Origin of the sequence: Methanosarcina sp. UBA411, assembly GCF_002495725.1 — an archaeon.
Lineage (GTDB): Archaea > Halobacteriota > Methanosarcinia > Methanosarcinales > Methanosarcinaceae > Methanosarcina.
Genome location: NZ_DAGK01000001.1, coordinates 21,031 through 76,056 on the forward strand (window position 1 = coordinate 21,031; position 55,026 = coordinate 76,056).

Genomic DNA, 55,026 nt, shown 5'->3' on the forward strand with positions numbered 1-55,026 from the left:
GCAGGAGTCCAGACTGATTTTTACGCTCTTATAAATCATCTTACGAAGGGAGAGGCTCAAACTAAACTTTTATAAGAGGATGTTGGATGGATAAAAAAATAGTGATCCCTGGTGACCTGCTATCCGAGAATTCGAAAAAAGCCGGATACGGGACTTATGTCAAGAACGACAAGATCTATTCTTTATTTTGTGGTATTGAAAATCTCAAAGAAGACAAAGTTGGAGTGATCCCTCTTGCGGGAGCTTATATCCCTTCCGCAAATGATGTGGTGATCGGGATCGTTATTGTGGTTACGCCATCCAACTGGATAATGGATATTGCTTCTCCTTATGAAGGCCTTTTCCATGTATCCGAGTATCCTAAAAGAATAGAGTCCCGGGAGATGCGTGAAGCTCTGGATGTAGGCGACTCTATAATCCTTAGAGTAAAAGATGTAGATAATTCCATGAAAGTCGAGCTTGCCCTCAGAGATTCGAGCTTCCACAAGCTGAAAACAGGCCAGATTGTCGAAGTTGAGCCTGTGAAAGTCCCACGTGTGATAGGACACGGCGGTTCCATGATCTCAATGCTAAAGAAAGAAACAAACTGCAGCATTTTCGTTGGTCAGAACGGCAGAATATGGATCGATGGAAAAGACGACGATGTGGAGCTTTTAAGTAAGGCTCTCCGGAAGATTGAAGCCGAAGCCCAGCGTTCCGGATTGACAGATAGGATCTATAACTTTTTGAAAAGTGAGCGGAGCAAGCAGAAAGAGCCAAAGCCCGCCAAGTTTTTTAAAAGCGGTAAGAAAGAGATAAAGTTACCAAAAGAAGATCATTCTGAAGAAATTTACAGGAAGATCGATGTGTTGCTGGACCCGGATAACTAAATTCCGGATAGTTCTAAGGGACTTTAGGGAAGCTCTGTAAAGTAGTTGTTAGGAGTTTTTTGGAGATTAAAGTATGAGTGATAAACCTGATAAATTAATCGCTGACGATGGGCTGCGCCTTGACGGGAGGCATGCGGATGAAATCAGGCCCATGAAAATTGAGATCGGCGTACTTTCGCGAGCCGACGGTTCATGTTATCTTGAATGGGGACGGAACAAAATCCTCGTAGGCGTATTTGGCCCGAGAGAAGCTCATCCCCGCCGTTCACAGCGTGCAGATACTGCAGTTATTCGTTACAGATATAATATGGCTTCTTTTTCAGTGGAAGACCGTGCCAGGCCCGGACCCAGCAGGCGGAGTATTGAAATTTCAAAAGTTTCCAGGGAAGCTTTTGAGCCGGTGATTATGGCAGAGCTCTACCCGAAAACTGCAATTGACATTTTTGTGGAAGTTCTTCAGGCCGATGCAGGAACAAGGACAGCAGCAATTAATGCCTCAAGTATAGCGCTTGCCGATGCAGGTATTCCTATGAAAGGCCTTGTTACTGCATGTGCTTTTGGAAAAGTCGATGGCCAGATAGTGCTTGACCTCAATAAAGAAGAGGATAATTATGGTGAGGCTGATTTTCCAGTTGCAATGACCCAGGACGGAGAAATTACCCTGCTCCAGATGGACGGAAATCTTACTCCGGAAGAAATACGAAAAGGCTTCGAGCTTATAAAGAAAGGCTGCAAAGAGATCCTTGAAATTCAGCAGGAAGTCCTGAGAAAGAAGTTTGAAACGCCTGTTGAAGAACCTGAAACCGAGACTGCAGAAGAGACTGTAGAGAGTGAGCTTGAAGTTGTAGAAACTGAACCTTCTCTTGAATATGCTCCCGAAGCAGCGGGTGTAGAAGAGATTATTGAGGAAGCTGAAGAGCTTGAGGAAGAAGGGATCTCCGAAGAAACCGCTGAGGTCTGTGCTGTTAATGAAGAGGCTCCTGAGTGCGAGGAGCTTGAAGAGATCATTAGAGATGCTAAGGCTGAAGTAGTAGAAGGAGAAGCTATAGACGAAGTAATTGAAGCCGAAATCGAAGAAGAGGCTGAAGAAGAAGCATTTGAAGACGAAGCTGATTTTGAATCTGCTTTCGAGGCTTCTTTTGGGGAAGTTTCCGAATCTGAGGAGATTGAAGAATCTGAACTTGAAGAAACGGTCTCCGAAGAAGAAGCAGAACTCGAGCCTGAAACCGAGAAATGTGCGGAAGAAGTCCAGCCTGAAGCAGAAACTCAGCTTGAAGAAGAGGCAGGTGTTGAAGAAGAGCCTCAGCTTGAACAGGAAGAGGCCCAGCTTGAAGAAGAACCTAAACTTGAAGAGGAAGTGCAGCCTGAAGAAGAAGCCGGGATTGAAGAAACTGCCTCAGAAGAAACTTTTGAATCCGAGGTAGAGATTGAGTCTGAAGCTGAGTCCAGGAAAGAGACTCCTGCTGAACAAACAGTAGAAGTTGAAGAAGAGCCTGAAGAAGAGCCTGAAGAAGAGCTTGAAGAAGAAGCATCCAAAGGGCCCTGGAAGGTAGTAAAAGACCCCTCTGAATCCGGAAACAGAGGTGAAAACAATGAGTGAAGTTATTGCAACGCTTAAGAAGGATTATATTTACAACCTTATGATTAAGGGAAAGCGCCAGGATGGCCGCGGCTTTAAAGATTTCAGGGATATAAAGCTCGAAACAAATGTTATCTCGAAAGCCGAAGGTTCGGCAAAGGTAACTCTGGGAGATACCCAGGTTCTTGTAGGAGTCAAGCTTCAGACAGGAACTCCTTTTCCGGATTCTCAGGACGAAGGCGTAATTATTACCAACCTGGAACTCAATCCTATTGCTTCCCCGGAGTTTGAGCCAGGTCCACCCAGAGAAGAAGCAATCGAAATGGCAAGAGTTGTGGACAGGGGAATCCGGGAATCGGGCGCAATTGATATAAAGAAGCTCTGCATAACCGTTGGAGAATCTGTCTGGATCGTCTTCATAGATGTCCATGTCCTCAATGATGATGGAAATGTCATTGATGCATCCTGTCTCGCTGCTATTGCGGCCCTTATGACTACAACTGTTCCGAACGAGCAGCAGGGAATCGGTGCGAATGTACCCCTTGCGATGAAAGAAATACCTGTTGGCGTGACTCTTGCCAAGATCGGATCAAAGCTTATGGTGGATCCTTCACTGGATGAGGAAGCCGTTTGTGAGACAAAATTAACTGTGGTCTCAAGTTCGGACGGATCTATTGCTGGCATGCAGAAAATGGGCTCTGCTCCTTTCACCGAGGCCGAGGTGTTGGAAGCAATAGATATGGCACGTGAAAAGGCAGCTGAACTCAGGGAACTTTACCTGGAAGAACTGGTAAAGCAGGAATGAACCAGGCAGGACTAATTAAATATAAATATTAAATGCCAGTATTTACGGTCTAGTATACGTGCAATTGGTGATTATAGAACCTGAAAATCTGGGTCTCAGGGACCTGACTCGTGAGCCAGCAGGTTTTGAGTTCAATCACTTAGATTAGCATTTACATTTTAAGGAGTTTTAACGATGGCAAAAAAGTTCACTAAGAAAGGAAGGATTTCCAGATCAGCAGGCAGATTTGGTCCCAGATATGGAAGAAAGGACAGAAAGCTTGTTGCAGACCTGGAAGAACGCATGCGAGCTCCACACGTATGTACAAAATGTGCCAGGCCTACCGTGAAAAGAATTGGAACTGGTATCTGGAAATGCAGCAAATGTGGACATACCTTCGCTGGCGGAACTTATATTCCCTTTACCAGTGTTGGGCAGACTCTGTTGCGTACGATAAAGAATGCTACTGAGGCAAAGTAAAATCTTTAGGTTGTGGTTGTATGGGTTATAAGTGCACTCGATGTAAACAGAAAGTGGAAATCGATTACGAGTACACAGGTATAAGGTGTCCGTACTGCGGACACAGAATCCTGGTAAAAGAGCGTCCTACAACCATTAAACGCATTAAGGCCGAGTAAGGAGTATGCTGGTTACTTCTTCTCGTAAACCTTCTGCAAGGACTAGGGCACTTTGCAAGTTGCTTTCGCGGTTTATAGCCAGCAAGTGCATAACACGCGGAAAAATGGGCATGCAGGAACTCCTTGAGTTTGCAGAGGGTGGGCCTCTTATAGTCGTAGGAGAGTACCACGGAAATCCCGGGGAACTCAGCTTTTATGATGAAGTTGGAAAGCTCCTTTTCTCGCTAAGGTTTACGGACTGGTATTCTAAGGAACTTGATTCCTACTGGTTTTCCGACATAGAGCCAGTGCTCGCAGGCCAGGGAGAGATTGCGAGCGCCTTTGAGGCTTTCTTCCATTTTCAAAGGGTTGAAAGTGATAACATTGATCAACTTCCTCCCAGCTCCACCTTAATAGCGATTGAGGAAAAGGATATTGATTTTATGGGTGGTGGAAAGTCCCTTTTTAAACTTAATATCCGAGGTTTTAAAAAATACTGACCTCCAAAACCCTTATATTTAAAGTCGAATTTTATAAATCGATTTCATAGATTAGCAGCTTAATAATGGTTTCCAATAAATGGGAAATCAATTTTTTCTTATCCGCTTCAAAAACAGGTTTTTTTCAGGAGGAATTCCTTGAAACTTTTCGCAGAGTTCATTTTTGAAACCGAAACTGCAGAAACGACATACAGGGCTCTCCTGCCCGAACTCGATGATAGCTTCTCACAAAGATCTGCAATAGACCTGTCCCTTGAGAATGCAAACAAGCTGGTACTGGGTGTAAAAGCTGAAGATGCGGTTTCCCTGCGTTCAGCCTTAAATACCTGGTTCAGACTTATCCAGATTGCCCAGGAAGTTCTTGAGGTTACAACGGAAGCTCGTTGTTAATCGCCCGACTTTTGCTTCAGGAGTACATGGTTCTTATAGCTACTCAGGTTCTTTTTTCTGCGCTCAAGAGGACTAATTTAGGGACAAGAAAGTCTACTTTCTCAACTTGCTCAGGAGGGCTAATTTAAAAATCGGGGGACAGATATTGGGACAGATATTTTCGTGTTTTCTGTGGGGTTATAATACCTAGTCATATTTTCTTCGCTTCATTAATCATATAAATGCAAAACTTTTTAGTTTCTAATGCCAATCCAAGGCTAAAGACTTCTGGGTTCAATATCAAATCATTTTTAACGTTAATTATTTTATTAAAAACCGATAGCCAAGGAACATCATCTCTAATTGTTGGAGCTTTCGTGTGTAAATTATGGATATGGCATCCTTTTATAGATTCGTCAGGTATCATTTCAATGTTATTGATAAAATGACTATTTATATTATTAGAATAACCTTTGGATACTTGTGTGTACATAGTCCTAAAGTCTATAACAAAGCCAATATACTTCTGATATAAAGGATAATTCTGAATTAAAAACTCCCAGAATTCTTTCATCTGTGTACCGTTTGATATTACATGTCCGGTTCTATTTTCAATAAGAATTGTTGGCTTTACTTTAAATTCGTCTTTAAAGTTATTAAATAATTTAATAGCAGATTCAGCAATGAATTGGTTTGTATTAGGCTTTTTTCCGGGATGGATTTCTATCACGGAAGGAGGTAATCCCATATGTCTAGCAATATCGATGTTCATCTCTATAAACCGATTTACCCATGGTTCACTATACCATTTTAAATAGCATTTAGGGGCTAAAGCAGGTTCTGTGTGAAAGATGTATCTAATGTCTCTTGGAAGTTTATCATCTTTCAAATACAATTTATTTATAGCTTCTTTAGTTAAAAATTCACCCACACTTAATCCTAAAAATTCAGTTTCGGTTTTTCTGACAAAATTAGCAGGGAACTCTACAAAATTAAAGCTATATTGCTTTGCTTTTTCCCATCGATTAAGTAATCCCCCTCTACAATTTTTAGAATTAACTCCACCCACATTAGGAAATACAAACCATGTTTCACCCATACACATCAAGGTAATTTATACTGTTTAAAGGCTTTTAAATTTTTGCTGCCTTTAGGGTTCATCGTGATTATTAAAATAATTACAAAAGTATACCTATTTTTCATAGGTGGTGAGATGGAAAATGAGAGTAAAACCAGATCTAAAATAAAAAATTAATTAGATTTCTTTTAAGCTCGTTTGATTCCGGCAAGCAAAAAGAAAAGTTATTCAAGCATTGCGGAATTTTTGTCAGGGCTGGAGGTTTGCTTCAATTCATTTTAACACTTTAAACCTCTTTTTTGAGCTCTTTCATCATTCTGAGCTTTTTTTGCCTTTTGTTTTTCACATTTTTAATAACTATGCGCTCCGGATTTTTTGGATTTGGAACCTTTGTTTGGCCTGAAAGCCCGTTCCGGGCACTTCTTGGAATCGGTTTTCCCGCGCACTTCAAAACCCAGGCTGAAACATTCGCCTTTTAGCTCATCAATAGCCGTATAAAATCTACAATCTTGGCATGTAGGCATTCGAATTACTACCTCCATATATGAAGGCCATCTGGTCTTAGTCCCAGAATGTTTGCCCGGATACAATCTCTGAAGCAAAAGATTGTTTTCTTCAGACATCTTAAGTACAGGAATGTATCCTCTAAATAATATGTATCTGTAAATAAAACATTTTTGGTATACTACCAGAATGAAGGTAGGGATTTTGTATCTGGTCAACAGCTGAAAAATTACAATAACTACTTAAAGTTATTTATACAAATGTCCAGAAAGCTTTTGCCGGTCATTTGTTGTTTGCTTGCTGACTATGAGGTTATTTAATGGTTACGCCGATTATTTCAGTGGAATACCCATAGCTTGCTGTGGGATGCGCCAGCGCAACTTTGATAGCATTTTATTGGTTATTTGATGACTATCTATTAATATTTGCCAGCTATTTGTCGATTACTTTATGCTGCTTCTCGGATCTTCGATACTGCGGTTTTTGCTAACTGCATGATTATTTTTTGTTAATAGGATTTGCAGAAAACTGTTCTGGATGGATTAACTTTTTCCGGCAGCGATGAACTCTTTCTGGGCAAATGAATTTTTCAGAGCTGTTTCTTAAGTCATATTTCTTCATAGTCCTCAAATTCAACATCAAGCACGGAGAGTTCGATTATTTTTCCTTCCCTATTATAGCATGTCCAGCTTTGACTATCATAGGGGCGGCCAACTATGATATGGTAGTTTCCTGTTTTTGAAAAGAGGCGCAGGTCAGCCTTTGAAGGACTGCGATTTGGGCCCGGATGGCTGTGGACTGAGCCTGCGGCTTTAATGTTCGGCATCATAGAAAGTCTGAGAACCGCATTTGAATCACTGGATTCTGTTCCAGGCAATATGAGAACTTCAGTGATGATACCATCTTTTTCCTGCAAAAGTCCGGCAAATTCCTGAGGAGCCATGGATTTGCTCGCCTCCAGGATGAAATTAAGGGTATCACGGGCTATTCCTTTAACTTGCATAGAAGATTATTCTCCTGATAAGGTATATCTTTTCTGGGTAATGGATGAGAATGGATTGATTCGCACAGTGGGGTTTTCTGCAGTTATAACACTAATCGGGTTCTAGGGACTGTAAATTTTATTATTAATCATAGAATCAAGGTAGTTAGTTCAGATCAGTTGGTTTAGGTCGTTAATAGTTTGGGTTGACCAGTTTCAGAATTATAGCCAGTGAGTTTATCTACGGTTTGAACAGACTATTACACAGGAAATTTTATTTCTTTGAAATTAATCGGTTTAAGGTTTTATTCTCAAACTAAGTATTGTAAGGGGGTATTGGGATCAAAAATAAGCACTCAGTTTCAGGGTTGGCTACGAATTTGAAAACGGATTCAGGAAAAAACTTGAAAAAAGATTCTGTAGAGGATCTGAAAAAATACCAGGAAAAAAACAGTGATCCACACACATCCTTATATCAGGAATCACTTGCCGTGCACAGAAGACTTGGAGGCGTACTCGAGGTTGCGAGTAAAGTCCGCCTTCAAACGATACATGACCTCAGCATTGCCTATACGCCAGGAGTGGCCGAGCCGTGCAGGAAAATAATCGAGGATCCAGAGCTTGTCTATCTCTATACCTTGAAGAGAAATACTATTGCTGTTGTCACTGACGGGTCGGCAGTGCTGGGGCTGGGAAATATAGGACCTTATGCCGCACTGCCTGTGATGGAGGGAAAAGCAATAATTTTCAAAGAATTTGCAGGCATTGACGCCTTTCCGGTCTGCCTGGACACGCAGGAAACCGAAGAAGTAATTAAAACGGTAAAGCATCTGGCTCCTGCTTTTGGGGGCATTAATCTTGAAGACATCAGTGCACCGCGTTGCTTTGAAATCGAAGACAGATTACGTGAAGAACTCGATCTGCCAGTTATGCATGACGACCAGCACGGGACAGCCATCGTAGTTTTTGCCGGGCTTCTCAATGCCCTTAAAATTGTGAATAAAAAGTTAAATGAGCTCCAGATAGTGATTTCAGGCCTTGGAGCTGCAGGAGTTGCAATTTTTCGGTTTTTGATTCGGGCAGGGGCAGATCCAGCAAGAATTCTTGCCTGTGACAGTAAAGGGCTTTTGTATGAAGGCCGGGAAAGTGACATGAACCCTGTAAAAGAGGAAATTGCCAGGCTCACAAACCCTGGAAAATTGAAAGGAGGACTTGAAAATGCCTTCCTTAATGCTGACGTTTTTATAGGGGTCTCTGTGGGAGACATAGTCAGTGAGGAAATGATTAGATCCATGGCAAAAGATGCAATAGTAATGGCCATGGCAAACCCTGTGCCTGAGATAATGCCTGATGCTGCAAAACGAGCAGGTGCGAGAATTGTTGCTACGGGAAGGTCGGACTTTCCAAACCAGCTTAATAACTGCCTGAGCTTCCCGGGAGTTTTCAAAGGAGCTTTAAACACCTGTGCAAGGAAAATAACGCCTGAAATGGAAATGGCCGCAGCCTATGCCCTTGCGGAGGTTGTAACGATCAGTGAACTTTCTGAAGATAACATAATTCCTGACCCTCTTGACAGGCGTGTCGTGCCTGCGGTTGCGAAAGCCGTTGCAAGTGCATCACTTGAAAGCTGTGTTGCAAGGAAGAGCCACGAAGACAATGCCTGAGAGGTCCGAACTTCGGTTAATGGTTCATTTACGGACAAGGTTTTCATCTATTTTGTCCATCACGATCAGTACGATTAATCTTCAAGACCAATCTTCAGAACTATTGTTTCACAAAGAACTTGAACCTAAATTACATACTTTTTCTGTTAAGTATTGTGGGTGATATGGAATGAACTGCAATGAACTGAGAGATGGTCAAACTCTTGTTTGTGAGAAATGCGGGCTTGAGCTTAAAGTGATAAATGAGTGCACAGATGATAGCTGCGCCACAGGCTGTGTCGGCGATATAGATTGCTGCGGAGAGCCAATGAAACTGAAGGAGTAAGCAGAAGAGTAATATGAGAAAGTAAAAAAGCAAACAAATGAACTGCCAGAATATGTAAAAGGTAATATTATCTAGGTAATATTATCTAAAAAATCGTGTGTATCCTTAATTTTTATGGTTTTTTCTTAATAATCTTTCATCTGATAATTCTTTCTTTTAACCTAATTATTACTCTTTTCTTTTCTGTATATTCTTCTTTCTGCCTTCCTTAATAATCTTTCATCTGATAATTCTTTCTTTTAACCTAATTATTACTCTTTTCTTTTCTGTATATTCTTCTTTCTGCCGTAAATAAAAAAGTTTTAATGTTTCTGGCAAGATGATGTTATCTAAAGTTAAATGAGGACGCAGAATCTTGGAGAGAAAGATGAGCGAAATTCAAAAAAAATTCGATGATATTTCTAAAAAGTATGATGAGCAGAGAAGGAAGTTCATACCTTGTTTCGACGATTTCTATGGAATGTTAGTCTCCGTAGCGTCCATAAATACGGAAAATCCAAAAATACTGGATATAGGGGCTGGAACAGGACTTCTGTCTGCGTTTCTAATGAAAAGGTATCCTAATGCTTCATTCACTCTTATTGATATTTCGGAAAAGATGTTGGATATAGCAAAAGATCGGTTTCGAGGTAATTCAAATGTAGAATTTATTGTAGCCGATTATTCGAAATGTTCTTTCATTAAAAAGTATGATATGGTAGTATCGGCTTTATCTATCCATCATCTGGAAAACAAAGAGAAAAAGGAGATTTACAAAAAAAGTTACTCTCTACTCAGACAAAATGGGATTATCATTAATGCTGATCAGGTATATGGAGAAACTCCTTTCATAGAAAACCTGAATAAAAGAGTCTGGAGACATTATATCGAGAACAGTGGCTTGTCCAAAGAAGAAATCCTCGCTGGCTATGAAAGAATTAAGCTTGATAAGGAATCAACATTAGATCAACAAATCAACTGGCTTAAAGAAGTAGGTTTTTGTGATGTTAGTTGTATATACAAGTACTATCATTTTGCAGTGATGTTTGGGAGAAAAGTTGTATAAATAAGTGCCTAGTAAACTTTTAATTAAACATGTCTTTTCTTTTCTGTTTGCAAAGGTTATAGTCTCGGGTTTATCTCGATTGTGACTCCTATTCTACTCCTCACTTACGGGCGGCTTTGTAAGGAAGTATAAAAACTGATCCCTAAGAGTAAGATTTGAAATAGGTGTGAATATCTGGAATTTTCGGCTTTTCTTTTTAAGGGATAAGTGATAATATTAATGCAAAGGGGATAGAATATGCCATCAAACTTAATTGATTATTTCAACAAATCGCCCAGGCTTGGCGTTCTCAGCACATCCAGCACCGACGGACGGGTCAATACGGCTGTCTTTGGCTCGCCTCAAATGACCGATGAAAAGACTGTAATAGCAGCAACGGCCGATAACCGAACCTTCGCAAATCTTCGGGAAAATCCATATGCTATGTATACGATCATGGAGACCGGAGAGTCAATCACAGAGTGGAAGGGCATCAGGGTTTATATGAAGCTTAAAGAATATGCAACATCCGGGGAACTGCTCGACATGATCCGAAATGAGGCTGCTAAATTCGTAGGTGAGGAAGGCGCGAAGATGATATATGCTTGCCTTACTTTCGAAATCTATGAAGTCAGACCCCTGGTAGATCTCGGGCAGGGTTGGGAGAAATCTATCTGAATTTTCATAATTTGCAAAATTGAATAGTGGAAGGATCGCAGATTAGAAGTTTACATACTTCATTGTGTTGTATAGTTAATTAACTCAATCTATATCGCTGTCCGATATCTCTATTGATCTAGGGAAGACTGGAAGTCCACATATGAGATATCTACCTGTCTTATTGGGTTGAGTTAATTTTTCTCTATCCAGTCTATTATTTTTTATCTTTTTGAACTTATTTTATCCAAATTGAATAAACAATTAGATACATTTATTTTGATAAGCAGGACAAAATAATCTTTGAGAGCAGGAAAAAGCTGTAGCTTACATTAAACTCCCAGATACTCTGGTAAGTTAAAAATAAAATATAGGATTGCTAGTAAATACTTTGACATCCTTTCCTTTTCAAACTCTATTTTTAATTTTTATTGGTTTCTAAATTATATTTCCTCAGTTATTATATGTCAGTAATAATAATCTCTTTGTGATACTCAGTTGTGATACTCAGATACTTTTTCCTGGTTTCTGGGTTTTTGCTTGGTAATAGCAACTGTCAGTGTGATCAGTGTTAGAGAAATGGGGGTAATTAAGCATGCATGAAGGAATGATGGAAAAAGCTCAAATGCATCATGGCTCGATGCCTGAAATTTGGGAAATGCTGACTGACGAACAGAAAAAAGAAGTTGCCTTAATGAAGATGGATATGAAAATTCAATGGATGGAAATGAAAATAAGCGAAATGGAAAAGATGATTGAGTTAAAGAAAAAAGCCATAGAAAATATTAAAAAATTCAGGGAAACCTTAAGTAAATAATTTATGGGAAATCGAGAGCCTCAAGCAGCGCAACGTATGATAATGCCATTGCTAACGTTTTCGATCAAACCTTTTTCGAAATGATTTGTGATCAAACCCTTTCTCAAAAGGCTTGTGTTTTAGTTATTTATTCTTTTTAATCTCTTCCAGTATGCGCTTCTGAGTCTCTGCGATCTCTTTTAATGTCGCATTTATTTCTTCCATTAGTTCTGTTATGTTTTTTGCGGTCTTGCCTTCCTGAATTTCTGCGGGGGAGCTTTCGTTTTGCTCAAGCTCTTCCCTCTGGAGCTCCCGTAAGAGTTCTCCCATTGCCCCAAACTCACGGCTCTGGTCCGCTATGGCTATTCGTTTATCACCTTGATTCATGAAGTTAACAATGATGCAAAACGTAGAAATATTTTCCGGTAAGCGGCGATATTTGTTTTTCGAATTAAACCATAATAAATTTCCCGTATGTGCCTTGAAACCGGGAGCAGATTTCAGAATTTTTAATAGAAATAATTAAGTTAAATTACTCGCAATTGTCTAAAAAAAGTCCTTTTTTATTTTTCATATGTCAGGTATAAATAGAACTGTAACATCATATTGTATGGGTAGTGGGGGAAATATCGTATGTAACGGGATCTCTCTAAGTTGAATAAAACCTCTTTCATGATCCCCACTTCCTACAAGCTATAAAAAAGATACTTTCTGGAATCTTTCTATTCTTGTTCTAATTTTCGATATTTTTCTACGGCAGCTTACGCTTCAAAGGGAGGCAATTGGTCAGGAGGCAAGGCCGCTGAGAACAATAAGAACCACAAAGACCATTGTAAGCAAGACGAGCAGAAATATCGCCAACTACTACCTTGATTCCAAAACTAATTCCTTATTATAAAGGGAGTGCAGAGGGTCACGAATACCCTGCCCTTCAGGTAGGGATGAAGTGAACCCTCGCCTCTTTTTGAATTCTTTTAAACCTTTGTGCCATTGCTTCTTTATAATATAAGGTTTCTTGGTGTCTTGGTTACAGAAGTTGGCAATTCAACTCTGCATTAAGAGAGTCTTGTAAATGTATACTCAACTATTCCTAGAAACCGGCCGAGCGGCCTGAAGCATACCCCCATCCTTTAGGTGGGGTGACCGCCCGCAATTTGTTTTGTGCTTTGTATTGACTTATGATACTTCTGGCAAGCTCACACATCTGTTATATAGCGAATAAATACAAAGAAGAATTGAGACCAGCATAATAAGCCAATTTTTAGGTATCGGAAAGTACAATTTAATCGACCATCTATTTTTCGGTTCTATAGAAAACCTCTTGCACGAAGTTTATCAAAAACTTACAATTGGGTCTTATCAAATCAAATATCAGTATTCAAATTTAGCTTGATGGTGTCAGTTAAGATAGGATTAAATACAGAGCCTATTTTTCTCAGTTAACCGGGCGCACTTTCAAAGGGTTGAAACTTCTATAATAAACGTAGGCTTATTCTTGGGTTCACTTTTCTATAGGTTTCTCAAAGAAACTAAGTTTTTGTACAACCAAATGAAAGTTTACTGCCCTGATTTTAACTTTTGCAGGCATGACAGAGGATTAAAGAAACGGAAATATAGATTCAAGAAAAAGACACCTTCACAAGAATCTTGAATTGCGAAAAATAAATGGACATTAAATGAATTACTAAATTATAGGAATAAATGTCAACTAATTAATTGGGATGTATCGAAAAATAGTATTCGGGAGAAAATAGAACCTGGATTCTTCACTTAAAGTTGCATTGAATAAGCCAGCAGTCATCCAGAACCTTCAACAGTCCTGGATTATATATAATTTTTGAAAAAATGGAGGTCAACTATACTTTTCAACTAGCGTTAATTTTTATATACGTATCTATTATAGAAGGCTGTGTTAATCTAGTCTGTTTAACAGATTAAGAGCTTCAAAGTTAAAAGAGTAATCACATTTCGGATGATCAGATGGAAACAATTAGTTTTATTACTGCTTTAAAATACCCATTCAACAAGCCTAAAAGGCTTCTATACGCTCTATTACTGCTTGTCCCTGTAATTGGGTGGCTTGCACTTTTTGGTTATGTTATAAGAATTGTCAATGAGTTTATCGAAGGTAAATATGAGGAACTTCCCAAGCTTCACTTCACAGATGATTTGATACTCGGGTTTTCAATGTTCCTGAAATCACTGCCTTTCTATATTGTATATATCGCTCTGCTGGCTGGTATAATGATGATTGATGAAGATATAGCCAATATCCTGAGCATTCTTCTCGGGTTCTTTGTGCTTCCGATCCTCAATGTAAACTTCTACAGAAAACAAACTGTAGGGTCATACTTTGATTTCGGAAAACTCGGTTATGTCATGGATAACATCGGCGACTATATTGTTACGATGCTAAAACAGTATGCAACTTACATTATATTCTTAGTACTTTCAATTGTTCTTGTAGGCATACCTGCCCTGTATTTCACAAGCCTAATATTTGCTGCAAACTTTTATGGCCGGTTTGTTAAGGAACAGGCAGAGCAGGTTCTGTGAAGATTTCCAGTTTTGTGCCAGAATTTAGGCTAAGGGATGATTCAAATATAATATCATTTGAAACTGTATGATAAACGATAATTGAAATCGTTGTAAGGTAAGTGATTGTATGTCTAAGTCTACAGATAATATATTAGGGTTTATGCTTAATGGTTTTGATGTTATACCTAATGTTGCAAAATTCATTATTTTTGCGATTATACTAGCAGCAGGATATATTTATTTCATGTAATTATAATAAACCTGCCTTTGGCAGGTAACTTATATTTTTCAAAATTTTTTACTGATGGCGTTTTGTTTTGGCTATTTACATGAAATCGATAACCTGTTCTAACCTATATCAAAATAAAAATATTTTATAACCGTACTAAATATACTTTCAATGGAGGCTCTGCCACAAAACCTTTATTTCTTGATTATATTACCAGTGCTGTGCTCCTGTTATGCAATAATTACTTTTGAGTTACATATCCACGTCAGGAAAAATTCTGACCTTCTGCATGTGAGAAGAAAAATAGAGGTAAAATACATTTTTCAACTGCTGCATGTTTTTATATAAGTGATACTTAAGGTGAACATATGGATAAAACGCTGATTGCCTTCAGGAATGTCTGGAAAACTTACCAGATGGGAGAAGTCCAGGTCAATGCCCTGAAAGACGTGAACGCAGAGTTTGAGAAAGGCGAGTTTACCGCAATCATTGGCCCATCAGGCAGTGGAAAGTCCACTATGATGAACCTTGTGGGCTGCCTTGACGTCCCTTCAAAGGGAGAAATCTTTCTGAAATCTGAAAACATTGCCAGATTAGAAGAATCAGATCTTGCCGCATTGAGAGGAAAAACTATCGGATTTATCTTTCAGCAATATAACCTGATTCCGGGAATGACAGCCCTTGAAAATGTGCTTTTGCCCCTGGAGATCCAGGAAATTGATGACAATATCGCAGAAAAAAGGGCAAAGGAGCTGCTGACTCTTGTTGGGCTTTCTGATAAAATGCAGAACAAACCCACCCAGCTCTCGGGAGGGCAGCAACAAAGAGTCTCGATTGCAAGGGCTCTTGCTAGCAATCCTGAAATTATTCTTGCCGACGAACCAACCGGTGCCCTGGACAGTGTTACCGGAAAAGAAGTAATGACTATGCTTTACAGGTTCTGGAAAGAAAATGGCAAAACCGTAATCATGGTTACCCATGATATGCACTTGGCAAAGTATGCTCAAAGGCATATCGAACTAAAAGACGGAAAAATTGTTCGAGACGAAACTAACCAGGACCAGCTCTGCCCTGAGTACTGAAGGGCATTACAGAGGAAAAACAATGTTTCTTGAAAAAATAAAACTTGGATCAATCAACAGTAAAAAAATAATAGGGAAAAACCTAACTCATAGAGGACTTATTAATAAAAAAAGTGTTCGCAGACAGTTTTTTGGGTTACTACTAGTGTTTCTGATAATTACAGCTGTGTTTAGCTCTCCTTCCCTTGCTCTAAGCACTGATGAGGAAGATTCATCATCGAGTACTTCTGAGGATAAAGATTCTCATGCCTCTTCTCTGAGTGCTCAGCAAGAAGGGATGACTGTTGACCTACTTAACCAAGATCCGGATCCCGTAAAACCTGGAGATATTCTGGAAGTCCGGATTTCGGTCCAGAATACGGGAAATAAAGCAAAAGACAACTGTGTTGTTGAAATCGAACCCAAATATCCCTTCAAACCCCTACCTGGAGAGGAACTATCAAAGAATATTGGTACTCTTGGAAAAAGATATGCAAGTGACCGTGAGAAGGTAGTGAAGTTTAAGGTGGGAGTAGAAGATGATGTCAATAAAGGGAAATATCCCTTGACTGCGCACCTGTATTCAAAAGAAGGAGATAACAACATCTCCATTACTAGCGATCTCATGATTGAGACTGAAAGCGAGTCAAATGCCGAGATTGAGTCAATCAGCCTGGAGAAACTGGTTCCAGGAGAAAAGACAAAAATTACTTTCGGGATCAAAAATGCAGGCAATTCTCCCCTAAAAAATGCGATTTTTTCCTGGGACTGTGCAAACGATGTTATCCTTCCTGTGGGTTCGAGCAATGTAAAGCATATTAACCTTATCGATGTGGGAAAAACTGCAAACGTCACCTTTGATGTTCTTACTAACGTTAACACGGTTCCAGGTCTCTACAAGCTGGATATGACTCTTATCTATGATGATGTTGAAGAACTTAAGACAATCACAGAGGCCGGTACACTTGAAAATGAGAAAAAGAAACAGATAAATAGCAAGGCCGGAATCTACATCGGAGGCACCACTGATTTTGATATTGCTTACACTGAAAGAAGTCCTACAGGCTCTTACACCTTTTCGGTCTCGAACATAGGAAACAATGCTGCAAATTCCGTAAAAGTCTCCATCCCCCAGCAGACAAACTGGACTGTCACGGACGGCAGCAATTCGGTAATTCTCGGCAACTTGAAAAAAGGTGACTATACGGTTGCAGACTTTAACCTCGAGCCAAAATTATACGGAGAAGAGCTGCCCCTCAAATTTGAAATCAGTTACACCTCAAGTGACGGTCAGAGACAGACCGAAAAACAGGAGCTTACACTTTACACAACTGAATCCTCTCCAAATAAAAATTCAGATTCTGAAGAAAGCTCAACTGCTTCATTCTCATATAAATTGGTGCTCCTGGTTGTTTTGGGAATTGCAGGGGTCGCAGTGTACAGGAAAGTTTCAAAAAAGAGAAAATGAATGAGTGAATCCGCAAAGTGTGAACACACAAATATAATGAGTAATTTAGTGATTAGATTCGTGAAGAGAAGACCTTAAGCTTAATATCCGAAGGCTGTAGTGCAATGAAACCTGTAAAGATACTTAGAATCGCTTTTAACATGGTCAAAGCCAACAAATTGCGGAGCTGGCTAACCATTATAGGGGTGATCATAGGCATTGCCTCGGTAATGACCATTGTCACAACCGGGGAATTTTTCCAGGATCAGGTAACCAAAACCCTGGAAGAGCTGGGAGGAGATACGATCACCATCGTTGCCTCGGTCCCATTTAATTTTATAGAGGAAAACGCCTCCCAGGTAATCGTGGAAAGTGAAAACGGAAGTGAAAATGGAAACATAAGCGGGGGTGGAGATGATTTAAGTAACTCCATGGATTTTGGAGAAGTGGAAACCCCGAAACTTACAAAAATGGATGTGTTCACACTCCGCCGTGTTCATGGTATCCAGTATATCAACGTTAACATTGAAACAAGCGCCGAACTGGAATTCGGAGGAAAGAAGACCTCAGTCTATGTCGAGGGTGTGGACCCGCGTGCCTGGCCTAACATCACTAAGAAAAAAGTTGGAGAAGGCAGGATGTTGCAGCCCGGAGACCGTACCTCGGTGGTCATATCCAATGAACTGGCTAACGATGAAGCCCTGGGAAGGCAAATCCGGGTTAATCAGATGATCCTTCTCAACGGTAAGTCCTACAGGGTAATTGGTATTCTGGCAAAGGACGGAGGGTTATTGGGAGGCCTTGGAGGTCTTTTTGGAAGTAGCGTCTACATGCCTTATGAAGAAGTCAATTCTCTTTCAACCACTGAAGAAGGTGTTGATGAAAAAGAGACAGATGTTTATGACTCCATTGAGGTAAAACTCTACAAAAATGTAGACTACGAAGCCACAATAAAAGAAATAGAGAACATGCTGAGACTTTCACACAGGGTTGATGAAAAAAACCAGGACTTCTATGTGAGCTCCGGGAAAGAGGAAATGGAAAACACCAAAAAGCTGATTAACGGCCTTACAGCTTTCCTCGCGTTTATTGCAGGTATTTCTCTGCTTGTAGGTTCTACAGGGATTGCAAATACAATGTTTACATCTGTCCTTGAAAAAACTAAAGAAATTGGAATTATGAAAGCTATCGGAGCAAAGAACAGAGACATCATGCTTATCTTCCTCTGCAATTCTGCAATGATCAGTCTTGTTGGAGGAATAATAGGAATTCTCCTCGGCACAGCTGCTGTCCAAGTGATCCTTTTCCTGATTTCAATTTCAATGAAGGTCCCCTTTGAATTTGCTCTCAGCCTTAAAGGAACCATTATTGCAACTCTGGTCTCTATAATTGTGGGACTGATCGCGGGAATAGTACCTGCGAAGAGTGCTGCTGAATTGAAGCCTGTAGATGCATTGAGATATGAGTAAGCAAGTTTAGAGGGTAGGAGATATTTTTCAGATCCCTTTTGATGAAAGAGTCTCTCAAGGAGTTATAAAGTGACAGATAATAGAGGAAAGTACCAATCAAGAAATATACAGAGAGCAATTCATTCGTCATAAGTGAAGGATTCATTTCTTTCTTCTCTTCCTCTTTTTTTTGAATATAATTCATTTCTTAATCAAACAATTCCTCTCTAAATTTTTCTCTGTTTACATGCGGATCCAATGCTTGACTTTCATATACTCTCATTATAATTTCAAAAGTTCTTTGAATTCTCCTTCTATGCAGAATTACTGTCAACAAATCTGACGCATTCTCTGCAAATATTATACTCCAAAGCAACTATATCTAGCCATTTTTCTCAGAATGAGCTGTTGAGTTTCTTACAAGAGAATAAATCCTTCTGTTAATGATTAATATCAACATTGTGATCTGGATTAGAATTTCAATCACCTGCACATTCGAGCAAAAAAGTATATTGAAGACCTTAAATCTACTTAATAAAATTTTTGCATATTTTTTCCTTTTTTGAATGTGTAAACTAGATTTTGTATTCCTAACCGTTGTCAAAATAGATTATTTGTGTCTAACCCAATAACCACACAGACTCATAAAACAAAAACTTTATATGCAAACTTTACGTACTTCTTCCAGACAGCATTGTACATAGATGGTCATCGAATTTCCCGTAGCGTAAAACATCGGCGAAATACTTTAAAATGGATTTTCAAGTTCCCAAAACAATTTTGATAACTTGTTTGAGAATCCAATTCTTTTCAACTTCTCTTTATTCCTTCGAAATTTATCAAAGTTTGTTAAATTATCAAATTTGTTAAATATTACCCTAAATTCGAGATTGTTAAAGTTTTACCCTAAATTCGAGATGAGTTTATTGACTGATAAAAAGTTGTTAATGGGTAATGAAGCCATTGCACTTGGAGCGATAGAAGCCGGCGTCCAGGTAGTTACAGGGTATCCCGGAACTCCCTCAACCGAGGCTCTGGAAACGATTGCCCGGTATGCAAACAGGTGCGGTATCTATACCGAGTGGTCCAGCAACGAGAAGGTTGCACTTGAAACGGCGGCCGGGGCAGCTTATTCCGGAGGAAAGGCGCTTGTGACCATGAAGCAGGTAGGGTTGAATGTTGCATCTGATCCTCTTATGAGCCTGAGCTACATCGGGGTAAAAGGAGCCCTTGTCCTGCTCATTGCCGACGACCCTGGGCCTCATTCTTCCCAGACTGAACAGGATACAAGAGCTTTCGGGCACTTTGCAAACATTCCTGTCCTTGATCCTGCAACCCCTCAGGAAGCCTACGAACTGACAAAGCTGGCTTTTGAGCTTTCACATGAGTTCGAAATTCCTGTCATCCTTAGAACCACCACGCGAGTTTCCCACAGCTGTGGGGATGTAGAGGTCGCGGTTGCAGAGCCTGCGCCGGTTGAAGCCGTTAGCGAGGGTTTTGTAAAGGATAAACGCTGGACAATCTTCCCGAAACTGACGGCCGAGAGGCACCCCTGGCTTGAAAATACACAGGTACGGCTTTCCGAGCGTTTTTCCGAGCTTTCCTTTAATTCGGTTTCTGGATCGGGAAAAATCGGGATTATTGCTTCAGGAGTTTCAGCCCTTTATGTAAAAGAGGCTGTGAAAACTGTCAGTAATTTTGACGATTTGTTTACACTCTTCAGGATAGGGACAGTGTATCCATTTCCTGAAAAGGCAGCTCTTTCTTTCCTGAAAGGAATTAACCGGCTGATCGTAGTTGAAGAACTTGATCCTTACCTTGAAGAACAGATACTCCAGCTTATAGGTAAAGCCCATCTACCTGTTGATGTTTATGGAAAGAAGAACGGCTTTTTCCCTGTAAGCGGGGAGTATAATGTGGATATTGTCATTGACAGTATCAACCGCGCACTTGCAGCGTGTGGGGAGAATTTACGCCTTTCCCATGCTTCTCCTGCCGTCTCAAGAGATAAACTTCCTCCCCTTCCGGTTCGGGCTCCTACCCTCTGTGCCGGTTGCATGCACAGGATCGTTTTTTACGCTTTCAAGCAGGCTGCAAAACAGCTTAAAAAAGAGTCCCACACTGATACGATTTTCTCAGGAGATATTGGCTGCTATACTCTCGGAAATGCCTACCCACTTAACATGGTCGATACTTGCCTCTGCATGGGAGCTGGGATAAGCATTGCAGGAGGGCTCTCGCGTACGAATCCCAAAGCAAAACAGGTAGCGTTTATCGGGGATTCGACCTTTTTCCATTCAGGCATTCCTGCAGTGATAAATGCTGTCTATAACGGAGCTGACATCACCCTCGCAGTCCTTGATAATCGCACAACTGCAATGACAGGGCATCAGCCTCATCCTGGTATAGGCTTAACCGTCCTTGGAAATACCTCGAAAGCCATTGAAATTGCAGACGTGGTTCGGAGCTGTGGGGTTGAATTTGTAAGAACAGTAAATACTGTAGAGCCGGACTGCCTGGAGAGTTGTGTAAAAGCCGCAAAGGAAGCCATGAATTTTAATTGGCCGTCGGTTCTGGTCTTCAAAGGCAAGTGTGCAGGGATAACAAAACCCGACAAATATTATGAAATAAAACCCGAAGCCTGCACAGGCTGTGGCTTCTGTATAAAAGAACTAGGCTGCCCTGCGCTTAACCTTGCTGGAGATAAGCCTGTTATACAGGATAGCTGCAGCGGCTGTGGGCTCTGTGCGCAAATATGCCCCTCGGAAGCCATCTTCATAGGAGGCGAAAAGCTGTGAAATATGATATTCTGATTGCAGGCGTTGGTGGGCAGGGAGTTGTGCTTGCTTCCCGCATTCTTGCCCTTGCAGCAATGAAAGCCGGATTTCACGTAAGCACTGCCGAAACCATAGGCATGTCTCAGAGAGAAGGTTCGGTCAGCAGTCATATAAGGATAGGAGACGAAGTTTCAGGATCACTTATTCCCATCGGGCAGGCAGACCTGCTTTTAGGCCTTGAACCCGCAGAAACCGTGCGAAACCTGCCTTTTCTTAAGGAAGGCGGAAAGGTACTGGTAAATACCCATGCTATCCCTCCGGCGTCGAGGCCGCCTGGGAGTCCTGAATATAACCCTGCAGCTTTACTTTCGTTTTTATGTTCATATTACCCTGACATTCTCTGCTCTGATTTCACGGAGCTTGCAGGCGATGTAGGGACATACAAGGCTGCAAACGTTGCAATGCTTGGAGCGGCTGCAGGTGCACGAGTATTACCTTTTCATGAAGATATTCTGAAGGCAGTACTGGATGCCGAAATCCCTGAAAAATACAGGGCTGTAAACGCTGCCGCATTCGAACGCGCAAGAAAATGTATTAGATTTATCTCCGGCATCTGAACTGGGGAGCAGAAGGTGAAATCATATGTATGAAGTATCCACTAAGGCTGAACTTGATCCCAATGCACAGCTTTACCATCCCAATATCTCGGAAGAAGATACCTTTGCAAAACTGAAGGCATTGCTGAAGCGCGTAGCTGAAAACAGTCCTTTTTACCAGAAAAAGTTCAAGGAAGCAAATATCGATATCGAAGATATAAGGTCGCTTGAAGACCTGAAGCTTCTTCCCTTTACACATAAAGAAGAACTCAGGGATGCCTACCCTCTTGGGTTGCAGTCAGTACCTGATTCAGAAGTCGTAAGGATCCATTCCTCGTCTGGAACCACCGGAAAACCCGTAATTATTCCTTACACCCGAAAGGATGTAGATGTCTGGGCCGAGATGGTGATGCGCTGTTACATGCTGGCAGGCCTTAACAACCAGGACAGAATTCAGATTACTCCAGGGTACGGGCTCTGGACTGCAGGGATAGGATTCCAGCTTGGAGCTGAACGCCTGGGCGCAATGGCTATACCTACAGGCCCGGGAAATACCGAAAAACAGCTTGAAATGCTTGTTGACCTGAAGTCCACAACTTTAGCAAGTACCTCTTCTTATGCGATTTTGCTTGCTGAAGAAATTGAAAAACGCGGGCTTAAATCCCAGATCCATCTAAGAAAAGGTATTATAGGTTCGGAACGCTGGAGTGAAAAAATGCGCAGTCGAATCGAGACCGAGCTGGGAATAGAAACTTTTGATATTTACGGGCTGACCGAAATCTACGGGCCAGGAATTGGCCTTGATTGTTCATTCCATGAAGGTATGCATTACTGGTCCGACTACCTGCTCTTTGAGATTATCGATCCTATTACGGGCGAGCAGCTTCCTGACGGCACGCTTGGAGAACTTGTAATAACAACCCTCACAAAGGAAGGAGCTCCTCTTATCCGCTACAGGACAAGAGACCTTACCCGGATCATTCCTGGCGTCTGTAAATGCGGCTGTCCTTTTCCGAGAATTGACAGGATCCTGGGACGGTCGGATGACCGTATAAAGTTCAAGGCTGTGAATATCTATCCTGGCCAGATTGAAGATATTATTCACAGGGTTCCGGGCGTAAGCAGCGAATACCAGATCCTGCTTACCCGTAAGGACGGCCGGGACAGCATGATCTTCAGAATCGAGATAGAAAATGCAGAAGACTCCAAAAGGAAAGAGAAAACTGAAAAAGCTCTCAGAAAAGCTTTTAAGGACTTTATAGGCGTAACCGTGGATGTTGTGGGCATGAAGATAGGGGAACTTCCCCGCAGCACGAAAAAAACAAAAAGAGTGATTGATGAAAGGGAGCTGTGAGATCCCCTTTTAACCTTTCATCTCCAATTTCTTCTTTTATTTAATCCATTTTTCACTTGTTTTCTTGTTTATTCTTAATCCGTCTTCCACTTACTTTCTATCAATCGATTAATTACTTAATTATCAATCTCTTTAATCGACTTTTACGGCGCACTCAATTTTATCTCCTTCTGTATTGGATAATTTTCCAGTAGCCTTCTTTTCGTTTTCAAGATCTTTTTTATATACAATAGTCCTGTAAGGGTACGGAATTTCTATGCCTTCCTTATCAAAGCGCTTTTTAATAGCTTCCCTTATTTCGCATCCTGAACTGTGCGCAATGTTTCTGTCTTTGAACCAGACGTTCATGCGGAGGTTTACGGAATACTCACCCAGTTCGACAACACTTACTTTAACTCCTCCTCTCTCTCTAAAATCCGGGTCTACGGGATGTAGCACAGGGGAGTCAAAAAGTCCTACTCCAAAGGTTTCGGACTTAAGTAAGCTGGGCTTTACAACATTATATTTAACCTCCTGCGGAGGCATGACATTGGGATGTTTTCTGGCCTCTTCGATCATGATTCTTCTTGCCTGGTCAATGTCAGCATCATAGCTTATTCCAACGTCAATTGGCCAAATTACTGCGGGGTCTTCTATAGTCCAGTTAATTATCGCTTCATTGCTGATTTTGGAATTGGGGATTATAAGACGCCTGTTATCCCAGGTTATGATAACTGTATGCCTGAGGTTGAGATCCGTAACTTTTCCATATTCGTTCATAATATTCAGTCTGTCTCCGACCCTGAAAGGTTGAAAGATGGCAAGAGAAACCCCTGCGATTATGTTGCTCAGTGTGTTCTGAGCTGCAAGACTTATAGCAATACCGGCAATTCCTGCCCCTGTAAAGAGGGCAACTGAGAGGCTCCGAAGACTAGGAATGCTGAATATAACAACAAGAATTCCCATAAAATAGATTAATGCTACCACAATATGCCTGAACATCCGGAAAGACGTTGGGTCCATATGTAGCCTGGTACTTGCACTCTTAAAATGGCGTTCCAGAAGACGGTTTACGTTCCGTGCAACAAGGACGGTGAACAAGCCAATAAAAATTATGAATAAAAATGTACCGAAGTTATCTGAAAACCATGTAAATGCCTGCTCTAGGCCTCGGTCAAAATAAGACATATTCTCTACAAAAGAAGATTGATTGTCGGGGGTTTCCATGCCCTGTTTGTTTGACAAGAAGCTTTAAATAAATATTGATTTAAAAAAATATAAACTGAAAGAAATATAAACTGTGTAGAAACTAAGTTTGGAATAAACTATCTTAGGACAATTTAATCAAGACTGATGAAGAAGCATTTAAAATAAATGAAAGGAAGATTTACTTCCTTTCCTGGCATACGTAACAAAAACTTCTTTAATCGAAGTTTAGGGATTTATGTGACTACTTACTTACCTCTTTCTCTGGCATATGCAACAAGAGCATCTTTTATCCCGTATTTGAACGCGACTACAATTGCAATTCCCCATGCCAGCGGCCCAAAGAACAGGTAAAGGATACTGGTGTTAACGAGCATCGTGTCCAGTGCCACCAGAATTACGATAAGGAATAGAAAACCTCTCAGTAGAGGAAGGATAATATCTGCCCCCTCTACATTCATACCTCTGATCGTACTTGTAAGGTAATCCATCACTATATCGATAGAAAGAATCCCTATTATCAGAATCAAAATACCTGTAAAAAGCCTGGGTAAATACTCAGTAATACTTATTAGCAACTGGGTAAGCATGGTCAACTGCAAAATATTCGATGCAGTTGTAAGAAATATCAGATACCCAAACAGTCTTACCAATCCGGAAATGATTCCTGAGGCTGTTAGTCCTCCTGATCTGACTGACGCTCCGAAAGGTGTCCTTTCAAATTTCTCGTCTACTCCAATCGAAATAAGCAGATTTTTAATCAGATCACCAATGAAGTCTACAATCAGGAAGCCTATTAAGAGTACAATGAATGCAGAGATCACAAGTGGGATGTAGTATATTACCAGGTTGATGAAATTATTCACTGCCTGGATGTTTAGAATATTAAGGATAATCAAGGCAAAGATGATATAAACGAGCCATCGGATGACTGCATCAAAAAAGCCAACCGTACTCATCTGTCCTCTTCTTATCATTCTACCTATCACGGTTCTATCAACAAGATCATCGAGTCCTATCTTATCCAGTATGCTTGCACCAACTCTTCCAAGAAATGTCCCAAGGATTTTTCCTATAATAATGAGAACAATTATTGCTACTAATGTCGGAATAAATGCTATAAACTGGTCAAGCATACTATATACGCTATTCATAATTTGGTCTTCAGCCATATTAGTCACCCCTATATCCTAGTTCTAAAACTGACGAAATTCCCAAATTCCCCGATTTTTGGAAAAAGCTAATTATATGTTTATCATATTATCCTATTAAATATATAATACATATATTTATCTGCAAGCATATAAAAAGCTTATTTTGCATTGAGAAGTAGATCGCGTTAAGAGTAAACCAAACTTACTCAGAAAATTGACAAAAATATTTGGACTAAATGTTGTACACAGGCTTAAATCAATGGAGCTTTAATTACTGAGTAGTCTATTTTTATTAGAAGGTGAGGCAGAGAAACAAGTATGGGGACTTTTGGTAGAAGAGGATCTAAATCCGGGCTTGCACCTGGAACGCTTGTCCATGTGGGGGAAAAGAAGGTCGAAAAAGTAATAATCCGAGTTCTGGCCTATAACAATGAAAAAATTATAGAAAAAGAGTTGGATTCGGTTGAAGAGTGTTTGGAGTTTAAGGGCCAGTCAGACATCAATTTCTGGATAAATGTAGATGGGCTCGATAGGGTAGACGTTATAGAAAAGCTTGGAAATTATTTCAATATCCATCCCCTTACTCTTGAAGATGTGCTCAATACAGGACAGCGGCCAAAAACTGAAGATTATGATTCATATATTTATACAGTTTTAAAAATGATTCTTCTTGATGCGGAAAAGGAAGAGATTATTATAGACCAGGTAAGCATCATCATTGGCCCGAATTATATTCTCTCTTTTCAGGAAAGGCAGGGGGACGTTTTTGATCCGGTGAGGGAAAGGTTTGAAAACCCGGCTTCTCGCCTGCGGAAAAGCGGGGTGGATTATCTTGCCTACAGTCTTATTGATGCTGTAGTCGATAATTACTTTTTAATTCTTGAGCACTTTGGGGATGAAATCGAATACCTTGAAGAAGGGCTGGTAATACAGCCAAGGCCTGAGATCCTCAAGACTATTCAAAAGTACAAACGGGATATGATTACCCTTCGTAAGTCTGTCTGGCCCCTCCGGGAGCTGATAAGTGGTTTACAGAGGGTCGAGTCCAATCTTATTAAAGAGAATACCAGGTTTTACCTGAGAGATGTTTATGACCATACCATTCAGGTAATTGATTCAGTAGAAGATTTCCGGGATATTTTGTCCTCAATGGTTGATATATATCTCTCCAGCATAAGCTACAGGATGAACGACGTTATGAAGGTTCTGACAGTCATAGCAACGATTTTCATTCCACTTACTTTCATAGCAGGCGTTTACGGAATGAATTTCGAATACATGCCTGAGCTCAAATGGCGCTGGGGCTATCCGGCAGTAATATTTGGAATGACCCTGTTAGCAGTCACTATGTTCATCTATTTTAAGAAAATGAAATGGGTTTGACTTTCTTTTAGCTGGAGACTTCTTCGCTTCTTTTTTGCTCCTCTTCAATTAGCTTTTTTGTTGCTTTTTCTATCAGCTCTGTTTTTATTAGCTTTTCCATTGGGCCTTTTTGTCTTCTGTGCTGATTTCATATCTATTTTTTCTTTAGATTATAGAAACACCTTTAAAAGAAAATAGAAACACCTCTAAAAGAAAATAGAAACACCTCTAAAAGAAAAAATTTTTATAATGTGTGATATCTATATTAAGGAATTCAGAGAATTATTTATAAAGTGTTAGTTCCCAGGATATTATGTACGGCCATTATAATCCCCCTTTTTCAGTAGAACAGGAAGGAATTGTTATTTCCGTGACAAAAATCGGAGAGCAATGGATATACAGAAGGACACTCGGAACGGATAATGTAGAGAAAATTATTCTTGGAGATGAAAAGCGCCTGATTATAAATCCAGTAGAGCCCTTAAACACTCCAAAAGAAATCACTCCCAACCTACTGATAGAGTTTGAGAAAATCCTGCTGCTTGCGGCAGGAGCTAAAAGGAAGATTTTTCTGACTTTTCCGATAGAAATAGGCGTTTTTATCGCGGATAAGGGAGACAAAAATCTCCAGCTTCTTGATGTGCTGAGCCTGGTAAGGCAGAAATTTACCCTTTATGGGGAGGTTTCAAACGGAGTCATCTGTAAGCATTGGAAAAGTCAGATATATTCAATTTCTCCTTCCCCTAACCCTCTACAGGAGGGAGTTATTGAACTGACACTTCGAAATGCTTCCTCGGATTGGGCGTCGATCTCAAAAGTAGTTTTCAGTGCATACGGTATGAAACTTTATTATGCAGGTGATGTTTTTACGCGAGCGCGTATGGATATCCTTAACAAGAACACGGCTGAAACAGGTTTTGAGTTACAGTATCTTAGCGGGGAGTTAAAAAGTAGTCCTCTGAAGGATTTTAAAACCCGGAAAGAAGCTTTCGGAGTCTATAGCCTTCAGAAGCTTGGTTTTGCACCCCTTAAATTTTACATGGGGTGGGGATTTTGATTACTAATCTTGATCTTCTTGAAATAGGCTTGCCTGCCTTAGATGGTACCGTAACTCTGGGATCTGTGTTAAAGTTTATACTAATTCTTTCTTTTTCAATCCTACTTGCCAAAATTCTCTCGCTTTACCTGCGCAGGTCTCTTAAAGACAGAGTCAGTAAAGATATGGCTGAGACTATCATCAAAGTTTTTTACTATGGCATGCTTACTATCGTATTTCTTTCTAATGTATCTCTAATAGGAATTGATCCTTCAGCGTTCCTAGTGGCAGGAGGAGTTACAGGTATTATTCTTGGTTTTGCAAGCCAGAATATTGTGGGGAATCTGGTTTCGGGCTTTTTCCTTATGGTCGAAAGGCCTATAAAAATAGGGGATCAGGTTCAAATTAACGATGTGTCTGGCTATGTCACAGATATCCGCATAATTTCTACCCATATAAGAACCTTTGAGGGACTTCTTGTTCGCATCCCAAATCAGCAGGTTTTTACAACAAATATCACGAACATTGTAGGGCATCCTGTCCGAAGGTTTGAATATACAATCAGGATCCGTTATAGTGACGATGCCAATGCCGCAATCTGGCTTATCAAGGACATTATCGACAAAGAACCCTTTGCTCTCCTTAATCCCTCCCCTTCGGTTTTCGTAAGCGATCTCGGAGAAAGTTCCGTAAATATTTCTGTCAGGATCTGGGCACCTGTGAACGAATGGTTCGGAATAAAAACCAGAATCCTGTGGAATATAAAACAGGCTTTGGAAGAGAATGGCATAGAGATTCCGTTACCACAGCGTATAATTCGCATTCAGACCGATTTTCAGAAAGTCCCTGAAGAACTGAAGCCGGTAAAAGAAATCGAAAGTATACTAAATTACGAAGAAAGAGTTTTATCCTGAGTAAACCTGTTACGCAGACAGATTTGTCTCAAATATTTTGATTTTTATTGTTTATTTACTTATTTACTTATTTACCTATTTTTACTTATTTTTACTTATTTACTTATTTACTTATTTACTTATTTACCTATTTTTACTTATTTTTACTTATTTTTACTTATTTTTACTTATTTTTACTTATTTTTACTTATTTTATTTACTCATTTTATTATGTTATTTAAGTTACTATGCAAAATCTTCTTGTTGATAGGAAACTATTATAGTAAATATTTTCCTTTCTCATTTTGAACAATATTCGTTAGTAATTTATATGAAGCAAATGACATTTTTGCATGAAGTTTATGAGATTCTGAAGTCAATGGAAGTCAATGAAATTATGAAATCATGTAATTGCAAAATATCATGAGATTATGAGATCAATGAAATAAGAACTAATTAAATGGATTTAATATAGGTATTTTGATAAATACAAGGGGAAATGGTCTATGAAATCAAAATCTGTTAAAAGATTCATAGCTTCAGGGATGTTTAAGGGATCCCTCGCGCTCGGAGCATTACTGTCTCTTGCAGTTTTTCCTGAAGGCAGGACTTCTGGAAAGCCGGATAAATCCTTTGAAAGCACAGGCAATGAATATAATTTTGAAGAGCTTAATTCCGAGAAGGTTACTACGGAGTGGAATGATTCATATCTTTTCAGCAGCAGGGAAAATGCTTCAGAAGAGCTTGAAAGATTAAAGAAGAAATCACAGGACATAAACGAAACTTTCCGCCCTAAGTTTGAAATGTTGTCAGGGACTACTTTACTTGAGTACCTTGAAGCTGAAAAGGCTTATTCAAAATCGCTTGATGTCCTGTATACTTATGCATATACTCAGCTAAGTAAAAACGTTAATGACTCGTTCCTTATCTCTCTGCTTGGAAGTGCTCAGGATTTGCTTACCGAATATAAGAAAGCCCAAGCCTTTGCAACCGTAAAGTTGACCTCACTGGGAAAGGAGGAGTGGAACAGGCTCTTTTCTGAAGAACCCAAAATTGAGGTTTACAGGGCTTATCTTGAAGCTAATTATATGAGGTTCGCAGAGCATAGGCCAGTGAATGAGTCCCAGGCTGCGTATATTGCAGAGCTCGAAAACCAGCGTATGAAACTGGAGACCGAGGCACTTTCCGAAATCACAAATAAAGTCACAAAGGCAGGAGAGATAACGCTTGAGAACGGAGAGAAATTTTCCATCAATTCCCAGTCCTACAGTACTTTACTATCAACAGACCCAAGCCGGGAAAACAGGAAAAAATGTTATGACAAGAGGTTCTACCATCTAATTGATGAATCCGATTCCATGGCATCTCTCTATTCCAGAAAAGCCCGACTTGATGACCTTGTTGCCAGAGAGTTGAACTACACGGATTTCTATGACTACAGTCTCTATAACCTCTATCTCACTCATGATCAGATTGAGAATATGAATACGGTCTTCAAGCAAAGAAAAGATATATTTGAAAACTACAACGAGTTCAGAAGGAAAAAACTCGGGCTTGACGTTCTTAAACCATATGACCTTATGCTGCAACTGACAGACCAACCTGGCAAAAAATATGCTTACATAGAGGCCTTGCGAGAAATTCTGAAATCCTATTCTAGGATGAACCCTAATTTCAAAGAAATTTTTTTAAAAATGATAACTGGCAGTTTCATAGATGTGTACCCAGATCCTGAACATGGAAAACAGCCAGGAGGATATTGTACTGATATCTGTGCTCTGAAAGAGCCGTCTCTGATCTTTATGAACTATGACGGCCTTATCAGGGATCAGAAAACTTTAACCCATGAACTGGGACACGCCATTAATTTCTACTTGATGGGTAATTCTGTGGACTATCTTTACTGCTCAGGAACAATTTATGAAATGGAAATTCCTTCAACTTTCAACGAAGAGCTTCTTGTTGATTATGTTGTCGAAAATTCTGACAGGAATACTGCGGTTGCCGTACTCTCTCAGCAGATTGACGATTACCAGAACTTTTTTACCAGGCAGCCCTTGATTACGGAATTTGAATATAAAGCTCACAGGCTCTGTGCAAAAAACGAAACTGTAAGCGGAGATGAACTTAATGCTATCTGGACAGACCTTTCTAAAGAATACAGAAGCCGCTCAGTTGAGTATTACCCTGAAGATTCCGCGGAATGGACTTACATCAATCATATCTATCTGACAAGCAACTACTACACATTCAATTACGCGGTTTCAAAGGCAATAACCCTAGCCCTCTTCAAACAGTACAGGGAAGACCTTGAAGCTTTCAACAAAAATTACGTTGCTTACCTCTCGGCAGGCTCGACAATGCCTCCTGAAGAAAAACTCAAGGAATATTTCGGGATCAAAATCGACAGACAGCTCTTTGAAGACGCGATGAATGTCGTGGAGTCAAGGATTCAGGAATTGTATAAATTGGGTATAAATTGGCAAAGGACGAATAATTCTTAAAAATATTCTGGGAGAGGGAATTCTCGAAAAAAGGATAACTTGGGGATCTATCATGCTGTTTAAGACTAAAGAGTTAGCTCATTACCTCGTAGGAAAGACCAAAATTTTAGAGTTTGTTAACTTTGGTTATGGGGTTCGGAGAATAGATTCCCAAGAAACGAACATAAAATTCTTAGAATTACAGGCACAAAAATATGAAAGTATTTTTAAGTACTTCCATGCCAAAAAAGAGGATAAAAGGCTAAAAAGTTACCTTAAAAGATTATTTTTTAGGCAATTGCCCTCAACTTTTCTAACCCTTCATCAATCTTAACCTGAGCGTCTTCAATGATCTTTATAAGCTCTGCATGCTTTGGAATTCCCTTCTCTTCAATGCCTGGGGTAACCGCTTGTATGGCGGGGCTAACTCCATATGTGCCCACCTGGAATGTTACTATATGGCCGGGTGTTGAGATGTTGGAGATGGTCAGACCGGACTCTGAGCCATCCCACAAGTTAGAGGAAGGCATGGTGGAATGGCTTATGGCCGTTGCCGCTGTCTCTTTGAATAGATCCATTTCATCTCCCATATTCCGGTTGGTTTCAAGGTCCAGATGTCCATCGGCCTGAAGCAATCCGCACTGATAATGATTGGTGGGAGTTCCTCCCTGCCACTCGTTGGACCCCAGTATATCACAATGATATATGGCCAGGCCGCTGGAAGGTATATCTTTGTCAAGGTCCAACTGAGAGCGGTTCTCAATCAAGAAGTATTCATTGGGTTTCCTGCTCTCAAAGATCAGGACTTTGTTGTATTCTCCATGCACTGCCTGGTACTCGCCGGGTTTATCCAGGCATACCACGTTGTCGCACCAGTCCACAAGATAACGCAAATAAGCACATACCGGAGATGGTGTCCTTCCTCTATCGTTATGGTTGCCCGCGCTCATGAGGCAGTAATAGCCAAGACCTGAGCTCTTTTCAAAATCGCCATCTCTGGTGCCGTAGTCATAGAGGTCTGGCCAGCGACAGAGCATATGGCCATTCTCATGGCAGAATGTGCCTATGCTCAAGTCCTCTTTGCTCCGGCCAAGGCTGGAAAGCATATAGAAATGGGTCTTCATGCTGTCGCGCCTGAGCTCCAGGAAGTAATTATGGGGCCAGAGTTCTCCTATGTACTGAGTCTGACCTGCATAGAGTATGTTGATAGCATCCACTATTCCCTCATCCTGTGAGTCGAATTTCTTGAGATCCACGCCGCTGGCTATTGCAAGGTCCAAGGCTTCCTCGACCAGGAGATGGTTCATATAGTATCGCCGATTCTTGCTCAAGGTTACCGGTCCGACCACCTCATTGGTGTAATTCAGCTTTCCTCCGGACATGAGCCGGAAGTACTCTTGGGCGGAGCAGAAATTACCGTTCTCGGTGTAATTTTCTCCGTTGAGCATATTATCCACATCTTCCCGGGTGACAGTGCTTTTCACATCTTTGAACTGGACCAGAATGGTCAATCCTTTAATGTTTCCCTCGCTTAATCTACGACCTTCAAGAAGGCCTTTATTTGGTCCATAGGTCCTGATGGTAGCAATGGGCTGGTATGGTGGGACTGGAGGATTCATCTTGGCATACCTGGTCTCGAACTTGGCATTTCTTACCTGTTCGGACTCTTTGAGATGCCGCCAAATCTTCTCGGGTGGAGCATGGCTTAAGTCTACTCCACTAGAGACGAATTCGCCTTTGAACAGATATGCGTAGCAGAACCGCCCTAAATCGACATCATAAACCACGGTATACCCGTCAAGGTTCTCGTAGCGGGAATAAAATTCATCACCAAAAACTCTAAGCTTTACATCAGGTCCCTTCTCCTGAGAGAAGGTGAGTATCTCCCCAGTTATTGCACTCATCTTCAACCATCTCCTCGAATTAGTTTTAAGGCCTTTTAATGCCTTTTGATAAAATATTCTCTAAACTGTTAAAATTTATATCACAGGAGGTAATTTGGCTCTGTAGAAATCCTCTGAAATAACGGATCTACATTAATTTGGATTGAATAACCCGACAAATTGTGTTCATTTCTTTTCGGCTTCTTTAGCTGATTTAGAGAGTTTTTCTACAGATATGTTTACTACAGGAGCCGTTTTGACGATGATTTTTTATTCCGTTGGTTGACATAAAACCAACATTAGCTCTTCGCTGTTTCTAGTGGGCAACTTCCTTCACTCCCTGAATGTTAAAGTAGCATATAGTAGCATATATAATATTAGAAACGTTTATTACTGAAAATCACACTCAAGCTTGATGTTTCTCTTTTTGGTCTGGCCACTTTCTAATAAGCAATTATTTTCAACCCACATGAAATATCGAATAACCCCATATTTTTATTAATCTACCAATATAAAATAGCCTATGAAATTACACTTAGAATTTGTTGTTTGTATCAGGAATTCCTTCTTTTATGTTTGATCTCATTTTTATGCTTGATCTCATTTTTTCAAGAAATCTAAAGCTTTTTAGTATCACGGAGAAGATAGAAGATAATACTAGAATGGAAGATTAGTCAGAAAACAAATCATAAAATCAAACATGCAAATGCTCTCATAATACAATTAAATAGAACAAGAAAATCACAATGTTATGTGTGGATAAAAGGTATAATTCCAAAAAAATTCATGCTCTAATTTAAGAAGAAATCAAAACAGACTCAATTATATGTTTAAAGTAGGAGGTCTAATGGAAATAAACGATGCTAATTGCTCTCTATAACAGCTAATATCGGGAGAATCTTTTTTCGGCCTTTTTCATGCGTACCTCATCTGATTCTTCTAGATGCTTTTCAAGTCCAAGTGGTGGATTATGGCTTAAATCAACTCCGCTGGAGACGAAACGGCCATCTTTTATCCGGGCATATGTGAATTTTCCTAAAATTTCATCGTAGATCGCGGTATATCCTTCTTCCGTTTCGTAGCGAGCATAGAACTCATCCCCAAAGACTCTCAGCTTTACCTCAGGACCGTTTTCTTGATCGAAGCTCAATAACTCCCCAAATATAGCGGTCATCTCTTATCCGTCCATGGTATCACGTAAAGTATAATATATTAATTGAATATATTAATTGAAAGCTTTTGCAAATAAGCCTTTTTCCATCCATGCTAATGGATATGTTATCCTTGGATCGGTTCTTAGTGCTGGGTATGGTATTCTAACCCACGAGTTCCTTCAATACCAGATCTTAAAACATAATTCATTTTGAAAACTAGAAAAATTAGTCAATCTTTCAGGAGTTATAGTTGTTGCAAAAAACCTCGAACGAAGCTGAATTTCTTTTCTTAGTCGTTTTATACGGAGTTTGACAGCTTCAAATTTATCTTCACCAATGATTAAAGTCTTGCTATCTTTTACATCTATTGGGTTACGACTCAAACCCAGGCGTCCGGCAATATTCGGGTCAATTGTTTTGGAATTGTTTTGGGTTACTTAACTATACCTTCCCTCAAGCATATCCCTGATCGGTTTTACGGTCATGGCTCCGGGGGTTCCTTTCATATTATGGGGCGGCCATTCTCCTGATTTTATTTCTTCGGAATTTTCGTCGTGCTCGTCTTCGAGAAGCAGGATGACCTTTATGTCATCAGGAATATCGTCAACCATTTTTGCTCCGCATTCCATAAGCTCACTGAAGGCCTCTCTCCCTTTTCCTTCATCAAAAGGCGCGGTACAACCTTTTACTATATTTGTTCGAAAGCCTCTTTCAAGGAAGCCCAGGCTATTAATATATACGCAGACTTCCTCAACCAGACCTGTCATGAATACTTCATTAATTCCCATCTCTGAGATTTTCAGTTCTAGTTCGGGATTCATAAAGGCGTTGGGGTGATCTTTCGGAAGCCTGAGAACGCTGACTGTTCCCCCCTTTACTACCTTTATTATTAGCCTGGCTATTTTGTCAACAATTTCCTTTCCCAATGGGGCTACAAGTTTACCTTCATATAACGTGCCTTCATATTCGTAAGTCTCATACACGAAATCGTTAGTCATATCTACAATAACCAGAGCTTTCAAGGTTTCATCCTTTTTCGTTGACTCCATATTCCAGGCTCACCCTTTTCAATCTTAGCTGTAATTGATTATATCCATAAATTAATGCACGAATTAACATAAATCTTTTTAGAGCTACCATGCAGCTTTCGGTTAAGCTCTGTCTTTTATCCGCCTGCGACAGGCGGAATAAGGACCACAGTGTCTCCCTCTTTCAGTTCTGTTCTGGGCCCTTTAAGGAAGTCTATGTCTCTGCCGTTAACTATAAACATAATTTTTGGGTTCTTGTCCTCAAAAGGCTTTCCAACTGCTTCTTTGAACTCTGCTCCAAAGCGGGATTCCAGAACCTCAAGCAGGGATTCCACTGTACTGCCTGGATTTATTTCGAATTGGATTTCGTGCGCTCCGACTATTTCGCGGATTGAGGCCAGGAATTTCAGGTTTACTTTCATGTTAAAGTCCTGAAAATCTTATGCTGCCATTTTATACGGGCTTTTTGAGCTTTCAGGCGTTGTTACAGGAATTCCAAGTTCCCTTAGTTTCTCCTCAGTGGGCTTCCCATCAATCCATCCCCTGAGTGAATAGTATTTGCCTATCATTTCAGGCACATGGGAAATCTGCCCTTTTGATGGGCCCCCTGATACAGGTTCTTCAGTAAGGCGCTTTGGAAGGACATCGGCTGCTCTGTCAAGTCCATAAATATTATTTATCAAACGTTCAAGATTTGTGATTCTTTCTCCTATCTTAAGCAGTTTTTCAGGAGAAAGTTCCATGCCTGTAATTGCTTCGAGCATACCTGCATACTGGGGGAGCCCAATTGCAAAGCTCGTAAAGAGGCAGATTACAGTTGAGTTAATCACAGAGCCCATGTCCTGCATGAAAATTGTCCATTCAGGCTTACCTTCAGTAGAATAGGGATCAAGCTTTTTCGGTAACCCAATAATCTCGGCTGGAATGGTATAGCCATAAACATGGTCACCTCCGCGGTTTGCAGTCGCATACTCAAGCCCTATACCCTGAATTGGGCGCGGGTCGTACGCTGGCAATTCCATGCCCTTGACATTTATGGAAAGCTCAGGCGCATTATACTTCTCTGCAAGTTTTCTTGATCCAAGAGCCATATCTGCTCCAAACCCGGCTTTATATGCTGTCCGCCAAACGGATTCAACCATTGCCGACGCATCTCCAAATCTCAGGTTGAAGCCATGCAGTTTTTCTTCGGGGATCTTTCCTTTTTCGACAAGCTCCATAGCACAGGAAATAGTTCCTCCCATGGAAATAGTATCAATCCCGAACTCATTGCAGAAGTGATTGGCTTTTATAACGGCATCGAGCTCTTTTACCCCACAGTTGGACCCAAGGGCAAAAATAGTCTCATATTCCGGGCCTTCGGTATATTTGATACTAAAAGGACCCTCGGGAACACTGGATTTTCTTCCGCAGATGATAGGACAGCCCCAGCAGCCAGTCGTGCCTGTAAGATAGGTTGCAGTGAGCCTCTCTCCGCTCTGCTCATCGGCGTCAGGAAAATAGCTGTTCTGGAAGTTTCTGGAAGAATATGCTCCATGTGCATTGACTATATTCACCAAGACTGCAGTTCCATAGACGTGCAACCCTCCTTTGGGACCTGTTACCGGGTTTTCCCGGATCATTTTCATCGCCTCTGCAACCTTTTCGACGAGCATCTCCGGATTTGCAGGTTTCTGTCTTTCTTTTCCTGAAACCACGATCGCTTTTAGTTTCTTGCTGCCCATGACCGCTCCAGAACCTGTTCTGCCTGCTGTCCTATATTCATCGTTCATGATGCAGGCCATAGAAATTAGATTTTCTCCGGCAGGACCTATGCAGGCGACTGACGTTTTTTTAGGATCTTTTGTGGTCCTGTCAATAAGTTCAGCCGTGACGCTGGTTGTTGTCATGCCCCAGATTTCTGGAGCTTCCACAAGTTCAGCCTTCCCGTTTATAATGCTCAGGTAGACTGGCTTATCCGAAATTCCTCTGACTACCACACCGTCATATCCTGCAAACTTCAGATATGTTCCCCATTTTCCCCCCGAGTTTCCGCTCCCCAACCCTCCTGTCAGGGGGGATTTGCTGGTAAGGATATGGTAACGCCCACTGGTAGGCACTCTGGCTCCTGTAGCCGGCCCTGTTGAAAAAATCAGAAGATTATCTGGGTCAAAAGGCTGGATATCAGCTCTGAGCTCATCATATATGAATTTCAGACCTAGCCCTTTTCCTCCAAGGTACAATCTCAAAACTTCTTCATCAAGCGGTATATCTTTAAGTTTTCCATTTTCAAGATTAACATCAAGAAATCTTCCTGCGTATCCCCCTAGCACAGATTGTCTCCTCCATGGATAGATTTTCAAATACTCTACTTATAATGATAAAATTCCAGTCTTCCGGCACCAGTCTCTTACTCTATTACCCCTGAACAAAGTTTTAGTGAAAATTGCCGGATCAGTATAAAAGCACTAATTGGATGAAAATGCTAATTTGAACATGAAATAAAATTTGATAATAATTAATTATACAACGTTTATTTATAAAAATTGTTCCATTAAAAATCATTCCAAAATATACATTCTGTTTATTAATTCCTAAAATTTACCCTAATCTCAAAATATAATCTAAACTATCATAAACCGAACTCTGTTATATCTCAGATTGATAAATATCTCAGATTGATAAATATCTCAGATTGACAACATACTATCCTAAAATCTCAGAATAAGATCCACGAATAATATTATTCGTAAAATCCTAACTTTAAGGAGGAGCATATGATATGTCTCTGTTTTTGTTTTATCGAGAACTTTACAGACCTTATACATTTATTCTTATATCGAACTCGGTGCCTTTATCCCTTTTTAGCTCGATTTCCCCGTCTAACTGATCTACAAGAATGTTTACAAGCTGCAGACCAAGAGTATCTGAACTTTCTATATCAGTGTTGTAGGGAATGCCAATTCCGTTATCCGAGATGATCAGAGTATATCCTGTACCTTTTTCAACAGGTTCTTTTTTGTCATTACCTGATGAACTTTCGGCTTTTTTTTCTTTGAATAGTTTTATCCAGATTTCTCCTTTCTTCCTGTCTGGAAATGCATGTTTTAATGAATTGGAAACCAGTTCATTAACAATTATTCCCAGTGGAACTGCGATATCCATGTCAAAAAAAAGGTCTTCTTCGAGATCCATATTTAAATTGATATCTGTATTTCCAAGCCTGTAGGTCTGGAAAAGGTTCTCAACGAGTTTTTCAAGGTATGGCGAAAAATCCAGGGCATTGCCTCCTCCTCCTTCATGTAATTCTTCATGGATCAAAGCAATGGACATTATTCTGTCCTGGCTCTCTCTGAAAGCACTGAGAACGTCAGAATCTTCAATACATTTCTTGTTGCTGAAATTTTCAGCCTGAAGATCCAGAAGAGAAGAGATAACTTGCAGGTTATTCTTAATTCTATGGTGAATTTCCCTCTTACGGGCGATTTCAAGGTTTATCAGAGCTTTTTCAGCTTTTTTACGTTCTGTAATGTCCTGGACTATTCCTTTTAGTCGAATAGGGGTCTTTTTCTCATCAAAAATAACTTCGGATTGCATATGGACTATACGTTCTTCCCCATCAGCCGAGAGAATCCTGTAATCAATGCTGTAAGGTTTTCCATTCATAGCTCTGTTAACACTATTATTGACATAATCTCGATCGCTGGGATGAACATAGTTTAAAATTTCCTGATAAGTTGGGTATGGTTCTTCAAGGTTACGTCCAAAAATGCGATATAGCTCATCTGACCAGTATGTTTCCTCAGTTATAATATTCCATTCCCAGTTTCCAATGTGAGCCATTTTTTGAGCTTCAGCAAGACCTTTTTCGCTTTCTTTCAACGAGTTATAGGCTTTCTCAAGCTGTTCTGTTCGTTCTTCAACTAATTTTTCTAAGTTGTCATGTTCTTTTTTAAGGGCTTCTTCTGCTTTTTTGCGCTCTGTGATGTCTATGAACGCAGAAATTGACCCTGTTGGGTTACCCTGCACATCACGTAGAGATCTGGCGTTACCCAATACATGTCTCACCGTATCGTCAGGATAAACAATATCGAACTCGTAGTCGTGTATTTCTTTCCCTGCAGCTGACACCTGCACCGGCATTTCTTCAAGCTGGAGCTCTACCCCGTCCTTAAACACTTTAAACGTCTCAGGTATCTTCTCCATCCGAGCTAATTTGGGAGCGTTTGCGCCTTCAGGAATTCGGAGCCATTCGTATGAGAGTCGATTTCCAGTTATCTGGAGCGCTCTGGGATCGTGTGTTATCCACACTGCTGCGGGCACGGCATCCAGTAATACTGCCAGTTCATCCGAGCGAGCGCGTTCACGTTTCTCACTCTCTCGCAGCGCACCCACTAGGGTATCGCGTTCCGCCAGCGACTGAGCCAGCTTGATATTGCTGTAGCCTAGTTGTGAAAGCATGTTGGCAAACTTCATGAAGAAGGCCATACTTGTGTCCACAACCTCCTTGCTCAACCGCGGAACTTTTTCAAGTGCTGCCGCGTATTCCTTTTCATCGAAGTCGTATTTTCTAGCCTGAGACAAGAAAAACTCATAGTCCAGAATTTCGCCCTCAAAAAAGAAATGCCCTAAGAAAATATTGCCAACGTGCTGGTCGCCTACAATGATTGGGGTAGCTATGTCCCACATATTGTTCTTGCATTTATACAGCTTAAACTCGCCAGGGAAAACACCTAAAGATAACTTAGTATCACTTTCTACACAGTGCTTGCAGGTTTCAGGGTGAACCCTGTGGAATCTCGTGCAGATGTCCTGCCATCCAACGCCTACCAGAACATTGCCTTTGAGATCGATTATGCTTATGGGAATGTGAGCAAGTTTATAGAAATCCTCCATGAGAGACTGGATCGCCTGGACATCAATAATATCGACAAGCTCCAAATTAGCCATCTTCCGAACAGGCGAGAGCATATTTTCCAATTTTAGCCTGCTGCTCTGCCCATTCTGAGGCAGGACTTCCTCGGTCATCTTACGCTTTGCAAGATTTTTCCACCCGGAATTTTCTATCCGCTCCCATTTTCCTTCCTTTTTAACCAAAGTGAATTGATGATTTGCGACAATATCTATAGTTTCAGTTAGATCATGCGCATCGAGAGAATAGGTACATAGAGTTATCATATGGTAGTTGCTAATAACAGAATCCGCTTTTTTCTCAAAATTAACGAAATTACTCCATTCCTCTTCTTTCAACCAGGAAGTGTTCCAGCTAAATCTCATTCCTTTGTAGCTACTTTCCTGAGCCTGATTGAGTTCTTCAACCCAGCCATTTAAGACTCTTCCCGAAACGAATATACCTTCTTTTACATACCAATCAGTGTAGGGAATAATTTTGATTTGGCCATTTTTCAGATAAATATCAAAGTCAGGAATAGCTTTTCTTAAAGCTTCTTTTGCCTCTTCTGCATCTAGAGGGTATGCTGTGATCCATAGGCAAAATTCGTTATTTTCCAATCCTGCTTTGAAAAAAGGAACAAGTATTTCCGTCAAATCTTCCTTTGTCCGGTAGAATTGGCAAAAGTGTGCTCCCCAAGGTAAATCTCCAATAATATCAATACCAGATTTTCTCAATTTTTCATTCATTTTGTATTTTTCCCTACCGTAAGCACAATCTTGAAAGATTATATTGAATTACATGTTAGAAATTCCATTTTGAGATGAGGGAACTTTTCTGAAGTCCTTAGCAAATTCGCAGAATATACCCATATTTTTAAAAATAGAATCGGTCTACCTTGTGATATAATCGCAATTTTAATATCTCATTAAAGATAAAATTGATTATATATTAATGTTTTTACCCTAGCGTTGTTGCAAAATTCAAGCCAAAAAGCTATTTTGCTACAAAACGCATAAAAAATTCTGTGTATATTAAAAAAATATTGAAAAGATTCAGATGAATATCTAGCTTTAGATAAATTATGCTTTAGATAAATTATGCTTTAGATAAATTATGCTTTAGATAAATTATGCTTTAGTTATATACTCGTACCTGACATCTGCTCTTGTAATCCTTGGAACCTGTCCCCACATACCAATGTATTCTCCCTGGATTACGAGTGCGCCTTTTATTTCTGGAATTCCTTTTACAGCTTTGAAGGAAGCTTCTACAGATTCTTTTCCAATGCCTACTTCGTTTCCAAGAGCCGTTGCAGCTGCATCCGCAAGGGATACATCATCTGAGAATACTGCAGCTGCATCCGCCATCCCAAAGCTGATTGAAGGACCAACTGTCCCTGCCGAAGTACAAACGCCTGTAATCGAGTCTCTAGGTTCGAATATTAGCCCAAGGTTTTTAATAGGAGACTGTCCCGCATAGATCCCAACCACAATAGGCCTGTCATTGATAAGTGCGATGTCTCCTCCGTTGTCGACAATAGCGTATTTTGCTCCTGCTTCAACCATCGCTTCTACTGCAAGGGCCGAAATTGTGCCTGCAACCGCACTCATTGGCCCTATGTCCATAGTATTTCCGGCTTTTACCATTCTCCTCACAACCTCAGGTGCATTTTCCGGGCATTCGTAAGGTTCGAGAGTAAGCTGAAAATAAGGATCGGAAAGAATGTAAGTCTCAAGGGCTGCCCTGTGGATGCGGATCGCTTCTTTTGCGGCTTCGATATGGGCCTGATTGTCGGCTGCAATTGTAACTATGGTTTCCTTGAGCTGGAAATGTTCTTTAATCGGGTTTTTGGTAGATTCTTTAGCGGATTCTTTTATGGGATCTGACATATTGGTTCAGATGGGATTTATTGCTTAAAAAGAGATGCTTGAAGAGTTGCGCCGCCCGAGTTCCATCTCCCGAGTCCCGTCTCGGGAGGACGGTGCCCTTTTCGCTTCGCTCAAGAGGGCTGAATTTTGGGTAAGATATATCGTTTTCAATTCGCTGAAAAGGACTGATTTACCTGAGTTCTGTCTCGGGAGAGGGAAATGTTATACGAGCGAGATCGATGAGGAAACCATGGATTTTAAAAACGAATTTTTCTTAAACCAGGCCCCTGCGTCTTTCACTCTTATATTCGTCAAAGAGGCTCTGCAGTTCGTCCTGTTTGGCTTTGTGGCGTTTTTCATCGGCTTCTTTTTCCCAAGATTCGATTGCGGCTTTGAGGGTTTCGGGCTCGACCATTGCAAAGTCTTCAGCTCTTTCGAGCGGGATATTCTTTAAGACCGGCACATCTCCTTTGAAGAAAGTTTCCTCGGCTGCGTGCGAAATGTCCTCAAGGATGATTACGGCTCTGACTCCGGCTTCTACAAGGATTTGAGCGGTTGTAGTTCCGCCTCCACTTGGGTTTTCAAGGAAAACTACATCACCTGTCTTAAGCCCGTATTTTTCCTTCGTTTCGGCAATGGATTCCTTCGTAAAGGCAGCAATAACTTTAACAGCCGTACCTTCACCGCGGACTTCCATCTTTTGGATTTTACGCAATTTGTTGCTTCTGCGCCGCAGTTCCTTTACGGTTTTGCTTTTATGGCTGACCTCTTTTTTCAGGCTTTCAATGGTTTCGTCCCTGATCTTGATTTCTTTTGATTTCCGGATTTCGCTGTAAGCTTCTTTTTTGAAGCTGTTCAACCTTGACTCAATCTTTGAGATTTTTCGGTCTTTTGCAATCAGTTCCTTCTTTAATTCTTCAAGGTATTCCTGAAGATTCTGAATCTGTTCGCTCTGCCGCTGGACAGTTTCCCTCATTTTCAGGAGGGATTCGTCAACTGACCTGTCCTCCGGTTTTTCGGCATGATCTTTTAGTCTTGGTTTTTCAGGTTCGCTCGACTCCCGGACTTTTTCAATTGCAGCCTCTATGGAAGCTCCACGTATTACATAAAATTTTATCAGCTCAATATCTGCATTCTGCGGAGCTTTCTTTTCAATCCGGGTAAATATATTCTTGTAACTCCTGTAGGTGAGAAGAGCCGCAGTCAGTGCATCTCTTTCATGGTCGTTTGAGTAGCCAAAAGTTTTTCCAAGCGCAATTTTTTCTTCGGCAGAAACCTCTATTCCGGGACTTGCAGGTACGGCATTGAAGCTTCTTCGAATTTTCTCAACCGATCCAGGCATTGGAGTTACATCGCTGGCGATAACTGCAGGTTTTCCGTACTCTGCGATAAGTTTAACCACTTCGTCAGGAGCCATTCCCCTAGAACTTTTCAAGTAAAGAAGATCTCCATCAAGAGAAAGAATCGCTATTCCCACGGTTGTGCCAGGGTCGATTCCCACGATTGTAAACTTACGTCTTGGGTTCTTCGGTTTAAGGGGAACGTATCGGATTTTATCGCGTTCAACACTTCTTACGCTTACCTGAGCATCATTACTTACCATTGGATGTATCGGTATCTCTCCGCGTTTTGCATAGACAGTGAATTCAGACCTGACATAGCCTCCGAAGCCTTTTACGTTTACGGCTTCGAACCTGATGCCTTTTTCCCTGGAAAGATCTTTCAGGGCATTTTCAATCTCTCTACTCCTTTGTAGCACAGCTCCGTGTACTTTTCTACGGTACCGGTTCTGGCTCCAGCCGCCCCTTCCCAGGGAACGGGCTCTACTGACTTTGATCTTTGTAATATCTTCAAAAAGGGAAACTTCATGCCCAACTCCCATATCTGCGAGGCGGGCACATATTTCAGCTTCGTCATTGGGGTTTTCGGGGTCAAAAGAAAGCCCGTTTTTCCTTGCAAGCCTGACAAGCGGTTCGGGATGCAGTCCGCCTGTGACCTGAACCAGTTTAACACCTTCAGGCAGCCGTTCCATAAGAGAAAGGAGCTCGCTTCGGTCGGCCGCAAGCTCAAAAATATTGTCAACAGCTATTATCTCCGGCCTTTCCCTCTGGGCCATATTAAAGATCTTCTGGCGACGGAGCATACTTTGATGGGAAACTTCTCCGTCTTTTAGGATAGCAAGTGCGTATCTGGGAAGTTCCTTTGCCCTGGGAGAGCCCCGAGCAATATCAATTCCATAGATAATCTTTTTTTGCATGAGCGTCTATATTTTATTTTCTATAGAATATATATTTAACTGCACTCGTTTTTATTATTTAAAACTATTCATTATTATGGTCTTTATAGTTCTTTTTATGCCTTTAAGGAAAAACGGCCACATTCTGGATAGCCTTTCCAGGTGATATCCGAATAGAACAGGTTCGAACACAGTTTATAAATTGTGGACTTGCTCAAAAGTTACTTGCTCAAAAGGAATACTGCTTCCTCAATTTTTAAATAGAGTTGATTTGCAGATGAACAATCTTACCTTTTACTGTTTAAGCATACAGATTTCTAAAAATGAGATGGATATTGAATAAAGTATTTAGGATACTGAGAAACGAAGTACTCAAAGCCCTGAGGAATAAAGTACTCAAGGCTGCTGAGGAATTAAATTGCCCATAAGAAATTAGAAGGACTGTAGAGATGCAACTCTACCTAAAAGATCTCCGTCCTCCCGAGACAGACTCGGGATGCAGAGCTGTAACTTTAACTTAAAAGGTCTCCGTCCTCCCGAGACAGGACTCAGGTGACGGAAATCAGGAGGCTATTTGGGCTGCCTGTCTTCATGCCTTTTTCAGAAGCACTTTTAGATCCTCTTCAACTGTTGTATTGGGCCTGAGATTAAAGTTTTCAACCAGCACTTTAACAACATTGGGTGAAAGGAAAGCCGGAAGTGTCGGGCCTAGAGTGATGTTTTTTACACCGAGGCTCAGGAGGGCGAGAAGCACAAGCACGGCTTTTTGTTCGTACCAGGCTATATTGTAGGATACAGGCAGGTCATTTATATCCTCAAGCCCGAAAGCCTCTGCGAGTTTTTGGGCTATTACCACAAGCGAGTAGGAGTCGTTGCACTGACCGGCATCGATTACTCTCGGAATTCCTTCGATATCGCCAAGATCAAGTTTGTTATAGCGGTATTTGGCGCAGCCTGCGGTCAAGATCACGGTATCTTCAGGGAGAGCTTTTGCAAAATCGGTATAGTAAGCCCTTTCCTTGTGTCTGCCATCACAGCCTGCCATGACCATGAACCTGCTTATTTTTCCGGTCTGTATTGCATCTATAATTTTATCTGCAACCGAAAGAGCTGCCTCGTGTGCAAAACCTGCGGTTATAGTTCCGCTTTCGATCGGCTCGGGAGGCTTGCTTGTTTTTGCCTGCTCGATGAGAGGGGTGAAATCCTTTGTACCGTCTTCTTTTTCGTAGATGTGGGTGAGCCCTTCAAATCCAACGACCCCTGTGGTATAAATCCGATTTTTATACGATTCTCTTGGAGGAATTATGCAGTTTGTAGTCATGAGGATTGGGCCATTGAACTTCTCGAATTCCTCGTTCTGTTTCCACCAGGCATTCCCGTAATTGCCTGCGAAGTTATCGTACTTCTTGAAGGCAGGATAGGCATTTGCAGGCAGCATTTCTCCATGCGTATAAATGTCAATTCCTGTGCCCTTTGTCTGCTCAAGAAGTTGTTCCAGATCCCGAAGGTCGTGTCCGCTGATCAGGATTCCTTGCCTGTTTCTCACACCTATATTAACAACTGTAGGCTCAGGGTTTCCATAGGTTTCAGTGTTTGCCTTATCAAGCAGGGCAAGGACGGATACGCCTTTTTGCCCGCATTCCAGAACAAGGCCGAGCAGGGCTTCTACTCCCAGACTGTCGTCAACAGTCGAAACCAGCCCTTTTTCTATGAATTCGTAAATTTCTTCATCCTTGTATCCCAGGACGTAAGCGTGGTGAGCATAAGCAGCCAGTCCTTTTAGGCCATAAGTCAGAAGTTCTCTAAGAGACCGAATATCCTCGTCCTGTGTGGAATGAACAGCAACATCCATACTCTCTACACTGTCCGGAGTGACTTTAGCCACGACAGGAAGACCTTCTTCGACAGCTAAATCTTCGGCTGGCAGTTTTCCCTTAATCTCATCTCTGAGCTTGAATCCTTTGTTTATTAGAGATTCAATTTCTCGCCTGTCAAAATTGGTGTTTGTCAGAGTCGCAAAGAAACTGTCAAGCAAAAACCTGTCTGTTGTTTCTTCATTCAGGCCTGCAGCCCTTGCCTTAAGGTTATAGAAAGATATGCTTTTAAGGACATAGATCAGCCTGTCCTGGAGATCTGCAACTTCTCCTTTTTTACCACATACTCCATTTTTAGTACAACCTTTTACGTTCAGCGCTTCCTGGCATTGATTACAGAACATTTTGTTTACCCCAAAACTATCTATCACGAGATTTTCTGTTTATCCAACTCTAAAATTTTCAGTTATTCCTAAACTCTTTTAATCATTTAGCACACAGAACTATTTTGATACAGGTATCTTTAGTATACCATAGAATAAAAGATGCCAACTAATATATAGAAGACAGTTTCGAGGTGGGTACTGGATTTTTCAGGCTCTCAGATTTTCGATTTCATCTTGGTAATTTTTGCGCGGTTTGTTTACAGAATTATCTTTTCTGCCTGAAACTTCAGGTGTAAGTTTCAGTAATTTTATTATTCAGGCTCTATATGTCAACCTATTGTAAACGGAAACATTTATCACAGAGTAGACGATATGCTCTGATGTCGATTTACACTAAATTGGTGGTTAACAATAACGCAATTTTACTTACAACTCTCTCAAAAATCATACGATTCACAATAAATCCATTATCAGGTTCAGTATCAAAAATCCGTAGCGAACTCCACAGAAAATTCAATAGTAGGTTCAGCAGCAAGTTAAAAGCTAAGCTTTACGCAGTGAGGATTTAATTTCATGAACAGAAAAACCAATTTTCCAAAGGTTATGTGTACCCAGCATCCTGACGCGGCGTCAAAATATATCGCGACACAGGAAGAGCCGGGAGAAGCTATAGAGGCTGCAAAGGTATTCGGCTGTGATGAGTATATGCCGGATTACGAAGGGAAGGCCACACCGTACCATCAAAATGTCCAGATCGTATTAAAACTCATAGAAGAGACGGATCTTGTTCCCGGAAAGGATGTTGTCATTACTCCCAGGGCTCCCAGTGCAGTTCAGGAAAACCGATTCAGGCAGCTCATGGTTATGATGTCAATTGCTGAGGCTAATTACGATGCCCTCAAATATTCGGATGTTCAGGCAATCAATGAGTTCGTTCATCCAATGACAGGCAGTGTCAAGGAAATTATTGAAGCTCAGCAGCATATGGTAGATATAAGCGAGCTTTCAAAAAAGGAATTTGGTTTCTCAATGGAAGTTCCCCGCATAATTCCACTTATTGAGGATGCTCCTGCATTGCTGCACGCAAAAGAACTTGCAGGAAATACGATTCTTGCCTGGAAAGAACACTTTGGGACAGTTCCTGACGAATTCAGGGTGTTTCTGGGCAAATCCGACTCTGCCCTTTCCTTCGGGCACGTTGCGAGCACTCTTTCATGCAAATGCGCAATAAACGGAATTTCCGAGCTAAATTCCGAACTTGATACCCAAACTGGCATTATATTCGGAGCAGGAACGCTGCCTTTCAGAGGGCATCTGGACTTGAAGAACGCTGAAAACTTTTTCAGAGAATATCGGGGAATCGGAACCATTACTCTTCAGTCCGCGCTCAGGTATAGCCATAAAAAAGGGGACGCTGAGGCTCTGGTAAACCTTGCAAAAGAGAGGTTGCCTGAAACGCCTGAAGTCTTTTCAGCCGAAGAAAAAGAAGAAATAGTAAACCTTATTGGGATATTTGGAGCAAGCTACAGCCGGATTCTCAGGCAACTGGCTCCCACGATAAACCAGATAGCTGACCTTCTTCCCCAGCAGCGGGATCGTCTTATGAGCAAAGGGACAGGCGGTTATTCGAGAAGTGCTCCTGACATATCAGGTCTGGTCAAACTTTGCCGTACTGACATCGGAAAAGAGCTTGAAGCCAGCATGCCTGCTGAAAATCTTCACCTTCCTAGGGCAATCAAGTTTACAGGTGCTCTCTACTCCATAGGCTTGCCTCCGGAATTTATAGGCACAGGTCGTGCCCTTGAAAAGGCACGGGAAAAACTCGGAGAAGCCACCTGTGAAAACTTGCTTATAAAATACTTCCCCTCCCTTGCAGATGACCTGAACTTTGCATCCGGATATCTGGATCTCAATGTAGCTTCCCGCTTCCTATCCGGGGAATATCTGAAGGAAGTCCGTAAAGACATCGAAATTCTACGTGATACCTTTGATCTTGAAACCAGTCCCGAACCTTCGTACCGTATTCTGGTGGAAATGATGCAGCCTGACCTCCTGCAGGCAGGAAGCAAAGGAAACTGCATGGATGAGGAAGTTTCCCAGCTTGTATGCTCTACCCTCACCAAAATGGGAAAAATAAGAAAGGCACTCGGTTAAGTCATTTCATTTCCTATCTGGTGACTCTCTTTTTTTTATTTCACTTAAGTGTTGCTGGTAGTTGCTCTCAATTTAACATGGTTCACGACTTAAGATTAGTCTTTTTCTGTGGCGTTGTCATCTTCTGAGCTGCTTTTTGAAGGTACAGAATTTTTAATTGTTTTTGAGGCAGTAACATCAGTAAGATCGGAACCGGATTTATAAGAGATGACTGGAGTTTGCAACAGGTGGCGCCTGATGCTGCGGATTGGATACAGGTACAAGAGGTAGATTGTCCGTAAAGTTGGTTCCGTTATACTTTATGTCTGCAATTCCATTTTCATCCTTATCCTGTGTAGTTTGAGAGAAACCTGCCCCATCAGGGCTTGCCCAGAAATTACCTCCGAGGTAGTGCCCTCCTATAATATTTATGCCTTCTTTCTTTACTGTATTCCAGGTATTTCTTCTGTTTCCGACTTCTACATTAAAGGTATTATTGAGATAATTATTGAATACAGTATTATTATCGCAGGCTGGACACATGGAAAGGCCTGAAACATAATTGAAAGAAAGAATATTTCCAGTAAACGTGCTGTTATCCGAGGAATTCAGATGAATGCCCCAGTTGCTTTTGCTAATAGTATTCCCCGAAATTATGCTATAGTTTGAATGTGATATCCACATCCCGTATCGGATATTTTCCAAGATATTATTCCCTGAAATAACACTCAGGTTTGAATTTGTCATGTAAATTCCCATATCATTCCTGCTTATCGTATTGTTATTCAGGTTATTGCTGCTTGAATTTATGAGGTAAAAACCGTAGCCTGCGTTCCAGCCTACTATGTTTCCGGTCAGGTTATTGTCGCTGCAATTATTCTCTAGAATAATTCCGTGATTATTTGAATCTGCGCTATTGTTTGAGAGTATATTCCCTTCCGAGTGCACGAGCTGAATTCCGTATTTTTCATTTAGATTCATTTTATTGTCTGAAATCGTGTTATTTTTTGAGTTACTCAGATATAGTCCTAGATTATTTTCCGAAAGATCATTGTTGCTTATAGTACAGTGACTACATCCGGATAAATAGATACCTGTTACCTGGGTGGATTGGGCTGATCGGATTTTAAACCCGCTAATTGTTGTGTTATTTGCTCGTATGTGAAATACATTTACATTCGGATTGTTCGTAGTGACTATCGTATCCTCAGGATTCCCGGATTCTGACCTTATTGTCAGGTTTTGCTTACCAATTACGATGTTTTCGGTATAGTTTCCAGGCTTTACGATTATCACATCATCTGAGCTTGTATTATTTACTGCGGCCTGTATTGATTCTCCTGGATGGACGAGAATCTCAATCGCAGTTCCGGTACTAGAGCCTAATGTGAATATAAGAAAGGCTACTGCTAAGCTGACAAACTTGTTTATTTAAATCCCCCACATTAAATACAAATTATTATGTAATTTTTTATTAATAAACCAGAATTTAAACATTAAACCATATTAATATATTGGATTAGAATAATATCAAAATAAAGAAATAAAATTATAAAGCAAATTATAATCAGCAGATAACTTACTAAATAGTAAGTTGTATAGAATTTTCTATTCCATCTCTGACTTACCTTTGTAAAAAGGAACTGTAATTTTCAGCCCAGAGAAAAACTATCTGTATGTATAATACGAAAAATTATCTGTATGCGTAACATGAAAAATTATCTTATGTATAACACCAAAAATTATCTTATGTATAACATGAAGTGTTAAAACTCGACAATCTGAAAGAAATTGTTAATAAACTGTTAGTGAATCGCTGCAACACTGACAAACCATCAGTAAGCTTTTAATGAATTTTTGAAAACTCTATGTGCAGCAATTTTTTAAGGCTATTTTATGGAAAATGATCCCGAGAATAAAATAGATTAAGGAAAGTAAGTAACCTTGGGAATTGTTACTGAAAATATAAGATCTCAAATATAAGGTCTCAAATATAAGGTCTCAAGTCCTATTTTTTTGGCGCAGTGTATGAACCATTGATTTCTTACTAATTAACCGTTATGAGTTAACCGTTATGAAGCAAAGTTACTCTTTATCTGAATTCTCTTTTTTCGAGGCAGCTTTTTTTAAATTTTGCGTTTTTAGATCTTCTACTTCAGTTTCTTTGGGTTCGATCTCTTCGGCTTCAAATTCTTCAGCTTCGAAACTTTCGGCCTCAAATTTCTCAGCCTCAAAGTCCTCTTCCTGAAAAACATCCTCCTCGATACCTTCTTCAAAGTCCTCTTCCAGGGCTTCTTCAAGATCCCATTCTTCTATAGTACCTTTGCCAAGCCTGCTTTCTGTACTTTCTTTTATTTCTTCTGCGCTTTTGCCTGCCTCGCTCTTAATTTCGCGGATCGTTTCATCAAGTTCCCTTTTTATCCCGTATTTCCGGAAAAAGTGAGTCAGTACATTTGAAACGTCCCTTTCGAGAATCTCATCAGCGTGAGGATGTTCAAGAGTAACATACTGAGGCCAGTCAATTAGCTGGACGCCATCTTCGGAAGCAAAGATATTATACTCACTTAAATCGGCATGGATAATCCCAAGTGAATAGGTAATTATCACCTGCTTGAGAATTTCATCGAGATACCATTCAGGGGCAAGAAGTTTTGTTTTTGCGAGAAGGCTACCTTTTGCAAGCTCCATAACTATTGCGTGCCTGTTATGATCAAAGGGCTTTGGGATTGAAACTTTCGGATATAGCTCTGCCATGATCCTGTACTCCCTCTGGGCGGCAAGTCGGGCTGCATAGATCCAGGAAAAGTGCTCTCTTTCTCCCAGGTGCTCACGCACGCGCTTTATTTGCTTGAAACTGGTTCTCCCTTCCCTGTGAAACTTGATGACGACAGGAACAGGTTCCCCTATTGCAAGCTCAGGCGGCAGAATTGCTTCATAAATAACCGATTCCTTTCCTACCCCTACTTCGTCCCCTATTGCACTGATACTTTTTCGTTTTACAAAGGCATTAAGGGCAAGGGCATCGTATCCTTCAAAATATATCTGAAATCCCTCGTAAGGCTGGGTAGTCCTGACCACAAGCTTATTCCGGACAAGCTTTTTTAGCCTGTATTCCAGTTTCTCAAAAGGAAGCCTGGTGTATTTATTTAGCTCTTCTATTGGCACCCATTCAAAATGCTTCATTCCCATTTCAATGCCAGTCAGGATCCTGAAATCCTTTGAGTCAAGATCTTTAAAAACCCTCAGCGCTTCGTCGATCATCTTGGTACTAGATATAGCCCTCGATATTTAAATAATAGCTATCTACTGCTGCCCGAATCCAGTATCGCCTGAATTGTGCTATTATCATAAACATAATCTTTTGAAATTTCATACCTTGAAGTTCCTGAGTGGGCAAAAGAACTTATGACATCTCAGGACATTGCCAATGTTTTGGTTGTTAGTTGGGAAAGTTAACTGTGTAGATTCGACAATTAGTAATCGTAAGGAAAACTTATTCTATTAAATTTATATATTCTCTCATTTATATAAATAATTGTTTATACTTAGGCGAAATTTAGAACCATGAATCTAAGAGTGAGATACGTAACCAAAATCATTTAGAAAATTAAATGCTGTGTGTCACACATATACGCACATTCAGGGATTTTAAAACATCAATTGCGTAATGGGGAGTAACCATCAAGTTTCGGATCATCAAAAATAGTTCTGAAACTTTTATTTAAAAACAATTGGTTTTGGATGAACTCATTAAGAATCTAAGGTTCTACATTAGACATGGGATAAACATCGAAGAGTCAAGTATGGTGAGTTCTGAATGTTTAATTTCATTCTCTTGGAGATTATTTGGGAATTTCTAAACCCCTTATGCTCAGCGATTCCTTTAAGGAACGATTTGCGAGCTTTTAGATCTCATGAGCGCTTAAAGAGGGGACGGATATTGTCAAGAAACCGTAATTCTGCAATAAACAAGGCCAGCAGGCAATTTATCCTTCAACTATTTCTGGTAGTACTTGTCTCTCTGGCTTCACTGGGCAGCCTGGGGGCTTCAGAGTCTGAATTCCCGCCCTGAAAAGGGGCTGTCCAACAATTACTGGTAGTAGTGTCAAAACCGCAGGTGAGTGAGGAGAATAAACACGAAAAAAATTGATAAGGGAATTTAACCTGGTGGGGGACATTAATAATGCCAAATACGCTGGAAGAGAAGGATTGGGACCTCCTTCTTCGTAGAATCAAGGATGGGAAGTGTACTCCCTTTCTTGGAGCTGGAGCTTGTTCTCAAAAGATTCCTATTGGTTCCCAGATTGCAAATGAATGGGCAGAAAAGTATGACTATCCAATGAAAGATTCTGATGACTTGATACGGGTGGCTCAGTTTGTAGCTGTAATCACAGACGCTATGACTCCAAAGGAAGAAATGTGTAAAAAAATCAATGAACTGTTAAAAGAAATCCCACCAAAATACTTTGAAATTCCTGATGAACTTCACGGAGTGCTAGCCGACCTCCCACTGCCAGTTTATATTACCACAAATTACGATGACTTTATGGTGCGAGCTCTTGAAAGCCGTGGCAAAACACCAATTCAGGAAATATGTCGGTGGAATAAAAGCCTCAAGAAATCCAAACGAACGCCATCAGACTATGTTCCTACTCCAGAAAAACCTTTAGTATTTCACCTCCACGGCTTCTATAAAATACCAGAGTCGCTGGTTCTAACAGAAGACGACTATCTGGACTTCTTTGCTGCCAATTCAATGGAACAAAACATGCTTCCGCCGCGTATTCAGGAGGCACTTATAGGCACATCTCTTCTTTTTCTAGGCTACAGTATAACTGATTGGGATTTCCGTGTTCTTTTTCGGATTCTTGCTGGATACTTAGAAAAAAGTCTTAGTAGAACGCACCTATCCGTGCAGCTCGTGCCAGGGGATGTTTCTGAGGACCGAAAAGAAAAAGCTCAGGAATATCTGGATCGCTATTTTGCGGACCTTAATATCCATGTATACTGGCAAGATTGCCGCGAATTTGCCGCAGAATTGAGAACACGATGGGAGGCTTTCAATCGTGATATCACAAAAATAGATGCTGAAAATAGGCGACGTTTTCTAACTAAAGAAAAAACCGATAGGGTTTCGATACTCTTCTTAGCAGCCGATCCCACTAATGAATCTCGCCTGCGGCTTGGTGAAGAATTTCGAGAGATTCAAGAAAAACTGAAGTTGGCTAAATTTCGGGACCGCTTTACATTAGAATTGCCACAGTTGTCAGTTCGCCCATCAGATATATCCCAAGCTTTGCTTGATACACAGCCACATATCGTCCATTTTTCCGGTCATGGCACACCTACCGGTGCGTTATGCTTTGAGGATCTGGCAGGGAAAACCCACCCGATCGATCCTGATGCGTTGGCTGCATTGTTTGAACAATTTAGTGGTCAGGTGAATTGTGTAATTTTGAACGCTTGTTACGCAGAGATTCAGGCAAAAGCCATCGCTAAGCACATCAAATATGTCATTGGCATGAACCAGGCAATCGGCGATAAAGCTGCTATCGCCTTCGCTATTGGTTTTTACCAGGCATTAGGAGGAGGGCGTAGCATTGAAGAGGCATATAAATTTGGGTGTGTACAAATTCAACTACAGAATATTCCAGAGCATCTAACACCGGTTTTAATAAAGAAGGATCAGTCGTAATTGTCACAGCTCAACAAATAAGGATTGAGACGATGCGTAGCGCCGTTTCAATTCTAGGTTCAAGTAAGCGCGCCGGGGGTATAAGAGTAAGGCTTCGACAGAGAATCCTGGGGTAAGAAGATAGCTCATTTCTCCATCTCAAGAAGGAGAGAGCGGACGGGTTCATGGCCAGGGAAAAGAAACGTTTAGAATATTTTTACCTGAATCATGATCATGGAGGCCATATCATAGAGAGAATTTGAAATTAACGTTGCCAATTATCCAATTGGAGAAATGGTTTGAATTTTAAACTTTGTGGAGGGTGTTGGTAATGCCAAATAAGCTGGAAGAAAAGGATTGGAAACTCCTTCTTCGTAGAATCAAGGATGGGAAGTGTACTCCCTTTCTTGGAGCTGGAGCTTGTTGTGAAAAGATTCCTGTTGGCTCCCAGATTGCAAATGAATGGGCAAAAAATTACGACTACCCAATGGAAGACTCTGATGACTTGATACGGGTGGCTGAGTTTGTGGCTGTGACCGAAGACGCTATGACTCCAAAGGAAGAGATTTGTAAAAAAATCAATGAAAAATTGAAGGAAGTTCCAACAAGCTACTTTGAAATTCCTGGTGAAATTCATGGAGTACTAGCCGACCTCCCACTGCCAGT

General features: G+C 40.7%; 42 protein-coding genes and 2 pseudogenes. 26 read left to right on the forward strand and 18 right to left on the reverse strand.

The genetic code is table 11. The annotated features are described in order from the left end of the window. Window positions 1-86 precede the first annotated feature (86 nt). The 7 genes from rrp4 (at window position 87) to BP861_RS00110 (ending at window position 4,739) form a co-directional block, all read left to right on the forward strand. The gene (gene rrp4, locus BP861_RS00080) at window positions 87-869 is read left to right on the forward strand and encodes an exosome complex RNA-binding protein Rrp4 (protein ID WP_292371363.1); all 783 of its coding nucleotides are present in this window, start codon (window positions 87-89) and stop codon (window positions 867-869) included. Between the two features lie 73 nt (window positions 870-942). Continuing rightward, window positions 943-2,469, forward strand: coding sequence for an exosome complex exonuclease Rrp41 (gene rrp41 / locus BP861_RS00085; protein ID WP_292371365.1), 1,527 nt, complete (start codon window positions 943-945; stop codon window positions 2,467-2,469). Beyond that, window positions 2,453-3,253 (forward strand): exosome complex protein Rrp42, encoded by an 801-nt coding sequence (gene rrp42, locus BP861_RS00090; RefSeq protein WP_292371367.1) that lies wholly within the window; start codon window positions 2,453-2,455, stop codon window positions 3,251-3,253. Before rrp41 ends, rrp42 begins: the two co-directional genes overlap by 17 nt. Window positions 3,254-3,427: 174 nt before the next feature. Beyond that, on the forward strand, window positions 3,428-3,712 hold the full coding sequence (locus BP861_RS00095) for a 50S ribosomal protein L37ae (protein WP_292371369.1): 285 nt from the start codon (window positions 3,428-3,430) through the stop codon (window positions 3,710-3,712). A gap of 20 nt (window positions 3,713-3,732) precedes the next feature. Beyond that, a complete protein-coding gene (locus BP861_RS00100) occupies window positions 3,733-3,870 on the forward strand; it encodes a DNA-directed RNA polymerase subunit P (RefSeq protein WP_011021777.1) in 138 nt (45 codons plus the stop codon). Window positions 3,871-3,875: 5 nt separating this feature from the next. Continuing rightward, window positions 3,876-4,349, forward strand: coding sequence for an rRNA maturation protein (locus BP861_RS00105; protein WP_292371386.1), 474 nt, complete (start codon window positions 3,876-3,878; stop codon window positions 4,347-4,349). A gap of 138 nt (window positions 4,350-4,487) precedes the next feature. Further along, a complete protein-coding gene (locus BP861_RS00110; RefSeq protein ID WP_292371387.1) occupies window positions 4,488-4,739 on the forward strand; it encodes a KEOPS complex subunit Pcc1 in 252 nt (83 codons plus the stop codon). A gap of 190 nt (window positions 4,740-4,929) precedes the next feature. On the opposite strand, the gene BP861_RS00115 is transcribed toward BP861_RS00110, so the two are convergent. The 3 genes from BP861_RS00115 to BP861_RS00125 form a co-directional block, all read right to left on the reverse strand. Next, window positions 4,930-5,817, reverse strand: a complete 888-nt coding sequence (locus BP861_RS00115; protein WP_292371389.1) for a hypothetical protein — start codon at window positions 5,815-5,817, stop codon at window positions 4,930-4,932. Window positions 5,818-6,146: 329 nt separating this feature from the next. Beyond that, the gene (locus tag BP861_RS00120) at window positions 6,147-6,320 is read right to left on the reverse strand and encodes a hypothetical protein (RefSeq protein WP_292371390.1); all 174 of its coding nucleotides are present in this window, start codon (window positions 6,318-6,320) and stop codon (window positions 6,147-6,149) included. Between the two features lie 587 nt (window positions 6,321-6,907). Beyond that, complete coding sequence (locus tag BP861_RS00125) at window positions 6,908-7,303, reverse strand: Mov34/MPN/PAD-1 family protein (RefSeq protein ID WP_292371391.1); 396 nt, start codon at window positions 7,301-7,303, stop codon at window positions 6,908-6,910. 407 nt (window positions 7,304-7,710) lie between these two features. Here BP861_RS00125 and BP861_RS00130 point away from each other — a divergent pair, with 407 nt between their 5' ends. From BP861_RS00130 to BP861_RS00150, 5 genes are all read left to right on the forward strand, one after another. After that, window positions 7,711-8,946, forward strand: a complete 1,236-nt coding sequence (locus BP861_RS00130; protein WP_349680980.1) for an NADP-dependent malic enzyme — start codon at window positions 7,711-7,713, stop codon at window positions 8,944-8,946. Between the two features lie 169 nt (window positions 8,947-9,115). Next, on the forward strand, window positions 9,116-9,271 hold the full coding sequence (locus BP861_RS00135) for a hypothetical protein (protein ID WP_292371394.1): 156 nt from the start codon (window positions 9,116-9,118) through the stop codon (window positions 9,269-9,271). Between the two features lie 367 nt (window positions 9,272-9,638). Next, window positions 9,639-10,316, forward strand: a complete 678-nt coding sequence (locus BP861_RS00140) for a class I SAM-dependent methyltransferase (RefSeq protein ID WP_292371396.1) — start codon at window positions 9,639-9,641, stop codon at window positions 10,314-10,316. Between the two features lie 237 nt (window positions 10,317-10,553). Continuing rightward, the gene (locus BP861_RS00145; RefSeq protein WP_292371398.1) at window positions 10,554-10,973 is read left to right on the forward strand and encodes a pyridoxamine 5'-phosphate oxidase family protein; all 420 of its coding nucleotides are present in this window, start codon (window positions 10,554-10,556) and stop codon (window positions 10,971-10,973) included. Between the two features lie 574 nt (window positions 10,974-11,547). Continuing rightward, window positions 11,548-11,769, forward strand: a complete 222-nt coding sequence (locus BP861_RS00150) for a hypothetical protein (protein ID WP_292371400.1) — start codon at window positions 11,548-11,550, stop codon at window positions 11,767-11,769. A 123-nt stretch (window positions 11,770-11,892) separates the two neighbouring features. On the opposite strand, the gene BP861_RS00155 is transcribed toward BP861_RS00150, so the two are convergent. Beyond that, window positions 11,893-12,135 (reverse strand): hypothetical protein, encoded by a 243-nt coding sequence (locus tag BP861_RS00155; protein WP_292371401.1) that lies wholly within the window; start codon window positions 12,133-12,135, stop codon window positions 11,893-11,895. A 1,593-nt stretch (window positions 12,136-13,728) separates the two neighbouring features. Here BP861_RS00155 and BP861_RS00160 point away from each other — a divergent pair. From BP861_RS00160 to BP861_RS00175, 4 genes are all read left to right on the forward strand, one after another. Then, window positions 13,729-14,304, forward strand: coding sequence for a DUF4013 domain-containing protein (locus BP861_RS00160; RefSeq protein ID WP_292371403.1), 576 nt, complete (start codon window positions 13,729-13,731; stop codon window positions 14,302-14,304). A 579-nt stretch (window positions 14,305-14,883) separates the two neighbouring features. Beyond that, a complete protein-coding gene (locus tag BP861_RS00165) occupies window positions 14,884-15,597 on the forward strand; it encodes an ABC transporter ATP-binding protein (RefSeq protein WP_292371405.1) in 714 nt (237 codons plus the stop codon). Between the two features lie 22 nt (window positions 15,598-15,619). Next, window positions 15,620-17,044, forward strand: coding sequence for a COG1361 S-layer family protein (locus tag BP861_RS00170; protein WP_292371407.1), 1,425 nt, complete (start codon window positions 15,620-15,622; stop codon window positions 17,042-17,044). A 104-nt stretch (window positions 17,045-17,148) separates the two neighbouring features. Further along, the gene (locus BP861_RS00175) at window positions 17,149-18,492 is read left to right on the forward strand and encodes an ABC transporter permease (protein ID WP_292371408.1); all 1,344 of its coding nucleotides are present in this window, start codon (window positions 17,149-17,151) and stop codon (window positions 18,490-18,492) included. 187 nt (window positions 18,493-18,679) lie between these two features. Here BP861_RS00175 and BP861_RS00180 read toward each other — a convergent pair. Next, window positions 18,680-18,973: pseudogene (locus BP861_RS00180) on the reverse strand (IS4 family transposase); the annotation flags it as partial. Window positions 18,974-19,388: 415 nt separating this feature from the next. Between BP861_RS00180 and iorA the strand changes: the two are divergent. From iorA to BP861_RS00195, 3 genes are read left to right on the forward strand one after another with little or no spacing between them, the layout of a single operon-like run. Then, on the forward strand, window positions 19,389-21,269 hold the full coding sequence (gene iorA, locus BP861_RS00185) for an indolepyruvate ferredoxin oxidoreductase subunit alpha (RefSeq protein WP_292371410.1): 1,881 nt from the start codon (window positions 19,389-19,391) through the stop codon (window positions 21,267-21,269). Further along, window positions 21,266-21,865: an indolepyruvate oxidoreductase subunit beta gene (locus BP861_RS00190; protein ID WP_292371412.1), complete on the forward strand. Its 600-nt coding sequence runs from the start codon at window positions 21,266-21,268 to the stop codon at window positions 21,863-21,865. Before iorA ends, BP861_RS00190 begins: the two co-directional genes overlap by 4 nt. Before the next feature lie 25 nt (window positions 21,866-21,890). After that, window positions 21,891-23,198 (forward strand): phenylacetate--CoA ligase family protein, encoded by a 1,308-nt coding sequence (locus tag BP861_RS00195; protein ID WP_292371414.1) that lies wholly within the window; start codon window positions 21,891-21,893, stop codon window positions 23,196-23,198. A gap of 132 nt (window positions 23,199-23,330) precedes the next feature. Here BP861_RS00195 and BP861_RS00200 read toward each other — a convergent pair whose 3' ends face one another. Together BP861_RS00200 and BP861_RS00205 are read right to left on the reverse strand one after the other, a co-directional pair. Then, window positions 23,331-24,404 carry a mechanosensitive ion channel family protein gene (locus BP861_RS00200; protein ID WP_292371464.1) on the reverse strand — a complete coding sequence of 358 codons (1,074 nt, stop codon included), beginning with the start codon at window positions 24,402-24,404 and terminating at the stop codon, window positions 23,331-23,333. A gap of 227 nt (window positions 24,405-24,631) precedes the next feature. After that, entirely contained in the window at window positions 24,632-25,555 is a 924-nt protein-coding gene (locus BP861_RS00205; protein ID WP_292371416.1) for a mechanosensitive ion channel family protein, read from the reverse strand. Between the two features lie 300 nt (window positions 25,556-25,855). Here BP861_RS00205 and corA point away from each other — a divergent pair, with 300 nt between their 5' ends. The 4 genes from corA to BP861_RS00225 all read left to right on the forward strand — a co-directional run bounded on the left by corA (window position 25,856) and on the right by BP861_RS00225 (window position 31,332). Continuing rightward, entirely contained in the window at window positions 25,856-26,920 is a 1,065-nt protein-coding gene (gene corA / locus BP861_RS00210) for a magnesium/cobalt transporter CorA (protein ID WP_292371418.1), read from the forward strand. Window positions 26,921-27,212: 292 nt separating this feature from the next. After that, window positions 27,213-27,956, forward strand: a complete 744-nt coding sequence (locus tag BP861_RS00215; protein WP_292371419.1) for a DUF432 domain-containing protein — start codon at window positions 27,213-27,215, stop codon at window positions 27,954-27,956. After that, entirely contained in the window at window positions 27,944-28,849 is a 906-nt protein-coding gene (locus BP861_RS00220; RefSeq protein WP_292371420.1) for a mechanosensitive ion channel family protein, read from the forward strand. Before BP861_RS00215 ends, BP861_RS00220 begins: the two co-directional genes overlap by 13 nt. Before the next feature lie 485 nt (window positions 28,850-29,334). After that, window positions 29,335-31,332, forward strand: coding sequence for a M3 family oligoendopeptidase (locus BP861_RS00225; RefSeq protein ID WP_292371421.1), 1,998 nt, complete (start codon window positions 29,335-29,337; stop codon window positions 31,330-31,332). A 269-nt stretch (window positions 31,333-31,601) separates the two neighbouring features. Here BP861_RS00225 and BP861_RS00230 read toward each other — a convergent pair whose 3' ends face one another. From BP861_RS00230 to hcp, 9 genes are all read right to left on the reverse strand, one after another. Further along, window positions 31,602-33,215: a M6 family metalloprotease domain-containing protein gene (locus tag BP861_RS00230; protein WP_292371423.1), complete on the reverse strand. Its 1,614-nt coding sequence runs from the start codon at window positions 33,213-33,215 to the stop codon at window positions 31,602-31,604. An 862-nt stretch (window positions 33,216-34,077) separates the two neighbouring features. After that, window positions 34,078-34,368 carry a hypothetical protein gene (locus BP861_RS00235; protein WP_292371425.1) on the reverse strand — a complete coding sequence of 97 codons (291 nt, stop codon included), beginning with the start codon at window positions 34,366-34,368 and terminating at the stop codon, window positions 34,078-34,080. Between the two features lie 417 nt (window positions 34,369-34,785). Then, the gene (locus BP861_RS00240) at window positions 34,786-35,397 is read right to left on the reverse strand and encodes a cysteine hydrolase family protein (RefSeq protein WP_292371426.1); all 612 of its coding nucleotides are present in this window, start codon (window positions 35,395-35,397) and stop codon (window positions 34,786-34,788) included. 116 nt (window positions 35,398-35,513) lie between these two features. Further along, window positions 35,514-35,798: a MoaD/ThiS family protein gene (locus BP861_RS00245; RefSeq protein ID WP_292371428.1), complete on the reverse strand. Its 285-nt coding sequence runs from the start codon at window positions 35,796-35,798 to the stop codon at window positions 35,514-35,516. Window positions 35,799-35,816: 18 nt separating this feature from the next. Further along, window positions 35,817-37,688, reverse strand: a complete 1,872-nt coding sequence (locus BP861_RS00250; protein ID WP_292371429.1) for an aldehyde ferredoxin oxidoreductase family protein — start codon at window positions 37,686-37,688, stop codon at window positions 35,817-35,819. Window positions 37,689-38,175: 487 nt separating this feature from the next. Continuing rightward, window positions 38,176-40,995 carry a PocR ligand-binding domain-containing protein gene (locus tag BP861_RS00255; RefSeq protein ID WP_292371431.1) on the reverse strand — a complete coding sequence of 940 codons (2,820 nt, stop codon included), beginning with the start codon at window positions 40,993-40,995 and terminating at the stop codon, window positions 38,176-38,178. Window positions 40,996-41,376: 381 nt separating this feature from the next. After that, complete coding sequence (locus tag BP861_RS00260) at window positions 41,377-42,138, reverse strand: UPF0280 family protein (RefSeq protein ID WP_292371432.1); 762 nt, start codon at window positions 42,136-42,138, stop codon at window positions 41,377-41,379. 253 nt (window positions 42,139-42,391) lie between these two features. Continuing rightward, window positions 42,392-44,374: a DUF460 domain-containing protein gene (locus BP861_RS00265; protein ID WP_292371433.1), complete on the reverse strand. Its 1,983-nt coding sequence runs from the start codon at window positions 44,372-44,374 to the stop codon at window positions 42,392-42,394. A gap of 568 nt (window positions 44,375-44,942) precedes the next feature. Then, on the reverse strand, window positions 44,943-46,571 hold the full coding sequence (gene hcp / locus BP861_RS00270; RefSeq protein WP_292371434.1) for a hydroxylamine reductase: 1,629 nt from the start codon (window positions 46,569-46,571) through the stop codon (window positions 44,943-44,945). A gap of 555 nt (window positions 46,572-47,126) precedes the next feature. Between hcp and ppcA the strand changes: the two genes are divergently transcribed. Then, window positions 47,127-48,707 carry a phosphoenolpyruvate carboxylase gene (ppcA, locus tag BP861_RS00275; RefSeq protein WP_292371435.1) on the forward strand — a complete coding sequence of 527 codons (1,581 nt, stop codon included), beginning with the start codon at window positions 47,127-47,129 and terminating at the stop codon, window positions 48,705-48,707. A gap of 198 nt (window positions 48,708-48,905) precedes the next feature. On the opposite strand, the gene BP861_RS00280 is transcribed toward ppcA, so the two are convergent. Beyond that, window positions 48,906-50,117 (reverse strand): right-handed parallel beta-helix repeat-containing protein, encoded by a 1,212-nt coding sequence (locus BP861_RS00280; protein ID WP_349680981.1) that lies wholly within the window; start codon window positions 50,115-50,117, stop codon window positions 48,906-48,908. Between the two features lie 654 nt (window positions 50,118-50,771). Beyond that, a complete protein-coding gene (locus BP861_RS00285) occupies window positions 50,772-51,947 on the reverse strand; it encodes a serine/threonine-protein kinase RIO2 (RefSeq protein WP_292371436.1) in 1,176 nt (391 codons plus the stop codon). A 922-nt stretch (window positions 51,948-52,869) separates the two neighbouring features. Here BP861_RS00285 and BP861_RS00290 point away from each other — a divergent pair. Next, on the forward strand, window positions 52,870-54,381 hold the full coding sequence (locus tag BP861_RS00290; RefSeq protein ID WP_292371438.1) for an SIR2 family protein: 1,512 nt from the start codon (window positions 52,870-52,872) through the stop codon (window positions 54,379-54,381). A gap of 310 nt (window positions 54,382-54,691) precedes the next feature. Continuing rightward, a pseudogene (locus BP861_RS00295) lies at window positions 54,692-55,026 on the forward strand (hypothetical protein); the annotation flags it as partial.

Excerpts from the sequence above, each read along its gene's own strand:
- BP861_RS00145 (WP_292371398.1), top strand. The coding sequence starts at position 10,554 with ATGCCATCAAACTTAATTGATTATTTCAACAAATCGCCCAGGCTTGGC.
- BP861_RS00205 (WP_292371416.1), bottom strand. The coding sequence starts at position 25,555 with ATGGCTGAAGACCAAATTATGAATAGCGTATATAGTATGCTTGACCAG.
- ppcA (WP_292371435.1), top strand. The coding sequence starts at position 47,127 with ATGAACAGAAAAACCAATTTTCCAAAGGTTATGTGTACCCAGCATCCT.
- BP861_RS00150 (WP_292371400.1), top strand. The coding sequence starts at position 11,548 with ATGCATGAAGGAATGATGGAAAAAGCTCAAATGCATCATGGCTCGATG.
- BP861_RS00245 (WP_292371428.1), bottom strand. The coding sequence starts at position 35,798 with ATGAAAGTAAACCTGAAATTCCTGGCCTCAATCCGCGAAATAGTCGGA.
- BP861_RS00215 (WP_292371419.1), top strand. The coding sequence starts at position 27,213 with ATGTACGGCCATTATAATCCCCCTTTTTCAGTAGAACAGGAAGGAATT.
- BP861_RS00170 (WP_292371407.1), top strand. The coding sequence starts at position 15,620 with ATGTTTCTTGAAAAAATAAAACTTGGATCAATCAACAGTAAAAAAATA.
- BP861_RS00230 (WP_292371423.1), bottom strand. The coding sequence starts at position 33,215 with ATGAGTGCAATAACTGGGGAGATACTCACCTTCTCTCAGGAGAAGGGA.
- BP861_RS00115 (WP_292371389.1), bottom strand. The coding sequence starts at position 5,817 with ATGGGTGAAACATGGTTTGTATTTCCTAATGTGGGTGGAGTTAATTCT.
- BP861_RS00135 (WP_292371394.1), top strand. The coding sequence starts at position 9,116 with ATGAACTGCAATGAACTGAGAGATGGTCAAACTCTTGTTTGTGAGAAA.
- BP861_RS00095 (WP_292371369.1), top strand. The coding sequence starts at position 3,428 with ATGGCAAAAAAGTTCACTAAGAAAGGAAGGATTTCCAGATCAGCAGGC.
- BP861_RS00285 (WP_292371436.1), bottom strand. The coding sequence starts at position 51,947 with ATGATCGACGAAGCGCTGAGGGTTTTTAAAGATCTTGACTCAAAGGAT.
- BP861_RS00260 (WP_292371432.1), bottom strand. The coding sequence starts at position 42,138 with ATGTCAGATCCCATAAAAGAATCCGCTAAAGAATCTACCAAAAACCCG.
- BP861_RS00200 (WP_292371464.1), bottom strand. The coding sequence starts at position 24,404 with ATGGAAACCCCCGACAATCAATCTTCTTTTGTAGAGAATATGTCTTAT.
- BP861_RS00100 (WP_011021777.1), top strand. The coding sequence starts at position 3,733 with ATGGGTTATAAGTGCACTCGATGTAAACAGAAAGTGGAAATCGATTAC.
- rrp4 (WP_292371363.1), top strand. The coding sequence starts at position 87 with ATGGATAAAAAAATAGTGATCCCTGGTGACCTGCTATCCGAGAATTCG.
- corA (WP_292371418.1), top strand. The coding sequence starts at position 25,856 with ATGGGGACTTTTGGTAGAAGAGGATCTAAATCCGGGCTTGCACCTGGA.
- BP861_RS00240 (WP_292371426.1), bottom strand. The coding sequence starts at position 35,397 with ATGGAGTCAACGAAAAAGGATGAAACCTTGAAAGCTCTGGTTATTGTA.
- BP861_RS00225 (WP_292371421.1), top strand. The coding sequence starts at position 29,335 with ATGAAATCAAAATCTGTTAAAAGATTCATAGCTTCAGGGATGTTTAAG.
- BP861_RS00165 (WP_292371405.1), top strand. The coding sequence starts at position 14,884 with ATGGATAAAACGCTGATTGCCTTCAGGAATGTCTGGAAAACTTACCAG.
- BP861_RS00155 (WP_292371401.1), bottom strand. The coding sequence starts at position 12,135 with ATGAATCAAGGTGATAAACGAATAGCCATAGCGGACCAGAGCCGTGAG.
- BP861_RS00120 (WP_292371390.1), bottom strand. The coding sequence starts at position 6,320 with ATGCCTACATGCCAAGATTGTAGATTTTATACGGCTATTGATGAGCTA.
- BP861_RS00235 (WP_292371425.1), bottom strand. The coding sequence starts at position 34,368 with ATGACCGCTATATTTGGGGAGTTATTGAGCTTCGATCAAGAAAACGGT.
- BP861_RS00195 (WP_292371414.1), top strand. The coding sequence starts at position 21,891 with ATGTATGAAGTATCCACTAAGGCTGAACTTGATCCCAATGCACAGCTT.
- BP861_RS00140 (WP_292371396.1), top strand. The coding sequence starts at position 9,639 with ATGAGCGAAATTCAAAAAAAATTCGATGATATTTCTAAAAAGTATGAT.
- hcp (WP_292371434.1), bottom strand. The coding sequence starts at position 46,571 with ATGTTCTGTAATCAATGCCAGGAAGCGCTGAACGTAAAAGGTTGTACT.
- BP861_RS00175 (WP_292371408.1), top strand. The coding sequence starts at position 17,149 with ATGAAACCTGTAAAGATACTTAGAATCGCTTTTAACATGGTCAAAGCC.
- BP861_RS00290 (WP_292371438.1), top strand. The coding sequence starts at position 52,870 with ATGCCAAATACGCTGGAAGAGAAGGATTGGGACCTCCTTCTTCGTAGA.
- BP861_RS00255 (WP_292371431.1), bottom strand. The coding sequence starts at position 40,995 with ATGAATGAAAAATTGAGAAAATCTGGTATTGATATTATTGGAGATTTA.
- iorA (WP_292371410.1), top strand. The coding sequence starts at position 19,389 with ATGAGTTTATTGACTGATAAAAAGTTGTTAATGGGTAATGAAGCCATT.
- rrp41 (WP_292371365.1), top strand. The coding sequence starts at position 943 with ATGAGTGATAAACCTGATAAATTAATCGCTGACGATGGGCTGCGCCTT.
- BP861_RS00160 (WP_292371403.1), top strand. The coding sequence starts at position 13,729 with ATGGAAACAATTAGTTTTATTACTGCTTTAAAATACCCATTCAACAAG.
- BP861_RS00105 (WP_292371386.1), top strand. The coding sequence starts at position 3,876 with ATGCTGGTTACTTCTTCTCGTAAACCTTCTGCAAGGACTAGGGCACTT.
- BP861_RS00265 (WP_292371433.1), bottom strand. The coding sequence starts at position 44,374 with ATGCAAAAAAAGATTATCTATGGAATTGATATTGCTCGGGGCTCTCCC.
- BP861_RS00125 (WP_292371391.1), bottom strand. The coding sequence starts at position 7,303 with ATGCAAGTTAAAGGAATAGCCCGTGATACCCTTAATTTCATCCTGGAG.